55 protein-coding genes and 1 tRNA gene (1 of these 56 running past the window's edge) are annotated in these 56,291 nt (G+C 70.8%); 40 read left to right on the top strand and 16 right to left on the bottom strand.

The genetic code is table 11. The features are described from left to right. Positions 1-860: non-reducing end alpha-L-arabinofuranosidase family hydrolase (locus ABZ795_RS10145; protein ID WP_357530026.1), on the bottom strand; the 860-nt coding region annotated here is incomplete at its 3' end. Between the two features lie 247 nt (positions 861-1,107). Between ABZ795_RS10145 and ABZ795_RS10150 the strand changes: the two genes are divergently transcribed. After that, complete coding sequence (locus ABZ795_RS10150; RefSeq protein ID WP_357530027.1) at positions 1,108-2,823, top strand: cellulose binding domain-containing protein; 1,716 nt, start codon at positions 1,108-1,110, stop codon at positions 2,821-2,823. Between the two features lie 149 nt (positions 2,824-2,972). On the opposite strand, the gene ABZ795_RS10155 is transcribed toward ABZ795_RS10150, so the two are convergent. From ABZ795_RS10155 to ABZ795_RS10165, 3 genes are all read right to left on the bottom strand, one after another. Beyond that, complete coding sequence (locus ABZ795_RS10155) at positions 2,973-5,132, bottom strand: hypothetical protein (RefSeq protein ID WP_357530028.1); 2,160 nt, start codon at positions 5,130-5,132, stop codon at positions 2,973-2,975. A 56-nt stretch (positions 5,133-5,188) separates the two neighbouring features. Then, positions 5,189-5,316 (bottom strand) — tRNA-OTHER (locus tag ABZ795_RS10160). Positions 5,317-5,412: 96 nt separating this feature from the next. Further along, positions 5,413-7,560, bottom strand: coding sequence for an APC family permease (locus ABZ795_RS10165; RefSeq protein ID WP_357530029.1), 2,148 nt, complete (start codon positions 7,558-7,560; stop codon positions 5,413-5,415). Between the two features lie 61 nt (positions 7,561-7,621). Between ABZ795_RS10165 and ABZ795_RS10170 the strand changes: the two genes are divergently transcribed. The 4 genes from ABZ795_RS10170 to ABZ795_RS10185 all read left to right on the top strand — a co-directional run bounded on the left by ABZ795_RS10170 (position 7,622) and on the right by ABZ795_RS10185 (position 9,821). Further along, on the top strand, positions 7,622-8,260 hold the full coding sequence (locus tag ABZ795_RS10170; protein ID WP_357530030.1) for a DUF6624 domain-containing protein: 639 nt from the start codon (positions 7,622-7,624) through the stop codon (positions 8,258-8,260). 198 nt (positions 8,261-8,458) lie between these two features. Then, a complete protein-coding gene (locus ABZ795_RS10175) occupies positions 8,459-8,656 on the top strand; it encodes a hypothetical protein (protein ID WP_357530031.1) in 198 nt (65 codons plus the stop codon). Then, positions 8,649-8,915 carry a hypothetical protein gene (locus ABZ795_RS10180; protein ID WP_357530032.1) on the top strand — a complete coding sequence of 89 codons (267 nt, stop codon included), beginning with the start codon at positions 8,649-8,651 and terminating at the stop codon, positions 8,913-8,915. Before ABZ795_RS10175 ends, ABZ795_RS10180 begins: the two co-directional genes overlap by 8 nt. A 120-nt stretch (positions 8,916-9,035) precedes the next feature. Then, positions 9,036-9,821: an AAC(3) family N-acetyltransferase gene (locus ABZ795_RS10185; RefSeq protein WP_357530033.1), complete on the top strand. Its 786-nt coding sequence runs from the start codon at positions 9,036-9,038 to the stop codon at positions 9,819-9,821. Positions 9,822-10,087: 266 nt separating this feature from the next. Here the strand turns inward: ABZ795_RS10185 and ABZ795_RS10190 are convergent, their stop codons facing one another. Together ABZ795_RS10190 and ABZ795_RS10195 are read right to left on the bottom strand one after the other, a co-directional pair. Continuing rightward, complete coding sequence (locus ABZ795_RS10190) at positions 10,088-10,876, bottom strand: GntR family transcriptional regulator (protein ID WP_357530034.1); 789 nt, start codon at positions 10,874-10,876, stop codon at positions 10,088-10,090. Positions 10,877-11,128: 252 nt separating this feature from the next. Next, the gene (locus ABZ795_RS10195) at positions 11,129-11,872 is read right to left on the bottom strand and encodes a helix-turn-helix transcriptional regulator (RefSeq protein WP_357530216.1); all 744 of its coding nucleotides are present in this window, start codon (positions 11,870-11,872) and stop codon (positions 11,129-11,131) included. A 247-nt stretch (positions 11,873-12,119) separates the two neighbouring features. Between ABZ795_RS10195 and ABZ795_RS10200 the strand changes: the two genes are divergently transcribed. Beyond that, positions 12,120-13,307, top strand: a complete 1,188-nt coding sequence (locus tag ABZ795_RS10200; protein WP_357530035.1) for a helix-turn-helix domain-containing protein — start codon at positions 12,120-12,122, stop codon at positions 13,305-13,307. A gap of 78 nt (positions 13,308-13,385) precedes the next feature. Next, positions 13,386-14,270 (top strand): methyltransferase domain-containing protein, encoded by an 885-nt coding sequence (locus ABZ795_RS10205; RefSeq protein ID WP_357530036.1) that lies wholly within the window; start codon positions 13,386-13,388, stop codon positions 14,268-14,270. 225 nt (positions 14,271-14,495) lie between these two features. On the opposite strand, the gene ABZ795_RS10210 is transcribed toward ABZ795_RS10205, so the two are convergent. Further along, complete coding sequence (locus tag ABZ795_RS10210; RefSeq protein ID WP_357530037.1) at positions 14,496-14,915, bottom strand: SRPBCC family protein; 420 nt, start codon at positions 14,913-14,915, stop codon at positions 14,496-14,498. Between the two features lie 304 nt (positions 14,916-15,219). On the opposite strand from ABZ795_RS10210, the gene ABZ795_RS10215 reads away from it, so the two are divergent. From ABZ795_RS10215 to ABZ795_RS10235, 5 genes are read left to right on the top strand one after another with little or no spacing between them, the layout of a single operon-like run. Continuing rightward, entirely contained in the window at positions 15,220-15,687 is a 468-nt protein-coding gene (locus ABZ795_RS10215) for a hypothetical protein (RefSeq protein ID WP_357530217.1), read from the top strand. Further along, complete coding sequence (locus ABZ795_RS10220) at positions 15,687-17,084, top strand: hypothetical protein (RefSeq protein WP_357530038.1); 1,398 nt, start codon at positions 15,687-15,689, stop codon at positions 17,082-17,084. The genes ABZ795_RS10215 and ABZ795_RS10220 overlap by 1 nt, the downstream gene beginning before the upstream one ends. Then, positions 17,081-18,538, top strand: a complete 1,458-nt coding sequence (locus ABZ795_RS10225) for a VWA domain-containing protein (protein ID WP_357530039.1) — start codon at positions 17,081-17,083, stop codon at positions 18,536-18,538. The genes ABZ795_RS10220 and ABZ795_RS10225 overlap by 4 nt, the downstream gene beginning before the upstream one ends. Positions 18,539-18,552: 14 nt before the next feature. Then, positions 18,553-19,665: an AAA family ATPase gene (locus ABZ795_RS10230; RefSeq protein WP_357530040.1), complete on the top strand. Its 1,113-nt coding sequence runs from the start codon at positions 18,553-18,555 to the stop codon at positions 19,663-19,665. Further along, entirely contained in the window at positions 19,662-22,523 is a 2,862-nt protein-coding gene (locus ABZ795_RS10235) for a DUF5682 family protein (protein ID WP_357530041.1), read from the top strand. Before ABZ795_RS10230 ends, ABZ795_RS10235 begins: the two co-directional genes overlap by 4 nt. A 6-nt stretch (positions 22,524-22,529) precedes the next feature. On the opposite strand, the gene ABZ795_RS10240 is transcribed toward ABZ795_RS10235, so the two are convergent. From ABZ795_RS10240 to ABZ795_RS10250, 3 genes are read right to left on the bottom strand one after another with little or no spacing between them, the layout of a single operon-like run. Then, the gene (locus ABZ795_RS10240) at positions 22,530-23,741 is read right to left on the bottom strand and encodes a GAF domain-containing SpoIIE family protein phosphatase (protein ID WP_357530042.1); all 1,212 of its coding nucleotides are present in this window, start codon (positions 23,739-23,741) and stop codon (positions 22,530-22,532) included. 9 nt (positions 23,742-23,750) lie between these two features. Beyond that, positions 23,751-24,761 (bottom strand): hypothetical protein, encoded by a 1,011-nt coding sequence (locus ABZ795_RS10245; protein WP_357530043.1) that lies wholly within the window; start codon positions 24,759-24,761, stop codon positions 23,751-23,753. Continuing rightward, positions 24,758-25,096 (bottom strand): PadR family transcriptional regulator, encoded by a 339-nt coding sequence (locus tag ABZ795_RS10250; RefSeq protein WP_357530044.1) that lies wholly within the window; start codon positions 25,094-25,096, stop codon positions 24,758-24,760. Before ABZ795_RS10250 ends, ABZ795_RS10245 begins: the two co-directional genes overlap by 4 nt. Positions 25,097-25,206: 110 nt before the next feature. Between ABZ795_RS10250 and ABZ795_RS10255 the strand changes: the two genes are divergently transcribed. The 4 genes from ABZ795_RS10255 to ABZ795_RS10270 all read left to right on the top strand — a co-directional run bounded on the left by ABZ795_RS10255 (position 25,207) and on the right by ABZ795_RS10270 (position 27,022). Continuing rightward, a complete protein-coding gene (locus ABZ795_RS10255; protein WP_357530045.1) occupies positions 25,207-25,791 on the top strand; it encodes an NADAR family protein in 585 nt (194 codons plus the stop codon). Between the two features lie 66 nt (positions 25,792-25,857). Continuing rightward, the gene (locus ABZ795_RS10260) at positions 25,858-26,205 is read left to right on the top strand and encodes a metalloregulator ArsR/SmtB family transcription factor (protein WP_357530046.1); all 348 of its coding nucleotides are present in this window, start codon (positions 25,858-25,860) and stop codon (positions 26,203-26,205) included. After that, positions 26,202-26,669 carry an SRPBCC domain-containing protein gene (locus ABZ795_RS10265; RefSeq protein ID WP_357530047.1) on the top strand — a complete coding sequence of 156 codons (468 nt, stop codon included), beginning with the start codon at positions 26,202-26,204 and terminating at the stop codon, positions 26,667-26,669. Before ABZ795_RS10260 ends, ABZ795_RS10265 begins: the two co-directional genes overlap by 4 nt. Continuing rightward, a complete protein-coding gene (locus ABZ795_RS10270) occupies positions 26,666-27,022 on the top strand; it encodes a nuclear transport factor 2 family protein (protein WP_357530048.1) in 357 nt (118 codons plus the stop codon). Before ABZ795_RS10265 ends, ABZ795_RS10270 begins: the two co-directional genes overlap by 4 nt. A 78-nt stretch (positions 27,023-27,100) precedes the next feature. Here the strand turns inward: ABZ795_RS10270 and ABZ795_RS10275 are convergent, their stop codons facing one another. After that, a complete protein-coding gene (locus tag ABZ795_RS10275) occupies positions 27,101-27,922 on the bottom strand; it encodes an SAM-dependent methyltransferase (protein ID WP_357530049.1) in 822 nt (273 codons plus the stop codon). 269 nt (positions 27,923-28,191) lie between these two features. On the opposite strand from ABZ795_RS10275, the gene ABZ795_RS10280 reads away from it, so the two are divergent. Further along, complete coding sequence (locus ABZ795_RS10280; protein ID WP_357530050.1) at positions 28,192-28,794, top strand: DUF998 domain-containing protein; 603 nt, start codon at positions 28,192-28,194, stop codon at positions 28,792-28,794. 16 nt (positions 28,795-28,810) lie between these two features. On the opposite strand, the gene ABZ795_RS10285 is transcribed toward ABZ795_RS10280, so the two are convergent. Beyond that, the gene (locus ABZ795_RS10285) at positions 28,811-29,584 is read right to left on the bottom strand and encodes a hypothetical protein (protein WP_357530051.1); all 774 of its coding nucleotides are present in this window, start codon (positions 29,582-29,584) and stop codon (positions 28,811-28,813) included. Between the two features lie 169 nt (positions 29,585-29,753). Here ABZ795_RS10285 and ABZ795_RS10290 point away from each other — a divergent pair, with 169 nt between their 5' ends. Further along, a complete protein-coding gene (locus ABZ795_RS10290) occupies positions 29,754-30,251 on the top strand; it encodes a YcxB family protein (RefSeq protein WP_357530052.1) in 498 nt (165 codons plus the stop codon). Between the two features lie 16 nt (positions 30,252-30,267). Here the strand turns inward: ABZ795_RS10290 and ABZ795_RS10295 are convergent, their stop codons facing one another. After that, a complete protein-coding gene (locus tag ABZ795_RS10295; protein WP_357530053.1) occupies positions 30,268-31,128 on the bottom strand; it encodes a MaoC/PaaZ C-terminal domain-containing protein in 861 nt (286 codons plus the stop codon). 144 nt (positions 31,129-31,272) lie between these two features. Between ABZ795_RS10295 and ABZ795_RS10300 the strand changes: the two genes are divergently transcribed. The 8 genes from ABZ795_RS10300 to ABZ795_RS10335 all read left to right on the top strand — a co-directional run bounded on the left by ABZ795_RS10300 (position 31,273) and on the right by ABZ795_RS10335 (position 41,306). After that, entirely contained in the window at positions 31,273-32,235 is a 963-nt protein-coding gene (locus ABZ795_RS10300) for an ABC transporter substrate-binding protein (RefSeq protein WP_327026395.1), read from the top strand. Beyond that, positions 32,232-33,116, top strand: a complete 885-nt coding sequence (locus tag ABZ795_RS10305) for an ABC transporter ATP-binding protein (protein WP_327026396.1) — start codon at positions 32,232-32,234, stop codon at positions 33,114-33,116. Before ABZ795_RS10300 ends, ABZ795_RS10305 begins: the two co-directional genes overlap by 4 nt. Then, positions 33,113-33,943: an ABC transporter permease gene (locus ABZ795_RS10310; protein WP_357530054.1), complete on the top strand. Its 831-nt coding sequence runs from the start codon at positions 33,113-33,115 to the stop codon at positions 33,941-33,943. The genes ABZ795_RS10305 and ABZ795_RS10310 overlap by 4 nt, the downstream gene beginning before the upstream one ends. A gap of 62 nt (positions 33,944-34,005) precedes the next feature. Next, complete coding sequence (locus tag ABZ795_RS10315; RefSeq protein ID WP_357530055.1) at positions 34,006-36,015, top strand: hydantoinase/oxoprolinase family protein; 2,010 nt, start codon at positions 34,006-34,008, stop codon at positions 36,013-36,015. 2 nt (positions 36,016-36,017) lie between these two features. Then, positions 36,018-37,583, top strand: a complete 1,566-nt coding sequence (locus tag ABZ795_RS10320; protein ID WP_357530056.1) for a class I adenylate-forming enzyme family protein — start codon at positions 36,018-36,020, stop codon at positions 37,581-37,583. Further along, complete coding sequence (gene purB / locus ABZ795_RS10325) at positions 37,583-38,941, top strand: adenylosuccinate lyase (RefSeq protein WP_357530057.1); 1,359 nt, start codon at positions 37,583-37,585, stop codon at positions 38,939-38,941. Before ABZ795_RS10320 ends, purB begins: the two co-directional genes overlap by 1 nt. Beyond that, positions 38,938-39,687, top strand: a complete 750-nt coding sequence (locus ABZ795_RS10330; RefSeq protein ID WP_357530058.1) for an enoyl-CoA hydratase/isomerase family protein — start codon at positions 38,938-38,940, stop codon at positions 39,685-39,687. Before purB ends, ABZ795_RS10330 begins: the two co-directional genes overlap by 4 nt. Further along, positions 39,684-41,306, top strand: a complete 1,623-nt coding sequence (locus ABZ795_RS10335) for a thiamine pyrophosphate-binding protein (RefSeq protein ID WP_357530059.1) — start codon at positions 39,684-39,686, stop codon at positions 41,304-41,306. Before ABZ795_RS10330 ends, ABZ795_RS10335 begins: the two co-directional genes overlap by 4 nt. A gap of 4 nt (positions 41,307-41,310) precedes the next feature. Here ABZ795_RS10335 and ABZ795_RS10340 read toward each other — a convergent pair whose 3' ends face one another. After that, positions 41,311-42,138, bottom strand: a complete 828-nt coding sequence (locus tag ABZ795_RS10340; protein WP_357530060.1) for an IclR family transcriptional regulator — start codon at positions 42,136-42,138, stop codon at positions 41,311-41,313. 144 nt (positions 42,139-42,282) lie between these two features. Between ABZ795_RS10340 and ABZ795_RS10345 the strand changes: the two genes are divergently transcribed. The 12 genes from ABZ795_RS10345 to ABZ795_RS10400 are packed head-to-tail and all read left to right on the top strand — an operon-like array spanning position 42,283 to position 52,466. Further along, positions 42,283-44,322 (top strand): hydantoinase B/oxoprolinase family protein, encoded by a 2,040-nt coding sequence (locus ABZ795_RS10345; protein ID WP_357530061.1) that lies wholly within the window; start codon positions 42,283-42,285, stop codon positions 44,320-44,322. Beyond that, positions 44,319-45,308 (top strand): tRNA U-34 5-methylaminomethyl-2-thiouridine biosynthesis protein, encoded by a 990-nt coding sequence (locus ABZ795_RS10350; RefSeq protein WP_357530062.1) that lies wholly within the window; start codon positions 44,319-44,321, stop codon positions 45,306-45,308. Before ABZ795_RS10345 ends, ABZ795_RS10350 begins: the two co-directional genes overlap by 4 nt. Beyond that, positions 45,301-46,128 (top strand): 2-amino-5-chlorophenol 1,6-dioxygenase subunit alpha, encoded by an 828-nt coding sequence (locus tag ABZ795_RS10355; RefSeq protein ID WP_357530063.1) that lies wholly within the window; start codon positions 45,301-45,303, stop codon positions 46,126-46,128. The genes ABZ795_RS10350 and ABZ795_RS10355 overlap by 8 nt, the downstream gene beginning before the upstream one ends. A 20-nt stretch (positions 46,129-46,148) precedes the next feature. Then, positions 46,149-46,439, top strand: a complete 291-nt coding sequence (locus ABZ795_RS10360; RefSeq protein WP_013733320.1) for a BMC domain-containing protein — start codon at positions 46,149-46,151, stop codon at positions 46,437-46,439. 21 nt (positions 46,440-46,460) lie between these two features. Continuing rightward, the gene (locus ABZ795_RS10365; protein ID WP_013733319.1) at positions 46,461-46,787 is read left to right on the top strand and encodes a BMC domain-containing protein; all 327 of its coding nucleotides are present in this window, start codon (positions 46,461-46,463) and stop codon (positions 46,785-46,787) included. After that, on the top strand, positions 46,787-47,035 hold the full coding sequence (locus tag ABZ795_RS10370; RefSeq protein WP_102658970.1) for a EutN/CcmL family microcompartment protein: 249 nt from the start codon (positions 46,787-46,789) through the stop codon (positions 47,033-47,035). The genes ABZ795_RS10365 and ABZ795_RS10370 overlap by 1 nt, the downstream gene beginning before the upstream one ends. A 12-nt stretch (positions 47,036-47,047) precedes the next feature. Beyond that, positions 47,048-48,565 carry a 2-hydroxymuconic semialdehyde dehydrogenase gene (locus tag ABZ795_RS10375; RefSeq protein WP_357530064.1) on the top strand — a complete coding sequence of 506 codons (1,518 nt, stop codon included), beginning with the start codon at positions 47,048-47,050 and terminating at the stop codon, positions 48,563-48,565. Further along, entirely contained in the window at positions 48,562-49,416 is an 855-nt protein-coding gene (locus ABZ795_RS10380; RefSeq protein WP_357530065.1) for a fumarylacetoacetate hydrolase family protein, read from the top strand. The genes ABZ795_RS10375 and ABZ795_RS10380 overlap by 4 nt, the downstream gene beginning before the upstream one ends. Continuing rightward, entirely contained in the window at positions 49,413-50,324 is a 912-nt protein-coding gene (locus ABZ795_RS10385; protein WP_357530066.1) for an acetaldehyde dehydrogenase (acetylating), read from the top strand. Before ABZ795_RS10380 ends, ABZ795_RS10385 begins: the two co-directional genes overlap by 4 nt. Next, the gene (dmpG, locus tag ABZ795_RS10390) at positions 50,321-51,343 is read left to right on the top strand and encodes a 4-hydroxy-2-oxovalerate aldolase (RefSeq protein ID WP_357530067.1); all 1,023 of its coding nucleotides are present in this window, start codon (positions 50,321-50,323) and stop codon (positions 51,341-51,343) included. The genes ABZ795_RS10385 and dmpG overlap by 4 nt, the downstream gene beginning before the upstream one ends. Further along, entirely contained in the window at positions 51,340-52,053 is a 714-nt protein-coding gene (locus ABZ795_RS10395; RefSeq protein ID WP_357530068.1) for a fumarylacetoacetate hydrolase family protein, read from the top strand. Before dmpG ends, ABZ795_RS10395 begins: the two co-directional genes overlap by 4 nt. Beyond that, positions 52,050-52,466 carry a RidA family protein gene (locus ABZ795_RS10400; RefSeq protein ID WP_357530069.1) on the top strand — a complete coding sequence of 139 codons (417 nt, stop codon included), beginning with the start codon at positions 52,050-52,052 and terminating at the stop codon, positions 52,464-52,466. The genes ABZ795_RS10395 and ABZ795_RS10400 overlap by 4 nt, the downstream gene beginning before the upstream one ends. Positions 52,467-52,482: 16 nt before the next feature. Here the strand turns inward: ABZ795_RS10400 and ABZ795_RS10405 are convergent, their stop codons facing one another. Beyond that, a complete protein-coding gene (locus ABZ795_RS10405; protein WP_357530070.1) occupies positions 52,483-53,493 on the bottom strand; it encodes a helix-turn-helix transcriptional regulator in 1,011 nt (336 codons plus the stop codon). Between the two features lie 252 nt (positions 53,494-53,745). Here ABZ795_RS10405 and ABZ795_RS10410 point away from each other — a divergent pair, with 252 nt between their 5' ends. Further along, complete coding sequence (locus tag ABZ795_RS10410; RefSeq protein ID WP_357530071.1) at positions 53,746-54,288, top strand: helix-turn-helix transcriptional regulator; 543 nt, start codon at positions 53,746-53,748, stop codon at positions 54,286-54,288. On the opposite strand, the gene ABZ795_RS10415 is transcribed toward ABZ795_RS10410, so the two are convergent. Then, the gene (locus ABZ795_RS10415) at positions 54,277-56,073 is read right to left on the bottom strand and encodes a carbohydrate binding domain-containing protein (RefSeq protein ID WP_357530072.1); all 1,797 of its coding nucleotides are present in this window, start codon (positions 56,071-56,073) and stop codon (positions 54,277-54,279) included. The genes ABZ795_RS10410 and ABZ795_RS10415 overlap by 12 nt on opposite strands. 186 nt (positions 56,074-56,259) lie before the next feature. On the opposite strand from ABZ795_RS10415, the gene ABZ795_RS10420 reads away from it, so the two are divergent. Then, a protein-coding gene (locus ABZ795_RS10420) for a transcriptional regulator (protein ID WP_357530073.1) crosses the window boundary here: on the top strand, positions 56,260-56,291 show its 5' end (the start). It continues 721 nt past the right edge of the window; 32 of the gene's 753 nt are visible here — the first part of the coding sequence; the start codon lies at positions 56,260-56,262; its stop codon lies beyond the right edge, outside the window.

Here is a 56,291-nt window from a genome sequence, read left to right on the forward strand (position 1 = left end):
GACGACCAGCTGTTCACATTCGCCGGGTTCGTCGAAGTCCGGTACGAGAAGGCCGGCCCACCCCACTGGTAGGCGAGCACCCAGATGTTGCGCGGCGCGAAGTAGAACAACGACGGCGCGACCGCCGCGAACGGCATCTGGTTCTGGCTGGCCGAACCCATCTGGTTCCAGTTCGAGAACAACCCGAAGTTCATCGAACCCCAGGTCGTACCCGTGTCATGGGTGGTGGCGTAGACCAGGTGCTGACCGTTGTACGGCGCGTGGGTGAAGTCCTTCAACGACACCCAACCCGCCCTCGGCTGCGCCAAGGCACCCGTCGAGGACCACCGGTACGTCGACGGCAGGTTGCAGGTGGTGGGCGGCGGAGTCGTCGGGGGCGGGGTGGTCGGCGGTGGGGTGGTCGGCGGCGGGGTGGTGCCGGGCGGCGGGGTGGTGGGGGTGGTGCCGCCGGTGCAGGCCACCGCGTTGAGGGCGAAGCTGGTCGGCACGGGGTTGCTGCCCGACCATGACCCGTTGAAGCCGAACGAGGTCGAGCCGTTGGTGGGGATGGTGCCGTTGTAGCTGACATTGCGGGCGGTGACTGTCGCACCGGTCTGGGTCAGCTCGGTGTTCCAGAACTGGGTGACCCGCTGCCCCGCACCGAAGGACCAGGTCAGGGTCCAACTGGTCACCGGGTCACCCAGGTTCGTGATGGTGACGTTGGCGCCGAAGCCGTCCTGCCACTGTGACGGCACCTCGTACCGCACCGAGCAGCCGGCCGCCGCCGCGCTGGCCGGCAACGCCACGATGGCCACCGACGAGGCCAGCAACGCCACCCCGGCCGAGGCCAGCAACACGTTTGTTCGCCTGAATCTGGACATACCGCGACCTCCCGCCCGGCAAGACCACCTGATATTGCCGGTCATCAATGTTAGGTTAACGTTAACAGCTGCGTCCGGTACATTACGGGAGCGCTCCCATCCCATCAAGGATGGTCGATGAAAGTGGACGCTGGCCGGGAGAAGATCGGCGGCTTCACTGCCCACCGGGGAGCGCGGACAGGGCCGACGCAGCGCCGCGCCGGTCTCACCTGTTGGTGAACGTTCACTCTCGAAGGGCACGGCAGCGATGAGAGACGTCAAGAGAAGATTCAGAGTCAACGCCGCTCGGGTGACCACCGGTGCCGTACTGCTGGCCTCGGCCGGGGTCGCCGTGGCACTGCCGGCCGGGGCGGCAGCCGCCGGCTGCTCGGTCAACTACGCGGTGTCGTCGGAATGGCAGGGCGGCTTCGGCGCCAACGTCAGCATCACCAATCTCGGCGATCCGGTCACCAGTTGGACCCTGACCTGGAACTACAGCGCTGGGCAGCGGGTCACGGAGGCCTGGAACACCACCCTTAGCCAGAGCGGCGCGACCGTCACCGCCCGCAATGTCAGCTACAACGGCAGCATCCCGACCAACGGCACGACCTCGTTCGGCTTCAACGGATCATGGTCGGGCAGCAACCCCGCCCCGACCAGCTTCGCCCTCAACGGGGTGACCTGCACCGGCGGCACCACCCCCACCACTGCACCGCCGACCACCACTGCGCCGCCGACCACCCCGCCGCCCACCGGCCCGGCGGACATCACCGTCAACAGCAACACCCGCTACCAGACGGTCGACGGCTTCGGTGCGGCCACCCCGATCTGGGGCGGCACCTGGTCGACCTCGGACACCCAGACCCTGGTCGGGCTCGGCCCCAACCAGCTCGGGCTGTCCATCGTGCGTACCGGCATCTCGCCGGTCTCCGGCGAGTGGTCGACCCAGGTCAACGCCCTGCGTACGGCGAAGTCCTCTGGATCTGGCGTGAAGATCCTCGCCTCGCCGTGGACCGCACCGGCGGAGTGGAAGACGAACAACAGCCGGATCAACGGCGGCAAGCTGCGCACCGACCGGTACGCCGACTACGCCAACCACCTCAACAGCTACGTGCAGTACATGCGCAACCAGGGGGTGACCATCGATGTCACCTCGGTGCAGAACGAGCCGGACTGGCACCCCGACTACGACTCGATGGACTGGAGCGGCACGGAGCTGCGCAACTTCGTCCGTGACCACGGCACCCGAGTGCAGAACACCAGGCTGATGGTCGCCGAGGCGGTGAACCTGAACTACACCTACACCGATCCGACCCTCAACGACACCACCGCCCGCAACAACATCGGCTACATCGGCGGCCACCTGTACGGCACCGAGGCCTCCGGCCGACTGCGCTCGTACCCCCTGGCCGACCAGCACAACAAGCCGGTGTGGATGACCGAGTGGAACCTGCACGCGGCCGACGGCAACGGCTCCAACATCTGGGGCAACCCCGCCAACCTTGCGGTCTGGAACGAGACCCTGGACGACATCATGCGTACGGTGCACCGGTCGATGGAGGCGAACTGGACCGCCTACATCTGGTGGTACGGCAAGCGGTACTACTCCTTCATCGGTGACGGCGAGGCCGCCTTCGGCACCACGGCGGGGGCACCCCTCAAGCGGGGGTACGCCTTCTCGCAGTACTCCAAGTACGTCCGCCCCGGCTACCAGCGGGTGGCCCTGACCAAGAGCACCAAGGCCAATCCGCTGGAGGTGACCGCCTACACCGGCGGCGGCAAGACCACCCTGGTGATCCTGAACCGCTCGACCAGCGCGGTCAACAACGCCGTGATCCAGGTGCCGCAGGGCGTCACCCGGGCCGAGCACTACCTGACCTCGCAGAACGCCAACGCGGCCAGTCAGTCCGTCAGCGTCAACGGCGGTCAGGTGAGCGTCAACGTCGGCGCCCGCAGCATCTCCACGGTCGTCCTCAGCCACTGACCACTCCACCCTCCACCGACTACCCCGGCAGTCGGGAGCGGTGGCAGTTCAGCTGTCCCGTGTGCAGCACATCGGCCAGCCCAACTGCCACCGCTCGCCGGGCGAACGATCGATGGGATGCGCCGCACCCGACCGTGGGCGGCTGCCGCTCAGCCGGGAATCAGCTCACCGAGTCGGTGCACATCGAACGTCTCTGACCCGTCTGGCAGTCCCTCGGGCGCCTCGATGCCGACGAAGGTGACCGGCTCGTCGGGCAGCCGACCGTCCCACGTCCTGACCTCGACTCGGGTACGCCACCGGTCGACCAGGTAGGACATGGTGAGGTATCGCCGCCGTGTCAGTGCGCGTACCCGGTCGGCGGTGGTGTAGGTGTTGTCCTCCACCCGGTTGAATGACGGCCTACCCGACAGGTACAGGTGCAGCCACATGGCCTGCCAGCCACGGTCGTCCTTGGTGAACACCATCGGCAACGCGATCCGGCACCGACCGCGCAGCTGCGAACGCGCCCGAACGGTCCGTGCGTCGAACGGGGCACCACGCTGGTCCCGCGTGCGGGTCTGGTACCCGAACATCGACTCGGCGACCTCGTCGAACGACTCGCCGGCATAGATGTGGACCTGCGGCACCACGTAGTGCCCACGGGTCTTCAGGGGCACGTCGATGAACTCGGTCGCACCGTCGATCGCGTCGGTGATGTCGCCCGAGTGCACGACCTGGCCTCCGCGAAGGTTCGTCCAGGACACCTGACCGGCAGGATGGAACTCGTCGTCGAGCAGCAGCACCGACAGGTCGTAATCGGTGCGACGGCTGCTCTGACGCCAGTACATGAAAAAGCGCAGCAGGTCACCGGAGACTGACGCCCGCGATCCCCTCGGCAACACCGCGAATCCGCCCTCGGCCGCCTTGCCGGACAGCGGCAGCGCGACGTCCAACACGTCCGGATCCACCAGCAACGGTCGATTCGACTCCGGTAGTCGGGTGCTGATCTCGGCGTCGATCAGCGAGGACAACTCGGCCACCAGATCGGCCGGCAGCGGTGACCGTCGGTCGGGACCGGTCCACACCTTGCGGGAGCGGTTCACGTACACGCGGGCGGATACGGGCGTCAGCCGGTTGGCGACATGCTCACGCAGCGAGAGCAGCACCCGGCCCGATGCGGAGCCGAGCGCACCGGTGATCGCCTCGACCACGGCAGTGTGCTGCGACGGCGACGCCAACCGCAGCAGCCGGTCCGTGGAGCGCAGCAGCAGACCCGGCGCCGCCGACAACACCGATGCGGCAGAGACGATCGCACCGGAACGGATCGCCGCCTCGGCACGACCAGCGAGGTTGGGCACCCGCCGCTGGCCACGCGCGACTGTGAACACTTCCTGCGCGTGCGGCCACTGGTCGTACTCGTGTGGATGTAACCGTTCCCCGAGCCGCTTCCACCGCTCCGCGTAGCGCGCCACATCACCGAGCTTGTCCGGCCTCGCACCGACGACATCGTTCAACGCGGCCAACAGCACTCGCCGCTCCGGCCGCCGGAAGGCACGGAAACGCGTGGGTGCCGCGAGGGAGGCGTCCCCACCGGAAACCTGACAGGCGACGCGCAGCACATCGGTGGTGGTGTCCACGCCGACCAGCGGCCGCCCCAGGACGAGCCGGATCCCGTTGAGCACAGCCCGGTTCTCCCGTACCGGAATCGCGACCGGCTGCGCGCCGTCGCAGCAGGCGACCGCGAGTTCGCCGAGGAGCGCGAGGTCCGCCTCACCCAGTGGCGTCGAACTCCCGGCCAGCGCCAGATAGAGCCGCGTCGCCTCCACCTCGACCGCGTCGCCCAGCCGCAACACGCTCAGCCGGTCCCCGGCCGTGCTGATCAGGTCGTCGTGCGCGGCCAGCAGTTCGGCGTAGCTGTGCTGGTAGGTCCCGTACGCCGGCAGGTCGAGCAGGTTCACCCGACCGGACAGCACGGCGTCGCGCACCTGCCCGTCGGTCGCGGTGCCTCCATCGGCGAGCACGGCCGCCCGCAGCCGCTGCATCCAGAACTCGACGGTGTCCGGAACCTCGTCCGGGAAGCCCAGGAAGTAGGCGTTGTGCTGGACGTGGTCGCCGACCAACTCACGCACCGCAGAGACGACCGTGGCAGCCAGGTCCATCGCCGCCATCGGCGCCAGCGAACCGATGTGCTCCAGCAGGGCCCGCGACGCCGAGAACCCCACATCCAGTAGCACCGCGTCCAGTTGCCGAGCCACCGCTGCGCCGTCGCCAGCCGTACCAGTGCTCGCCGGCACGCACAGAGTCCTCTGAATGATCAGCTTCTCCAGCACGTGGTCCCCCGTTCCGGTCGACTCCGGCAGCCGCCGGCACACGGCCAACCGCACAGTGGGTCGCCGGGGACTCGAACCCCGAACCTTCCGATCCAACAGGAGAAGGAAGCACCCCCATAGCCGCGTGGGCGGGGAGCGGACGCGCTAACCAGTCGGATGCTCTATCCAGTTGAGCTAGCGACCCAGGTGTCGATCTTTGCACCAGCCGGTCGCCATGGCTACCGAGTTCCACCCGTCATTGGCCGACCGCCGTCGGTGGTCTGGACGCACTTCGTGACGATCAGCGGGTGAGGTGGGTGGGCAGGCTGGTCACCACGATGCCGGGGTGGCGGCGCAGGGCCCGTCGTAGTCGCTGTTCGGTGCGGTAGTGCAGCACCCGCTGCCAGGGATGGTCGACCACCACCTCCGGTACGACCACGGTGAGGGTCAGGTCGGGGTGGTGCAGACGCAGCGCGCTGGCGTACTCCGCCAGGGGTTGGATGATCACGCGGTGCGGCGACAGGATGGTCTCCAGCGGGATGTGGTCGCCCCAGGTGTTCCACTGGGCGCGGAACCGCTCGGCCTCTGTGCTCTCGGGGCTGACATGCAGGGCCAGCGCCGGTTGGCCGAGCGAGCCGACGTAGGCGAGGGTGCGCAGCGCCGCCTGGTTGAGTCGGGCCACCGGTACGAGGAACAGATGCCGTACCTGCTGCGGAACGACATCGGGCGGCGCGTCCTCGGCCGGGTCCACCGAGGGCGGATGGTCAGGGTGCAGGCCCAGGGCCTGCTGAACATGGTCGTAGTGGCGGCGTACCCGAAGGAACAGATAGATCAACAGGGGTACGGCGAGCACCACCGCCCAGGCGCCCTCGGTGAACTTGGTGACCGCAGCGGTCACCAGGACGACCGCCGAGAGGGTGGCACCGAAGCCGTTGATGGCCGCCCGCCGCCGCCAGCCGGGGTCGCGGTGGTGCCGCCAGTGGTTGACCATGCCGGTCTGGGAGAGGGTGAAGGCGAGGAAGACCCCGACCGCGTAGAGCGGGATCAGGGAGTGGGTCTCGCCGCCGAAGGCCACCAGAATCGCCGCGGCGGCGACCGCGAGGGCGATCAGCCCGTTGCTCAGCGCAAGCCGGTCGCCCAGGTGCAGAAAGCGGCGGGGCACGTACCCGTCGCGGGCCATGAAGTACAGCAGGCGGGGCAGGTCGTTGAAGGCGGTGTTCGCCGCAAGCAGCAGCACCAGGGCGGTGGCGGCCTGAATGATCGCGTACCAGGGGCCGGTGGGGAAGGTCAGCCGGGCCAACTGCGACAACAGGGTCTGGTCGGCACGCGGCACCAGGCCGTTGAGATGGATCAACAGGGTCAGCCCGGCGAACAGCACGATCAGGATGCTGACCATCCAGGTCAGCACGGTGCGGGCGTTGCGCCACGCGGTGGGGCGGAACACCGGTACCGCGTTGGAGACCGCCTCGATGCCGGTCATCGAGGTGGCCCCGGAGGCGAAGGCCCGCAGCACGACCAGCAGACCGAGCCCTTCCACCGCAGGTGTCGGCGGCGGGGCCACGACGCTGAATCCGTCGGCTGCGGCCCGGACGAACCCGGCGGCTATCAGCCCGAGGACGGCAACGAGGAAGAAGTACGTGGGCACGGCGAAGGCATTGCCGGCGACCCGGATGCCGCGCAGGTTGCCGATCAGCAGCACCCCGATGACCGCCAGCGCCAGCGGCACCCGATATGCGGCGAGGAAAGGCAGCGCCGAGGTAACTGCGGCGACCCCGGCGGACACCGAGACCGACACGGTGAGCACGTAGTCGAGGACCAGCCCGGCCGCGGCGGCCAGGCCGGCGCGTGGTCCCAGGCTGTCGCTGGCCACCAGGTACGATCCGGCGCCGTGCGGGTAGGCCCGGACGGTCTGCCGGTACGAGGTGCCGACGGCGAGCATCAGCACCACCAGGGCCGCCGCGATCGGCAACGACAGCCCGAGGGCACCGCTGCCGGCCAGCACCAGCACGGCCAGCATCGCCTCCGGCCCGTACGCCACCGAGGAGAGCAGGTCGGAGGCGAGCACCGGCAGCGCGATGACCTTCGACATCTTCTCCCGCAGGATCGAGGCACTGGTCAGCGGCGAGCCGAGCAGCAGCCGACGCAGTCCGCCGAGGATCCGCCCCTGGGCGGTGTCGGGGCGTTCCACGATCGGGGTGGCGGTGAGCTGACCCGGGGAGTCCGGCAGGAAGAGCATGGCGGCCCGGTGCGCTCCGCCGACCGCCGAGGAGCGGACCTCCCCCGCCTGCGGATCCACCGGCAGCGCCCGTACCGTGTCGCTGACCTGCCATCGCCCACCGACCTGCCGCAACACGCCGAGGTCGGCCGGGGACAGCGGTGGCAGCTCGGCGGACGGGCTGAAGGTCGGCGACCCCTCGTCCTCCCCCGGGTCGTGCCCCGACCTGCCCACCCTGCCTCCGCCTCCCGTCGGTGGTGCCGGCGGCACCGCAGACCGGGCCGGCCATGTCAGGATGGTGGATGTGACGGGCGCGGCTGTTGAGATCGCGGAAAATCGTCCGGAGTGTGGCCGGCACGACGACAACGCCCCGGCCACCGACACCCCTTACCGTCCGGTGCCGGCCGATGTCGCCGCCGAACTGGTCGAGCGGATGGACCGGGACCAGGAGGCACGCTCCGGGGTGCCGGGCCGCGCCCTCGACGACGCCTTCTGGGCCTGGGCGTGCCAGGTCGACGTCGACAACGCGGCGTGGCTCGAACAGGTCATCGACCGGTACGGCTGGCCCCGGAGCAGCGACGTCGGGCCGGAGGCGGCCGACGCCGCCTGGCTGCTCGCCCAGCACGCCGACCACGACCTGGACTTCCAGCGCCGCTGCCTGGCCTTGCTCGACCAGGCGGTACGCGACGGCGAGGCCAGGCCCCGCCACCTGGCCTACCTCACCGACCGGGTGCTGCGCGCCGAGGGCAGACCCCAGCGGTACGGCACCCAGTTCTGGCACGGCCCCGACCACACCGGTCCGCTGCAACCCCAGCCGATCGAGGACCCGGAGCACGTCGACGAACGCCGCCACACCGTCGGCCTGGACACCCTCGCCGAATACACCGCCCGCCTCCGCAACCCCCCACCCCCACCCCCACCCACCAACCCTTGAACCCGCCTCACCCGGTTGATCATGAGGTTAGCGGCAGCTCGAAGATCAACGACTGCCGTCAACCTCATGGTCAACAAGCGGTGGGCTGGGTGGAGGGTTGTGGTGTTGTGGTTGTTTGGGGTGGGTCGGGCGTGTGGGGAGGGGTGGGGTGGAGGATTCCTTGATTCGCTCCGGGTCTGTTGTCGGGGTTGGCGGTGGGTGGAGGTGCATCGGCTGGCGGTGGCGGGGCGGGAGGCGGAGATCGCCCGGCGTGTTGGTGATCGGGTGGCACGGGTGTGGCTGCGCACCTCCCGGTTCGCGGATGCGAAGGCTCTCACGAACGCGACCTTGATGCTCGGCCCAGACGCCGACGCGTTCTACCACCTGGGTCAGGCCCACGCCTGCCCAGGTGAGTGAAGTCCAATGTGGAGTGCTCTCACGTGCCCGCTCGTGGCTCGCGGCGGCGACGGTCACCGGCATCGCGGCGGCGGCGTGGGCAGGCTACTGGTGGCTGGCGGTACCACGCCATGACATCTGCCCGGCAGTCCTACCAACGTCGGCCGGTTGCCGGATCGCCGACCGGGTGCCCACGGCGACGCTCTGGACGATGATCGTCGCGACCCTCTGGTCGGCGACCGCCGTCCTGGCCTTCGCCCGCCCGCGTGGTAGCTGGTAGCCGTACGTTGCCGGAACCATGGTGTTGATCCTCGCGGCGTTGGTGGGCTATTGGAGCGTGCTGTACCAGCTCTGACGGGCCGCACCACGCGCCTATTGCCTGCTCAGGTAGGGTCTGCCGATGATCAGCACTGGCCTGCCCGCCACCCGCGCCTCGCTCGCCGACGACCTGGCGTCGCTCGGGGTACGGCGCGGTTCGGTGCTGATCCTCCACTCCTCCCTGAAGTCACTCGGTTGGGTCTGCGGTGGCCCGGTCGCGGTGGTCCAGGCGCTGCTCGACGCGCTGGGCCCGGACGGCACCCTGGTGGTGCCGACCCACACCCCGGGCAACACCGACCCCGGCGGCTGGCAGAACCCGCCCGTACCGGAGTCGTGGTGGCCGGTGATCCGGGAACACATGCCCCCATTTGATCCGGCGGTGACACCGAGCCGGTGGATGGGCATCATCGCGGAGACGGTCCGCACCTGGCCGGGCGCGCGCCGCAGCGACCACCCGCAGGTGTCCTTCGCGGCCCTCGGCCCGGCCGCCGAAGCCGTAGTGACCGGGCACCAACTCGACGACATGCTCGGCGACCACTCTCCCCTGGGCGCCGTCTACCGGCTCGACGGCGACGTCCTGCTGCTCGGCGTCGGACACCGCAACAACACCTCACTGCACCTGGCCGAATACCGGGTGCCGGACCCACCGCGCCGACAGGAAAGCTCAGCCGTACGCACCGACACCGGCCAGCGGTGGGTCCACTGGGAGGACGTCGCCACCGACGAGGGCGACTTCGACCAGTTGGGTACCGCCTTCGAGGCCACCGGCCGGGCCCGCATCGGACGGGTGGGCGCGGCCGAATCCCGCCTGATGCGCCAACGCGAGCTTGTCGACTTCGCCGTCGACTGGTTCGCCACCCACCGCTGACCGGTCTCCCTCGCTGCTCACGGCCCGCCCCAACATCGTCGCCTTCGTACGCAGGACGAGGGGAATCTCGACGAGGCGATCGGCGAGCTTGAGATCGTTGTCGATCTCGACCGCCAAGTAAGCAGCCCGGACCTCGCATCCGACACGGCCATGCTCGAACAACTACGCCAAGAACGAGCTAGGGAGTAGCGCTTTCATCCCTGGTAGCTGACACGAAGCTGTCCGACACAACGATCACAGCTCAGCGTCAGTCACCGTCTCTGGCGTCAGGACGACTTGGTCTCGGAAGGCGTCCAGGGGTCGACGGGCATCTCGTAGACCAGGCGGTATCGGTCGCCGGGGAAGACGATGTCGGCGGTCTCGACTGCGGCCGGCCCGGCGTAGTAGGTGCGCTCGATCGCGATCACCCACCTGCCACCACGCGGGTCGAGGTCCAGGGCGGTGATCTCCTCGGGCATCGCTGGTCGGGTGGTGACCTCCTCGACGAACCGGTCGATGGGCACGCCGATGAAGTCCATCCAGGCAACCACCCCGATGACCGGTCCGCGCTCGGGATATTCGACAGGCGTGCCGCCGGTGACGGCGATCGGCTCGTAGGAGTCCGCGAGCTGGATTGGGTTGTCGTCCGCGAGGTAGCGGTACCTGGTGTGCATCACCGTGTCGTCAGGCTGGATGCCGAGTCGTTCGGCGATGTGCGGGGGCGCTGGAATCCTCGCGCTCTCCGACTCCCAGGTCGGTCGTCTTCCGGCCGCTTCGCTGTCTCGGGCGAACGGCGAGGTGCTGCCGAGGCGTCTGCGCATGTCTCGAGAGTGGGCGCGGCGCACGAGCTGAGTCCGGTCGCGCACGTAGTTGCCGGAACCCCGCCGCCCCTCGATGAGCCCTTCGCTGCGCAACAGAGTGAGGGCGTGCTTGATGATCGTCGTGGAATAGCCCCACCGCTGCTGTAGCTCCTTCTCGGTGGGGAGCTTGTCGCCCGGAGCCAGTCCACCAGAGAGGATCCGCGAGCGCAGGTCGTCCACGATGCGCTGGTAGTCCGGCGGCTCCTTGTTGGTCATGAACAGCCCTTCCGGATCGGTGCAGGTCTCCCCGTCCAGTCGATCATCCTCCCGAGGATGCAGCAACGAGGGTGTTCGCCCGATTGTGGCAGTGCATCTGGTCCTGGCCCGGCGTGTAGAACAGCAGCGCTGCCACGCAAACGGCACGGGCGCGAAGGTAGCCCTGCCAGCCCTCTTGTCGGTGCCTCGGTCGCGGACCTCGACGCTTTGGTCGTGGTAGTTGAGGAAAAGGCAGGGGTAGCGGGCTATCGCTCAGTTTTGTGGATCGGCGGGCGCGCCATCGCTCCACAGCGACTCGAAGTGCTCCACGTACCGGTCGAACACCCCGCCGTCCTGCGCACGCCGCAGGTGCAGCGTCACCGAGTCCTGCCCGAGCCCGGCACCGATATGGGTGGCCACGATGGCCTCGTCGTCGAAGACCCACACGGACATGGCGATGTGGCGATCTGACAGCCGGATCGGGACTGCGGCGTCGACTTTGCCGATCTCTGCCCGTGTCATCGCGATGCGGGTCGCCAACGTCAGCGGAGTCGCTTCCAGTCGGTCACGCTCGGCAGTGACCGGGCTGTCCGGGTCACCGAGCAGGAATCGCACGTCGGCCCCGGCGTTGACCTTGGCGGCGAGAGTAGCGGCAGCATCGGGCACTTCCAGCCACACGAAGTAGCTGGTGTACCCGCCGAACCAGATTCGCGAGTTGGCGCGGGCGATCGCCTCGCGGAAGACCGCTCGGGGCAGGTCTGCGCGGCGCGGGTACATGCCGACCAGTTCCCGGTCGGTCCCTACCTTCGCGGCGCGTCGGATGATCTCAGGCCACAGCACACCTACATCTTTGCCCAGCACCGCGGCCGCACGCACCCTTGAGCGGGGGTGCGGCACGCGCCCTCGACTGACCCACCTTTCCACGGTCTTCGCGTCCACTTCGCAGCGTTCGGCCAGGTCAGCAGCGGTGGGTCCGGCTGTCGCCATCGCTTGCCGGAGGTCATCGTTTCGCGCCATGCCCACGGGGACCTTTCGTAGACGTCCCCTTATGGTCACACGCCAGCGGTGCAACCGTCCGTGACGCTCCGGCAACCTTTCGCATATATCGCGAACTGTCACGAGGGGCAACGGTGCAGAGACCCCGGCCCCTCTACCCCGATCAGGAAATGAGGGAGATCGTGCTTCACGAGGTCGTGTCGGTTGTACTCGGCGGGCTGGTGCCGGGCTTTCTGCTTGGGCTACTCGCGTTCAAGGTGAAGTCGCGGTGGTGTCCGCGCTGCGGGGAGCACACCCACACGATGCCGCCCGCCGGGGGCGGCCGATGACCCACCGGCGGGACCGCAACTCCGTGCCCCTCGGGCGGCGGGTGGCCGAGTTGCGCGCCCACCGGGGCATGAGCCAGCAGGCGTTCGCCGACCGGCTCGGCAAGTCGAAAAGCTGGGTCGACAAGGTCGAACGCGGCGTACGTCGGCTCGACCGGTACTCGGTGATCCGGGACATCGCCGAGGTGCTGCGCCTCGACCCGACCATGCTCCTGGGTCCCCGCCAACCCCCGGCCCCAGCACCCGCCGAGAACGGGATCGAGGCGGTGCGGACGGCGCTCGCCTGCTACCACCACCGACCCCGGCCCACGGTCACCGCGCAGCAGGCCGGCGGCCAGGTCGCGTACGCCTGGATGGCCTATCAGCACGCCCGCTACCCGCAACTGCTCGGCGCCCTGCCCGACCTGCTCGACGCCACCGGCGGCACCCTGCTGGTCTCCGCCTATCGGCTGACCGCCGACGTGCTGGTCAAGCTCGATCACCCCGACCTCGCCTGGCTCGCCGCCGACCGGGCGGTCACCACCGCCGCCGGTGACCCCACCCTCGCCGCCGTCGCGACCGTCGCCGTCGCCCAGGCCCTGCGCGCCCTCGGCCACCACCGGATCGCCCTCACCGCCGCCCTGGCGGCAGCGGACCCCGCAGACGACTCCGTACGCGGCAGCCTCTACCTCCAGGCCGGGCTCGCTGCCGCCGGCTACGGTGACCGCCGCAAGGCCCACGATCTGCTGGATCAGGCAGCAGCCCTCGCCGACCGGCACGCCGACGACACCGACGCCCAGCACACCGGTTTCGGGCAGGCTGCCGTCCAGGCGGCTCGGTCCCTGGCCGCGTACCGTCTCGGCGACACCGCCGAGGCGGTCCTGCGCCACGAGCAGGTCACCCGCAGTAGCGGCTGGTCACGTCTGCCGCCGGAGCATCGCGCCGCCCACCTTATCGATGCTGCCCGCACGTACCTCGACGCCAGCCAGCACAGCCGGGCCGGGCAGACGCTGGTGGCGGCTGACCGCATCGCGCCCGCCGAGGTCCGCAGTCGTCCGGTCGCCCGTACCCTGCTGACCGACGTCGTCCGGGGCGGACCGGCGGCGGCCGACGTGGCGCGACTGGCCACGGTCATCGGCCTCACCCATTGAACGGGTTCCGGCTAAACGCGTGACGGAGTCATCACTCTGTGCGTAACTGCTGATCAGCTGTCGTGCTAGCTTGCGTCGATGAGTTCGACACCTGGCAGCGTTGCACCGGGCCATGTTGATCGTGTCGCTGACTACTACGACGACAACACGCGTCGGTTTCTTCTGGTGGCCGAGAGCCCGGGCAGTGACGCTATCCACCGGGGTGTGTGGACGCCGGATGTCGTGAACGCGGCGCAGGCCATGGACACGGTCAATCGCCTGATGATCGAGCGTCTGCGCGGGCACATTCCATCGGGCACCGCGCGGGTGCTCGACCTTGGCTGTGGCGTCGGTGGGACGATGGTGCGCTTGGCCCAGGAGGTGGACGGGTTCATCTCCGGGGTGACCATCAGCCGGGTGCAGGCCGAGATCGCCGCGAAACGGTTCGCCCGCGAAGGACTGACCGACCGCTGCCAGGTGATCTGCGCCGACTTCGCCGAGCTGCCCGCCGAGCCGCAGTACGACGCCATAGTCGCCGTCGAGGCGGTCGTACACTCGCCGTCGCTGGAGAAGCTGCTTCCGTCCCTGGTGGATCGTCTGCGTCCGGGCGGTCGCCTGATTCTGTGCGACGACTGGATGACCGACAAGGATCGCGGGCTGGCCGCTCGCGAGCGCTGTCTCGACCAGTTCCGCGCCGGGTGGCGGGTCGGAAGTCTGCACACGGTCGCCGAGTTGGCCGCCATGGCTGAACGCGCCGGCTTGCGCCTGGTCGAGGATCTGGACCTGACCGCATACCTGCATCTCGGTCGGCCCCGCGACCGCCTCATCAAGGTGGCGGTGGGCGCCACCGCAGCGGTGCCGCGACTTCGTGACCGTCTGGTGGAGATGCCGTTCTGGGCCAACATGATCGGCGGATCGGCGTTGCAGACCGGATTGTCGCGGCGGTGGCTGGAGTACCGCCTGATCGTGCTGGAAAAGGCATAGGGCACTGGTCGCCCAGTGAGTGGAGGCGCATCGGCTGGCGGTGGCAGGCCACTTCGGGGCGGCTGCCGTCCAGGTGGCCCGGGCCCTGGCCAACCACCGCCTCGGCGACACCGCCGAGGCGATCCTGCGCCACGAACATGTCATCGCCAGGGTCGTCGGCCGCACCGGCCCTTCAGGACCGCCGACGGGTGGCATTTGGTGCCGAGTGGCAGGGGTGTCGCCCAGTCAGCTTTCGCTGGCTGCCTTGAGTCCGGCGGCCTCCAGCGCCAGGAACCGCCGGGTCCTGGCGCCGATCAGCAGGTCGAGCAGTCGCGCCACGGGCCCGGCCTGGTCCACGCCGACGGTAATCGAGGTGGTGCCGTCCGGGTTGGCGGCCAGCCGGTGGAACCCGGAGGTACGCACACCAGGCGAATGCGTCTCCCAAGTGAACGAGTCACCAACCTGTAGCGCGCTGACCCGCCAGACCAGGGCCGGCATGCCGGGCTGCTTGACCCGGAATCGGTGCCCGAGCGCCAGTTCGTCGCCGTCGAGCGGCTGCACCTCCCGCATTGAACTGGTCCACTGCGGCCAAGTGGTCACCGCGGCCAGCACCGCCCAGGCTCGCGCCTGATCGGCCCGCACCGTGATTGTCTGCTCATACCGCATGAACGGATCGTACATATCTCAAGTGACACCCCGTTGACCATGACGTTAGCGGCACTCCAGAGATCAACTACCGCCGCCAACCTCATGATCGACGGGCAGGGGCGGGGCGGGGGTGGGGGTGGGGGTGGTGTCCCGAGACTCGGACGGCGGCGGTGAAGTGTCGTAGGCATCCGACATGATCCTCCCCGTCATGGCGGCGCCGACAGCGGTCGGTGCGGCTTCACTATGCGCGGACGGTGTCCGCGACGGGGCGGGGAGGACACAGGTGACGGACGCTGACGGGGCGGCCTGGCGGGGACGTAGCGTGCTGGCGGTGGTGCCGCCCGCCCGGCCGCGCAAGTTGGCGAAGGTGCCCTTCGTCGAGTTGGCCGCCGGACGGCTACAGGGTGTGGTCTCCAGTGGTTCGGACATCGAACGGGTCTACGTCTCGTCCGTGGCCGCCGGCACCCACGCCTACCATTGCAGCACCAACAACAACCGGCCCTGCGGCGGGCTGCGCGGCGCGCCCTGCAAGCACCTGGAAGCCCTGGCCGAGGAGGCCGTTCTCCAGTACGGCGTGGACCGGGTCGCCCGCTACCTGCGGGTCGAGGCCGGTGACGAGGTACGCGGCGGGGCCGACCTGCTGGCCCGGATGGACACCCGGCACGAGCCGACCCCGGCCGCGGTGGTGTTCAGCCGGTTCCTGCGTCACCTGGCGTACCTCGAACTGCCGGACAGCACCACCGCGCTGCCCGAGCTGCACTGGTTCCCGGCCACCGGGGCGGCACGCTGATGCTGAGCACCCAACTGGCGCAGTTGCAGGAGAGCCTTCCGGTGGGGCTGGCCGACGCCGAGGCGGTGGTGGCCGGGTTCGACGACGCCCTGGTCGGCGGGTTCGCGCGGGTCGGTGAGGAGGCCGCCGCCGCGCTGGCCGCCCTGGCCGACGCGGTCGCCGGCACTCCGCTGCACGATCGGGTGGCCGAGGCGGTGGGCAAGGTGACCGCCGGATCGTTCAGCCAGGAGGACCTGGCCGCTCTGGCCGGTGCCCGGTCAGCCCTGCTGGGGGCGGCCCACGATGCGCTGCTGGGCCAGTTCGACGCGGCCGTCGGGCGCGAGCGGACGCCGTGGTCGGCCTCGGTGGGCGTACCGGCTGAGGTGTCTGCGCCTCGGGGCGCGGCGCGGGCCTGGTTGCACGAGACGGCGGTGGCGGGTTGGCGCGGGGTCGACCATGACCTGCTCTCGGGCGTCGGGACGCCGGTCGAGGCGGCCCTGGCCGAGCCGGAGCTGCGCCGGTTGGCGGTGCTGCTGGACGGTCTCGCCGCCGAGCTGCGGGCCAGCCTTCCGGTGGCCATGATGACGCAGGTGCCGGCGCGGCGGTGGGCGGATCTGTGGTCCCGGGGGGTGCTGCTGGCGCAGGACTGGTCGACCCCGGAGGACCAGGTCGAGACGGTTTCCGGTCGTCTGCTGCCGCTCGGGGTGGATCTGCACGAGCACGGCACGGCCGTCGGGGTGCAGGTGCACGGTGTCCTCGAACCGGCCGACGGCCAAGCGGCCCGGCTGGTGCGTACGACCGTGGTGGCGGCGAAGGTGGAGACGATCACCGGCCCGGCGGTGTGGCGGCTGTTGCAGGCGCATCCGGTCCTGCTGGCCGCGCTGGCGCAACGGCGGGCGGTGACCGTCACCGACCTGCCGCTGTGCGGCGGTGACCTGCGGTGGGTCGACGGTCAGGCCCGGGTCGGTGAGCCCGCCGACCCGTTCGCCACCGCCCGGTTGCTGCTCGCCACGGCGGTCGCGGCGGCCACCGCGCCGCTGGACCGGCATCCGACGGCGATCGCCGAACCGGTGCTGTTGGAGGGCTACACGGTGCGGCAGGACGACGACGGGCTCACCGTCGAGTGGGACGGCCAGGAACTCCCGGTCGCCGTCGACCGGCTGCCGGCCGCCGGGCCGCTCACCCCCGCGCTGGTCGCCGCCTCGTCGTGCTGTCTGGGGCTGCTGCGCTTCGACGGGGGTCGCTGGCTGGTGCAGCCGCTGGCGGTGCAGGGCACCGTCAAACGCAAGCCGGTCGAGGCGCACAACAGCGACTGGGCCGAGGGGATCACCGATCCGAAGGTGGCGAAAGCCGAGGCCAAGGCGGGCGACGCGGTGGCGGTGCTACGCGAGCGGGCGGGACGGTTGCTGCGCCGATGACCGACTCCGACCTCACCCCGAGCGACCTGGCCGCCGCCAACCGCCGCCAGGTGCTCTACTGGCGGCTGCTGGCCCGCATCTTCGACCCGGACGAGCAGCCCACCCTGGAATCGGCGAGCATGGCCGTGGTCGAGGACCTGGGCCTGCCCGCCATGCTGCTGGACCCGACGGTCTCGGTGGACAACGTGGTCCAACGGTTCCCGCAGCTCGCCGACGAACTACGCGGCCTGCTCGCTAACACCGAGGCCACTCCCACCGGCGAGGTCAGTCCCCACAGCGAGGCCAGTGTCACCGGCGAGGCCAATGCCGACGATGAGGCCACACCCACCGGCGAGGGCGCACCCACCGGCGAGACCTCCCCGGACGGGGAGGATGCCGGGCCGCACCAGCCGGGCGAGGCCGAGGTGCGGCGGGCGGCGTTGGTGTCGAAGCTGCTGCTCAACGTCTTCGCCACCGGTGCGGGGCCGGTCAGCGCCGGGCAGCTGGCCCGGTGGCAGTCCGACGCGGGCTGGTTCGAGCAGGCCCTCGGTGGTGAAGCCGGCGAGCTGCGCCGCCAGGGCACCGGGCTGGGGCCCGTCCTCGCCGGCATCGAGGGGGATCTGGTCAACCGGATGCACCTGCGGGAGGTGCTGGCGGATCCGACGCTGGCCCGGCAACTCACCCCGAGCATGTCGCTGATCGAACAACTGCTGCGGGACAAGGCCAACCTGTCCGGGGTGGCGTTGGCCAACGCCAAGGCGTTAATCCGGCGCTTCGTCGACGAGGTTGCGCAGGTGCTGCGTACCCAGGTGGAGCAGACCACGGTCGGGGCGATCGACCGGTCCGTGCCGCCGAAGCGGGTGTTCCGCAACCTGGACCTGGACCGCACCATCTGGAAGAACCTGCCCAACTGGAGCCCGGAGGACGAACGGCTCTATGTCGACCGGCTCTACTACCGGCAGACCGCCCGCAAGACCACCCCGTCGCGGCTGATCGTGGTGGTGGACCAGTCCGGGTCGATGGTCGACTCGATGGTCAACTGCACCATCCTGGCGTCGATCTTCGCCGGTCTGCCCAAGGTGGACGTGCATCTGATCGCGTACGACACCCGGGCGTTGGACCTCACCCCGTGGGTGCACGACCCCTTCGAGGTGTTGCTGCGTACCAACCTGGGTGGGGGCAACGACGGGCCGGTGGCGATGGCGATGGCCCGCCCGAAGATCGTCGAGCCGAAGAACACCGTGCTGGTGTGGATCTCGGACTTCTACGAGTTCGACCGCTCCCAGCCCCTGTTCGACGGCATCGAGGCGGTGCACCGGTCGGGGGTCAGGTTCATCCCGGTCGGCTCGGTCAGCAGCTCCGGCCAGCAGAGCGTCAACCCCTGGTTCCGGCAACGCCTCAAGGACCTGGGCACCCCGGTCATCTCCGGCCACATCCGCAAACTCGTCTTCGAGCTCAAGAGCTTCCTCACCTAGGAGAGACACCCCTCATGTCCGAGATGTTGCGTGCCCCCGCCGAGGTCAAGTACGCCGACGAACTCGACTACCTGGAGTCGGTCGACACCGGCCCCAAGCCGTACTCGTGGCGGCTGAGCCCCCGCATGGTCCGGTTGTTCGTCCTGGGTTCGGAGCGCGCCGACGGCCTGGACCGGGACATCCCGCAGAAGTGGTTCGGTGATCGCAGCTTCGTCGAGCGCAGCATCGTCACCCTGGCCTCGGATCGGGGTCTGCTGCTCATCGGTGACCCGGGCACCGGCAAGAGCTGGCTGGCCGAGCTGCTGTCCGCGGCGATCTGCCGCAACTCGACACTCGTCGTGCAGGGCACCGCCGGCACCACCGAGGACCACATCAAGTACTCGTGGAACGTCTCCATGGTCATCGCCAAGGGGCAGTCCCGCGAGTCGATGATCCCGTCGCCGATCATGACGGCGATGGAGCAGGGGGTGATCGGCCGCTTCGAGGAGTTGACCCGTTCCACCAGCGACGTGCAGGACGCCCTGATCTCCATCCTGTCGGAGAAGTACGTCTCCATCCCCGAACTCAACGACGACAACATCGTCTTCGCCAAGCCCGGGTTCTCCATCATCGCCACCGCGAACAGCCGGGACCGGGGGGTCAACGACCTGTCCTCGGCGTTGAAACGGCGGTTCAACTTCGTCCGGATCCCGGTGATCACCAACAAGCGCAGCGAGGCGGAGATCGTCCGATTCCGTACGGAGGAGCTGCTGCGCCGCCACCAGGTCGAGCTGGAGGTGCCGCCGACCCTGCTGGACATCCTGTTGCAGAGCTTCGCCGACCTGCGGGCCGCCGCCGCCTCGGCCACCAGCGACGACGAGAAGCTGGAGTCGGCGCTGTCCACCGCCGAGCAGATCGGGGTGCTGGAGGACGCCATCCTGCACAGCCAGTTCTTCGGCGACCGCACCCTGCGGGCCGGCACCCTGGCCGGGTCGCTGGTGGGCTCCCTGGCCCGCCGCAGCCCGGAGGACCTGGCGATCCTCAACAAGTACCTGCACGCCGTGGTGGAGCCACGGGCCAAGCAGGACGGCGGCGAGTGGAACGACTTCCTCGACGGCGGCCGACAGTCGATCGCCGCCCTGTCATGACCGCCCCCACCTCCGCCAACACCGCCGTCTCCGTCGCGGCCCCGGCCTCCACCACTGCCCCCGCCTCCACCGCCGTCGGAGCGTTCGCCGCGTTGCGGGAGCAGCTCACCGACGCCGCCGCCGCGTTCGCCGAGGGACCGGACGCCCTCGCGGACATCCTCACCGGGATCGTCGACGACGTCGACCGGGCGCTGGGCGAACGGCTGGAGATCTTCCCGGTGTGCCATCACTCGCCGGCCTCCGCCCTGGCCATGGTGCGCCGACTGCGGCAGAAGCAGCCCCGGGTGATCTACCTGGAGCTCTGCGAGGATCTCCAGCCGGTGCTGACGGAGTTGCGCAACTGCCGGCTGCCGGTGGCCGTGCAGGCGTTCGCCTCGGAACTCGACGGCTTCCCCGCCGCCTGGGCGCCGCTGAGCGTGATCGCGCCCGTCACCGAGGCCTCCGCGGAATACCAGGCCATCGCGTACGCGCTGGAGACCCCGGGGGTGGAGCTGGTGCTGGTGGACCGCTCCACCGACCACGTCTTCCAGTGGTCACCACGGGCGGAGTCCCCAGGGCCGGAGGAGTCCCCTCCCGACGGGGCCGACGAACAGGCCGCGCTGCACGGCGACGCGGTAGGGGTGGAGATCGGGGATCTGCGGCCCCGGTTCGCCGAGTTGGAGGCGTACCTGCTGCACCACGGCAAGGTGCGGCACTGGTCGGAGTGGTGGGACAGCTACGTCGAACGGCCCCTGGCCGCCGCCGACCATGACACCTACCGCCAGGTGATGGTGCTGATCGGCAGCCTGTTCCGGCGGTTGCGGCCCGCCGAATCGGAGCGCACCGACCGCGACGAGGACCGCGAACGCTACATGTGGACCAGGATCCGGCAGCATCTGGCGGCCACCGGCGCGGACCCGGCGGACTGTATGTATGTCTGCGGGGCCTTCCACGCCGCCAGTCGGGTCGAACAGTTCGGCCTGGACTCTCCCGCTCCCGACTTCGACATCACCGAACGCACCGCGACGAAATGGCAGTACGGGCTGATCCCGTCCAGCCACTCCGCGATCGAGGCCCAGTTCGGTCTGGCCCCCGGGTCGGTGTCGATCGCCGCCGCCACCTGGAACAAGGCGGTGAGCGCCTCAGGTGTGCAGCCGTACCGGCTGGGGGGTCAGCGGGGGGCGACCGGCCGCAAGGGGCGGGGCAAGCCGGTTCCGGCACCGGCTGCGGCGGTCACCGACCGGCTCTCCGGTTTCCTCGCCGCGCCGCCAGTCCTCGACGGGCTCGATGAGGCGGAGCTGCGCAGTTGGTGCGTGGACATCGTCCGGTTGGCCCGCCGCAATGGGTACCTGGCCAGCACCGCCGACGCGATCGCGGTGTTCGAGACCTCGATCCTGCTGGCCGGGCTGCGCAACCGGGCCCGCCCCACCCCGTACGACTTCGCCGACGCGGCGGTGACCTGCATCGAGAAGGATGTCGTACCCGGTCGGCGGGACGTGCGGCGGCTCTGCGAGATCCTGCTGGGCGGGGATCGGATCGGCCAGGTCGGCTACGACGCCCTGCCGCCGCTGGCCCGGGACGTGCTGCACCGGCTTGAGCCCCTCGGTCTGGACCTGGAGAAACGCACCGTGCAGCGGGCCCTGCTGGACCTGCAGGGCAACCCGGAGCTGGCCGGCTGCTCGGATCTGCTGTGGATGCTGCGGCACCTGCTGCCGCCCGGGGCGGTCCGGCCGATCATGGGTGAGCGTCGGCTGGGCCACCGGTCCATCCAGGAGAGCTGGGATCTGGCACTGGGCCGCCACCAGCGGGCGCTCATCGAACTCGGCTACGAGGGGGTGACCATCGAGCAGGTGCTGGAGCAGCGCCTGCGTCGGGCGGCACACGGGCCCGGGGCGACCATCGTCAGCGCTCTGACGGCGGTCGAGGACGCCATCACCCTGCTGAACAGCCCCCGCCTGGTCGAGGAGTTGGGTGCCCGGGCGGTGGAGTTGCTCGCCGGCGAACGCACCGTCGACGAGGCCCCGGAGGTGTTGCGCCGCATCCGCCGGTTGCTCGCCCACCACCAGGCCACCGCGCCGAAGCTGCCGGCCTGGTGCGAGGCGTTCGTGACCACGGGGTACGCCCACTACTGCACCCTGCTGCCGACCGCCTTCGTCGACGGCGACACCGGGGTACGGCAGGTCGGGGCGATGCTCGGTTTCCTGTTCAGCCTGGAGAGCCTGGCGCTGTCGCTGGGCTGCGACCGGTCCCAGCTCGAACTGGCCCTGGCCCAGTCCCATCCGCAGGCCCCGGCCAAGGTGGCCCTGGGCTGGGCGGCCCACCACCAGTTGGGCATGCTGCCGTTGGCCCAGTTGCGGGAGCGCTGCCGGGAGTTGCTGGCCAACCCGCTGGTGGTGCCGGCCTTCCCGCAGTACCTGTCCGGTTTCGTGCACGCGCTGGAGCCGGTGCCGGGGCTGGCGCCGTTCGTGGTGGAGACCATGTCCACCGCCTTCGCCCGGCTACCCGATCCGGTGCTGCTGCCCTGGCTGCCCAACCTGATCACCGCGCTGCGCCAGCACGGGCCGGAGCTGGTGCCGTTGCTGGTGCGGGAGGCCGGGCGTACCTTCCCGGGCACCCTGGCCGCCTTGGACACCTGGGTGCCGCCCTGGTCGGACACCGCCCCGGCGGCCACCCCGGGCACCTCGCGCCGACCCGTGGGGCAGGTGCACGGCCTGTTGGCCGACCACCGGGAGCCGGTGGAGGCCCTGGCCGCCCTGCTCGGCGTCGAGGGCGACTGGCGAAGTCCCGACCAGGGGGTGCCGGACTCCGGGGCAGCAGCCCTGGTGCGGGCCCATCCGGGCACCGCCGAGGCCCTCGCCAGGGTGCTGGGTCTGCCCTGATTCGGTTCAGTCGTGGCGACGGATGGTCAGCAGGGCCACGTCGTCGGTCGGGGGCTCGTCGATGGTGGCGGCCATGATGTGGTCGCACAACGCCTCGGCGGGTCCCGACCGGATGGCGGCGGCCAGTCGTTCGATGCCGGTGTCGATCAGCTCGCCGCGGCGTTCGACCAGTCCGTCGGTGTAGAAGACGAGGGTTGCGCCCGGCGGCAGGTCCACCACGGTGGTGTGCCGGCTGGCGAGCGGCGCACCCACCCCGAAGGGTCGGTCCACGACGAGGTCCACCAGGCTGGTGGGTTCGCCCGGTACGGCCAGCAGCGGCCGTAGGTGGCCTGCGCAGGACAGGTGCACCGAGGCGCGGTCGGGGGCGATGAGGGCGTAGAGGGCGGTGGTCAGGGTACCGGCTTCGAAATGGTGGATCTTGCGGTCCAGGGCGGTCAGCACCTCGGCCGGGTCGTCCCGGTCCAGGGCGTACGCGCGCAGGGCGCTGCGGATGCGTCCCATGACGACGGCGGAGGGCAGCCCGTGCCCGGAGACGTCGCCGATGACCGCACCCAGCCAGCCCGACGGCAGGGCGAACACGTCGTACCAGTCGCCACCGATGCCGAGGTCGTGACCGGGCACGTACCGGGCGGCCAGGTCCAGGCCGGCGATCTCCGGCAGTCGGCCGGGCAGCAGGCTGCGTTGCAGGGCCAGGGCCGCCTGCCGGTCGAGGATCTGGGCCCGGACCTGACCGGCGGAGCTGGCCCGATCGGCGACCAGTTGCAGCAACTGGACGTCCTCGGGGCCGAACCGCCGCAGGGTCAGGGAACCGACGTGCAGCACCCCGACGAGGTTGCCGCTGGCCAGCATCGGCACACCCAGCAGGGCCCGGATGCCCGCGTCGAGCAGGATGGGATTGACCACGTCGGCCGGGGTGACGTCGTAGATCATCACCGGTGCTGAGGTGGCTGCCACCCGGCCGGCGAAGCCGTGCCCGACCCGGATGCGGAATCCGCGCCGTACCTCCTCTTCCAGGCCCTTGGCGGCCGTGGCGACGAGTTCGCCGGTATGGCCGTCCAGCAGCAGGATGGTCGCAGTGTCGACCTTGAGCAGGTCCCGGACCCGCTCAAGCAGCTCATCGAACAGATCGGCGATGTTCAGCCCCGACAGAGCCCTGTCGGTGATCGCCTCGAAGCGGCGCAGGCGCTCCTCGTTCGTCACCAGTTCGGCATCGGCCACGCGGGCAGCCTAGCTCCCGGTGGGCCGTCGATGCCCGCCGGAAGCATGACCTCGATCCGCGTCGTGGTAACCGTATTGAATCGGACCGGCCGGACGCTGTTCGGGACGGGTCGTGACGACACCGGTGGCCCCGATCATCAGGTAGAGCCCACCGAACACCCAGAAGGCCGCGAACAGGAAGCCCCGCTCGGTGATCGCGAAGGCCATGACCAGCGCACCGGCCAGGGCGGTCAGGGCGTACCCGATCCGGAGGCCGAAGGCGCACAGGGCTCCGACGACCAGCGGCCCGACGATCCACAGCACCACCCCCAGCCACTCGATGCCCAACGAGCCGGTGGCCACGGAGAAGGCCAGCAGCAGCCCGGGCAGGATCACCGCCCCGGCCGCGACGAGGCGCCAGGACCGTACGCCCGGCCGCCCGATCCGGCGCCGCAGCACCCACGGCACCACCGTCGCCGCCCACAGCATCAGCACGAGCGGGAGGTAGTACAGGCCGACCTCGCCGGTGGCGCAGGCCAGTGCGGTCAGCACCCCGGCACCGACCACGCCGGTCACCTCGCGCACCCTGGGGGGTACGACGAACGGAACGGCCGCGATGAGCGCCGGTAGCAGGGTGAGCATGGCGAACCCGGGGCCCAGGCGTCGCATGATGCTCTGGCCCTCGGGACCGGCCAGATCCGAGGGCAGGGCGGTGGAGGGCAGCAGGAAGCTCACACACACCGCGGTCAGCACGCCGAGCACCACGGCGACCATCCGCAGCGCCCGGCCGACACCGGCCACCCGGTCCCCGGCGCGGTCGGCCGGGACGAGTTCCTCACGTGCCTGCGCCGCCACGGCCTGCGGGCTGCCGAGACCGGCCAGGGCCTGGTCCAGCTGGCGTCCGCTGTCCAGGGCCTCGGCGATGTGTGCGCGTACCCCCTCGATGATCTCCCGTACGGTGTCCGGTGGCGCGTCGGCCAGCTCGGCGGCGAGCGCCCGAAGGTAGCTCTCCGCCGCCTCGGGCAGGGCGCTGTTGCTCATGTTTCCTCCGCTATCAGTTCACTCACGTGCGGCTGGATGTCACGCCACACCGCCGCGAACACCCGCAACTGCGCCCGGCCCTGAGAGGTGATCGCGTAGTACCGCCGGGCATGACCCTGCTCGGGGGTCAGCCAGCGGGTTTCGACGCTGCCCGCCTGCCGCATCCGGGCAAGCATCGGGTACAGGCTGCCCTCGCTGGCGATCAGACCTCGGGCGGCCAGCCAGTCCGCCAGTTCCAGGCCGTACATGTCGCGCTGCGAGAGCAACGCGAGCACGCAGTACTCGAGGACGCCCTTGCGGATGTTGGTGGTGATCCGCTCGCGTGCGCTGTCCATGAAAGCAAGATACCTTGCATAGCAAGATCTCTTGCAATCAGGGGTCCCCGCCGGCGGCCGACCCTGAGACACGATGGTGCGGCAGGTTCCGCGGTGCGACACTCGCGGGCATGGTCACGTCCGTAGGCAATGTCGCCGAACTGATCGCCGCCGTGAGTGCGGGTTCCCGGGTGGATTACCTGTTCTTCTGGGGCCACCAGCCGCGGGCCGACGGCCGCATCGGCGCCGAGTGCCTGAGTCAGTGGTGGCCCGCCCCGTTCACCCTCGACGGGCTACGCTTCGCCACCGCCGAGCACTACATGATGTGGCGAAAGGCCGTCCTCTTCGACGACCATGCCCGGGCCGCCCAGATCCTGACGGTGGATTCACCGGAGGCGGTGAAGGCCCTGGGCCGGCGGGTCGTCGGCTTCGACCCGCAGACCTGGCAACGGCACCGTTTCGACATCGTGCTGACCGGCAACCGGGCGAAGTTCGACCAGGATCCGGCGCTGCGCACCTATCTGCTCGACACCGGGGAGCGGGTGCTGGTGGAGGCCAGCCCGTTCGACCAGGTCTGGGGCATCGGCCTGGCCGCCGACCATCCGGATGCCACCGACCCCGCACGCTGGCGCGGACTCAACCTGCTCGGGTTCGCCCTCATGCAGGCCCGCGCCGGTCAGCGGCCGAGCACTGCGAATCCGGGTTCGGCGAGGTGATCACACCAACAGACGACAATGCAAACACTCGTTTGCGCAAATGGGTGTTTGCGTTAGGGTGGAGTCATGCCGTCCTCGCTCGTCGCACCCGTGCCAGAGCTCGACTCGACCTTCGCCGCCCTCGGTGATCCCGTCCGCCGGGCCCTTGTCGCTCGCCTCGCCCGCGGCGACGCCACAGTGGGTGAACTCGCCGCACCGTTCGACCTGACCCCACAGGCGATCTCCCACCACGTCGGTGTCCTGCGGCGGTGCGGGCTGGTGGAGCAGCGTCGCGAGGGCACCCGACGCCCCTGCCGACTCAGGGTCGACCAGTTGGCCCGGCTCGGCACGTGGATCGACGAGCAGCGCCGCGCCTGGGACGACCGACTCGACGCCCTTGAACGACACCTCACCGAGGCGGAGGCGACCCTTTGACCGCCAGCGCACAACGTCGTGGCGACGAACTGATCGCGAGACGCCGTCTCCCAGCGGAACCCGAGCGGGTCTGGGCCGCCCTCACCTCACCGGCGAGCGTCGCGGCGTTCTGGGGCGGTTCACATGCCACCGTGCCGCCTGATTCGGTGACCGTCGACCTGCGTCCCGGCGGAGAGTTCGCGCTCGACACCCGCGCTCCGGACGGCGCCTCCCGCCGCCTCCGATTCGTCTACGTGAGCGTCGCCGCACCACACGAACTCGTCTTCGACGAGCCCGTCACCGGTCTGCGTACCACCATCAGCCTGCGCCCCGCCGACGGCGGCACGGATCTCACCGTCCACCAACGTCGGCTGCCGCCCGAGCTTCAGACCGACCAGGCGACCGACGGGCTCGCCTCCATCCTCGACGCCCTCGCCACCCACCTTCAGCAGGGCGACGCCACGCCAGGACGGAGCAGACAGTGACCCAGCAGAGCCAACGCCACCTCGTCGCGGAGTACTTCGCAGGGTTCCGGACGAGCGACCACGCGCGGATCCTCGCGACCCTCACCGAGGACGTCCAATGGGTCATCCACGGCCACCGGACCACCCACGGCAAGGCGGAGTTCGACGCCGAGATCGAGAATCCGGCCTTCACCGGCAGCCCTGAACTCGACGTCCAGCGCGTCCACGAAGACGGTCCGGTCGTCATTACCACCGGAGCGGGACGCGGCACCAGCGTCGAGCACGGGACGTTCCGGTTCGCCTTCAACGATCTGTTCACGTTCCGTGATGGTCTGATCGCCCGTGTCGACTCGTACGTGGTCCCGCTGCCCTGACTCGGACGCCCCGATACCCTGGTCGGCGACCGGTGACCCGTGCCGATGCCGGGAGCATCGCAACGTGATCGATCTCGTCTACCTGTCCTGGTGGGGCGGGATCCGTCCGACTCCACCGATGCCGGCGCTGCGCGTCGGATCGTCGGCGAAATACTGTGGGTCGTCCGGGGCCGGACGCCACAGTGGCAGCCACACCACACCCGGGTCGACCAGGTCTAGACCGTCGAAGAAGCGCTCGATCTGCGCCCTGGTGCGCAGCCCCAGGGGGGTGGCGGTCCGGTGCCGGTAGATGTCGTGGACCATATCGATCTCGTCCTGCTCGTGTGGCGCCTCGTCGGCCGTCGCATGGGAGATGAGCAGGTGACTCCCGGGCGCCATCGCGGCGAGCAGTCGACCCACCGCGGCGTGGGCCGTCTCGTCGTCGGGGACGAAGTGCAGGACCGCGCCCAACACCAGGCCGATCGGCCGGTCGAAGTCGAGCAGCGCCGTGACCTGCGGATGCGTGAGAATCGACGAAGGATCACGCAGGTCGGCGTTGACCACGGTAGCGAAGGGGTTGCCGTCGAGCAGTTCCAGGCTCTCCGCGACCGCCACCGGGTCGATGTCCACGTAGACGACGCACGCCTCGGGCTCGACCTGTTGGACGATCTCGTGGACGTTGCCTTCGGTGGGGATGCCGGAGCCCACGTCGAGGAACTGTCGGATCCCCGATTCCGCGAGGTAGCGTACGGCGCGGCGCAGAAAGGCCCGGTTGGTCCTGGCCATCTGCGGTCCCAACGGCAGCACCTGGAGCATCGTCTGGGCGGCCTCGCGGTCGGCCGGGAAGTTGTGGGTGCCGCCGAGGAAGTAGTCGTAGATCCGGGCCGCGCTCGCCGGCTTGGCCTCGCCGTCGTCACTCATTGCCACCGTGCCACCTCTTCCCGTGGGTCGTGTTCACGGCCGTCGACGCGGCGCAGCGATGCTGTCGCCGAGGGCCGCACTGATCGGTACGCCTGAGCCCGGTTCGTCCACTTGCGAGGTACGGACACTTTACCGTCCCGGGACTCCTGTCGGGGCCCCTCCCGACCGGCGCAGCCGACGCTCAATGGCCCGCAGGTGACCATCGGCACTGGGTCGGCCGGCCTCGTGTTCGATGTACTGGATATTCCGACACGGGGAAGAAGGATCAGATGGCCTTGTGGATGGGTGCCCTCGGAGCGGTGTCGTTCGTGCTGGTGTTCCTCATCGACGGGGCCAGCCGACCGGGCTACGCCCCGACCCGCCACCCGGTCAGCGCACTGGCCCTCGGCAGCCGGGGCGGGATCCAGACGGCCAACTTCCTGATCTGTGGCGCCGCGATCACGGCGGGGGCCATCGGTGTGCTCGTCGAGGGCCCGAGCGCCCTGCTCGGTGTGGTGCTGGCCGTCTTCGGGCTCGGCCTTGTCGCCTCCGGAGTGTTCCGGATGGACCCGATGCTTGGGTACCCGCCGGGTGCGCCGACCGGGATACCCGAGCAGCACAGCACCGCCCACCGGATCCACGACCTCGCCGGTGCCGTCGTCTTCCTGGCCCTGCCCGTCAGCGCGGCCATCAGCGCCTTCACCCTGCCCACGACACCCTGGCGGGTCGTCTCGGGTGGGATCGCGGTGGCCCTGTTCCTCGGGCTCGGCCAGTTCGGCAGAGCCTGGGAACAGGTGTCACCGCGTATCGGCCTGATTCAGCGGGCCATGATCATTCCGGGCTGGGGCTGGCTGGCCGCCCTCTTCACCGCCCTGGCGCTCGGGCTGATCTGAGGGCGGGGTCGGCCGGTCAGCAGCCGATGCGCTGGGTGGACAGGGCGATGTCGTCGATCCAGAGGTCGAAGGCACCCGGGGTGGTGCCGCCCTGGTAGAGCTGCCAGCCGATCTTCACGGTGTTCACCTTCGGCAGGATGAAGGGCACCTGGTTGCCGCCGTGCTGGTTGGTGGAGGCGGTCAACTCCGGGTTCGCCACCCCGTCGATCCACACCGTGACCCGGTTGTCCTTCGGGTCGAGTTTCCACTCGAAGCACTGCCAGGTGTCCTCGACCACCGGGGCGGACTCGCGCCAGTTGGTCCAGTCGCCGGTCGGCCCGCCGTCGGCGCCCACTCCCCAGAAGATTCCCGGGACGGTGGGAGCGTACTGGCCGCCGATCGGTCGGACGATCTCCGAGCTGCCGGTGCCGGTCGCCTCCACCAGGGTGAAGTGCGCCCAGTCCGGTGCGGTCGGGAAGGCGTCGACCCGCAGCCGCATCCGGCCGTAGAACCGGTTGCCCGGTGCCTCGAAGTCGTCGACACGCAGGAAGGCCCGCCCGTTGTCCACGGTGTGGATGTGCAGCACCTTGTTGCCCCGGCGGGCCTGTTCCACCGTCAGGGTGCCGTTGCGGGTGTCGATGCCCCAGTTCAGGCTGCTGGCGCCGCCCCGCGGCAGCCGTTCGAAGTCCTCGCAGAAGAGCAGGTGGCGCGGGCACGATGTGTGCGGTGCGGCGCTGGCGGCGGACGGGACACTGCCGGCCGTGACGCCGAGCATCAGGGCGGCGGACAACGCGGCAAGAAACTTACGCATGGCTCCTCCATGGCTTGGTCTCCCCGCGCGCCGACCGACCGACCAGGCTTGGGAGCGTTCCCATATATAGCAGATAATCGATCGGGCCGGGTTCCCGCGTCGTCCGCCGACACGGCCAGGGGGGTAGCGCGGCGCTGGTCGGGGCGGACGGGGCAGTATCGTTTCGCCGATGCACATCCGTTTCGAGGTCCCCGCCGACCCCAGCTATCCGGGGCGGGTGGCCGACGTGCTCAGCAGCGTCGGGCTACGCAGGTACGGCTATGTCGGCGCGGTGCTGGCCGGGGTCGGAGTCCTCGGTCTGATCGCCTCGCTGGGGTCCTCGTGGATCGAGCAGCTCATGCCGCTGTGGGTGTCGATGACCCTGGGTGGCCTGCTGGCGATGCTGTACTCCCCCTTCGTGCGGCTGCGGGCCCGACGTCGCTCCGGCCGCTACGCCGTCGACGGGGCCTACGACATCACCGAGGACAACATCATGATGCGCAGCGGCTCGGAGTCCGGCGGCATCGCCTGGGAGGGGGTCACCCGGGTGACCGACACCCCGGACTTCTGGGTGGTGTTCGTCGGCGGGATGCCGGCGACGGTGATCCCCCGCCGCCTGATGTCCGCCGAGGACGCCGAGACCTTGCGGGCCTTCATGATCGACCGCGGGCTGCTCCAGCCCCGCTGAGGCGGCCCGGCGCTGGTCACCGCAGCCAGGCCATGCCCCGGTCGAGCACGACCCGGCCGGTGTCGTCCACGACCTGGAAGACCGCGCCGAGGGAGCGGCGCCAGATGCGGACCGTCAGGGTGGTGCCCGGGTACACCGGTGCGGTGAAGCGCGCGTCGATGCCGCGCAGTCGGGCCGGGTCTGCGGGGACCGCGTGCAGCAGGGCGCGTCCCGCGTAGCCATAGGTGCAGAGCCCGTGCAGCAGCGGCTGCGGCAGGCCGGCGCGTTCAGCCACCCTCGGATCACTGTGCAGGGGATTGCGGTCGCCGCTGAGCCGATAGAGCAGGGCCTGATCGCGGGGCACCGGGTAATGGATCTCGTGGTCCGGCGCGGTGACGGGGACGGTCCGCACCGGGGCGGGGGCCCGGTCGCCACCGAAACCACCCGCGCCGATGACGAAGAAGCCCGCCGTGGCGGTGGCCAGCGGACGCCCCTGCCCGTCGCGGATCCGGGAGACCACGCGGACCAGAGCGCCGCTGCCCTGGTCGTGTACGGCGGTGACGGTGGCGGTGGTGCGGGCCGTACCGGCGACGGGCAGTTCGCGGTGCAGCCGGAGGGACTGTTCGGCATGACGGACGGCCGCCGGGTCGCCGAGCGGGGGCGGGTCGGCGGCGAACAGGGCCGCGAAGGTCGGCAGTACCGCCTGCGGGTGACCGGCGGAGTTCTCGGTGGTGAAGCGCAGCTCGGCGGCGGGGTCCTGCTGCCCGGCACCCACGCCGAGGGCGTACAGCAGGGCGTCCGTGCCACTCCAGTGCCGCTCGACGACAGATCGCCAGCGGAGCAGCGAGGCGGGGTCGAGGTCTGCTCTGAAGGTCTCGGGGTCGGCACTCAGGGCCACTGGAACCTCGATTCTGCCTCTGGATCTCAAGAACTGCTGGTCAGCGGGTGATTGAGCTCTTGACTGTGTGCTCGACAGCACAGTACCGTCCCACATTAAGCAACACGGACCACCATATGAGCCAGTCGAAGGACTGAGGTAGCCATGAAGATGCGCACGTTGCGGGTAGCAGCCGCGGCCCTGCTGATTACGGTCGCCGGAGCCGCATGCGCGGAGAACCAGACGGCAGACGGCTCCGGTGGCTCCGCCGCCGAACCGTCCGCCAACGTCACGTTCGGTGTGGGGGTCGACCCGGCCTACTCGCCGATCTACCTCGCCGACCAGGACAAGCTGTTCGCCGCGTCGGGGGTCAACGTCACCGTGACCCAGTTCCAGGAGGGCACCGGCGGACTCGACGCGATCCTGGCCAAGCAGGGTCAGTTCACCGCCAGCACCGAGTCCAGCCTACTGAACCGGGCCACCCGCGGCGATATCAAGGGCCTGGCCGTCTTCTCCCAGTCGCCCAGCTTCATCAAGCTCGTCGCCCGCGACGGAATCGCCGACGTCACCGGCATCAAGAAGTACGGCGTGGTGCCCGGCACGGTCAACGAGTACGCCACCAACAAGGTGCTCGCGGCCAAGGGCATCAGCCGGGACTCCGTCGAGTTCGTCAACGCCTCCCCGGCCGAGATGCCGGCGCTGCTGCAGCGCGGCGACGTCGACGGCTACATCATGTGGGAGCCGTGGCCCTCGCGCGGTGTCGCCAACGGCGGCAAGATCCTGCTCACCAGCGGCGACATCGGCTACGTCTACAACCTCGTGATCGGGGTGGACGGCGCCTGGTACGAGGCGAACAAGGACGCCGCCAAGAAGGTCGTCGAGACCATCGGCCAGGCCTGCGAGCAGCTCACCGCCGACCCCGCCAAGGCCGGCGCGGTCACCGAGAAGGCGATCAAGGTTCCGGCCGCCGAGGCGGAGAACCTGCTCAAGGGCGTGGAGTGCAAGGTCCGCGACTTCACCGACGAGGACCTCAAGCGCTACGCCGAGATCGCCCAGTTCCAGCAGGACAGCAAGATCGTGGAGAAGGCGGCCGACCCTGCGTCGGTGATGATCAGGGGTCTGGTGTGACCTCCCACGACACCCGTACGGCAGCCTCGCCCGGCCGGTCGTCCTCGACCGGCCGGGGCGGGGCCCCCGTCTCCCTGCGTGAGGTCGACATCCGCTTCGGCGATTTCGACGCGGTACGCGGGGCGACGCTCGACATCGCGGCAGGCGAGTTCGTCTGCCTGCTCGGACCCAGCGGTTGCGGCAAGTCCACCCTGCTCAACGCGGTCGCCGGATTCGTCACCCCGGCCGGCGGCGAGGTCACCTGCGGCAACGCCCCGGTCACCGGCCCGGACGTGTCACGCGGTGTGGTGTTCCAGAGCGCGGAGGCGCTGTTCCCCTGGTTGACCGTCCGGCAGAACGTCAGCTTCGGTCCCCGAATGCGGCGCATGCCGAAGGCGCAACGCGCCGCCGTGGAGGACCGCTACCTGGCGATGGTCGGGCTCAGCCACAGCGCGGACAAGTTCCCCAGCCAGCTCTCCGGCGGCATGCGGCAGCGAGCCCAGCTGGCCCGGGTGCTGGCCAACGAGCCCTCCGTCGTCCTGATGGACGAGCCCTTCGGGGCCCTGGACGCGCAGACCCGGCTGGTCATGCAGGTCGAGCTGGACCGGATCTGGCGCGACACCGGCGCCACCATCCTGTTCGTCACCCACGACATCGGCGAGGCGATCCTGCTCAGCGACCGCATCGTCACCATGACGGCCGGTCCGGCGGCCGCCATCAAGAACGTCTACCCGTGCGACCTGCCCCGACCGCGTGACCTCACCGACCCGGCCAGCGCCGCCCTGTTCCGGCAGCTACGCGAGGACATCGGCGAGGAGGTGGCCCGGACCCTGCGGGCCCAGGGGCTCGACGACGGGCACGACGGCCGGTCGACCGGCGATCAGAAAGGGGCGGGACGATGACCGTCGACGTACGCACCGACCCGGCGCCGGCCTCCGTCGCGCCGCGTCGCCCGGCGCGGCGGCGTAGCGCCAGGCCCCGGCTGACCCGGATCGGGCTGTCGGTGCTCTCCGTGGCCCTCGGCATCCTCGTCTGGGACCTGGTCAGCCGCAACTACACCGCGTTCTTCCTGCCGTCGCCGATGCTGACCTGGCAGGGCGCCGTCGACCTGGTCCGGGACGGCACCCTCTGGGACTCGATCACCGCCTCGTCGACCCGCATCCTGACCGGCTGGGCCCTCGGTGTGGTGATCGGTGTGCCGGTGGGGCTGCTCATGGGCTGCATCCCCTGGCTGCGGCTGATGCTCGACCCGTACATCCAGTTCTTCCGGTTCGTGCCGCCGATCGCCTTCGTCACCCTGGCGATCATCTGGCTCGGCCCGGGCGAGGCATCCAAGGTCGCGCTGATCTTCTACACCACGGTCTTCATCGTCGCCCTCAACACCCTTGCCGGGGTGCTGGCCGTCGACGATCTGCGGTTGCGGGCCGCCCGCGCCCTGGGCGCCTCGCCGCTGCGCACCCTCGTGTCGGTGGTGCTGCCGTCCACGGTGCCGCACGTCGTCACCGGTGCCCGGCTGGCCATGGGCAACTCGTTCCTGACGATCGTCTCGGCGGAGATCGTGGCGGCGCAGAGCGGGTTGGGCTCGCTGATCTGGACCGCTCGCAACTACGCCAAGACCGAGTGGGTCTTCGTCGGCATCCTCGCCCTCGGACTGCTCGGCTACCTCTTCGACTGGATCTTGCGCACCGTCACGCGGACCACCCTGCGCCGCTACGGCGTCACCTTCTGACGCCGCCACCACACACCACCGCCGGACGGTCGGTCCCCCCTCTCCACGAAAGGCACTTCCGCATGCTCTGCATCGGCGTCGACATCGGCGGCACGTTCACCGACGTGATCGTCTACGAGCCGGCCACCGCACGGCTCGCCGAGGCGAAGACCCTGTCGACGCCGCACGATCCCGCAGCGGCGATCTTCGAAGGGCTGGCCAAGCTCGGCGTCTCCCTGGACGCGGTGGACCGCTTCGTGCACGGCACCACGCGGGTGACCAACGCCCTGTTGGAGGGCTCCGGCGACCCGGTCAGCGTGATCACCACCGACGGCTTCCGCGACGTGCTGGAGATGGGCCTCGGCCACCGGCCGCAGCTCTACAGCGTCAAGGAGGCGGCACGTCCCTCGCTGGTGCCCCGCTCCCTGCGGCACACGCTGCGGGAGCGGGTCGCCGCCGACGGCTCGGTCATCGAGGCGCTCGACACCGGCCACCTGGACGAGGTCCTGGACCGGGTCGCCGCCGCCGGTCCGGGCACCGTAGCGGTCTGCCTGCTGCACTCGTACCGCAACCCGGCCCACGAGCGGGCCGCGGCGCGACGGCTCGCCGAGCGCTACCCGAATCTGGTCTGCACGGTCTCCTCCGACGTGGTGCCGGAACAGGGCGAGTACGAGCGGTTCGCCACCACGGTGCTCAACGCCAGCGTCCGGGGCACCGTCGCGGACTACCTGCGCGGGCTGGGCACCGCCCTGGCCGGCGCCGGCTACCTGCATCCGCTGTCCATCATGACCAGCAGCGGGGGCGTCGTCTCCACCGACGAGGCCAGCCGCCTGCCCATCAACCTGGCGCTGTCCGGCCCGGCCGGCGGGGTCGCCGCCGCCGTCTACGTCGCCGGTCTGGCCGGCTACTCGAACGTGATCACCTGTGACATCGGCGGCACCAGCACCGACGTCTGCCTGATCAAGGACGGCGCGCCGCTGATGACCAGCGACGGGACGATCGCCGGCTACCCGAACCGCACCTTCCAGGTCGAGATCAACACGATCGGGGCGGGCGGCGGTTCCATCGCCTGGCGTGACCTCGGCGGCGAGCTGCGGATCGGGCCCCGCAGCGCCGGCTCCACCCCCGGCCCGGCCTGCTACGGCCGCGGCGGCACCGAACCGACCACCACCGACGCCCACCTGCTGGTCGGGCACCTCGACCCGCAGGAGAGTCTGGGCGGTGAGGTACGGCTGGACCCGGCACCCGCCCAGGCGGCCACGGCGGTGCTCGCCGAGCAGCTCGGGCTGGACGCGATGGAGTTGGCGCACGGCATCCTGCGGCTGGCCACCATCAAAATGACCAGCGCGATCAAGGAGATCTCCGTGGCCCGCGGCCACGACCCGCGCGACTTCGTGCTGATGCCGTTCGGCGGAGCCGGGCCGATGCACGCCACCGCCCTCGCCGACGAGCTGGGCATCAGCCGGGTACTGGTGCCGCCGGTGCCGGGCAACTTCTCCGCCCTGGGGTTCGTCACCGCTCGCGCTCGCCACGACTACGTGCGTACCGTCCTGGCCGCCGCCGACGAGTCCGGGCTGGCCGCAGCGCGGGCGGTCGTCGCCGAGTTGGAGGACGCCGCCCGGGCGCAGCTCAAGGCGGAGGACGGGATCGAGGCGGACCAGGTCTCGTTCGCCCTGACGGTGGGCATGCGCTTCCGCGGTCAGAGCCACCACCTGGCCGTCGCGGTGGACGGCCTGCCCGCCACCGCCGAGGACCTGGTCACGGCCTTCCACGAGGCGTACGCCGAGCGGTACGCCTACGTGCGCACCGACCACCCGGCGGAGATCGTGAACTGCCGGCTGACCGCCTTCGGGCCCAGCCCGGTGGTGCGCTTCGCCGCCCCCTCCGGCGGCGAGGCCCAGCCGGAGCAGACCCGGCTGTACGGGCCGGACGGCTGGGTGGACGCCGCCGTGTGGCGGCGCACCGACCTGGGGCCCGGTGTCCGGGCGACCGGCCCGGCCGTGGTGCGGGAGAACGGCAGCACCACCGTCGTCGGGGCCGGCTGGAGCGGCGCGGCCGACGAGCACGGCAACCTGCTGCTCACCCGGGACTGACCATGGCACCACTCGCCCTCGACGCCGTGCTGCTGGACGCGGCGGCACGGCACCCGGACCGGCCGCTGTACGCCTTCGCGGAGCTGGACCGCCCGGTCACGTACGCGGAGTTCGCCGAGCTGGCGGGCCGGGGAGCGGCCGTGCTGGCCGCCCACGGCATCGGTCGCGGTGACCGGATCGCGGTGTGGTCGGAGAACAGCCTCGCCTGGCTGACCCTGCTCGCGGCGGCGGCTTGGCGCGGCGCGGCACTGGTCACCCTGCACCCCGGTCTGACCGGGGCGGAACTGGCCGAGGCGGTGGCCCGCGCCCGTCCGCGCCGGTTGTTCGTGGCCGGTCGGATCCGCGACCGGGACGCGGTCACCGAGGCGGTCGCCGCGCTGGCCGGTGCGCCGTACCCGCCGGAGGGCATCCACCCGCTCGGTGACGACGGCGGCCGGGAGGCACTGGCGGGGTTGCCCGGCTGGGCCGACCCGACGCCGGAACCGGCCGGTGACCCCGACGCGGTGCTGAACATCCAGTTCACCTCGGGTTCCACCGGGCCGGCGAAGATGGTGACACTGAGCGCCCGGAACCTGGTACGCAACGCGCAGTGGACGGCCCAGGCCGCCGGGCTGCATTCCGGCGACGTCCTCGCCTCACCGCTGCCGTTGGCGCACGCCGCCGGTCTGAGCAGCGGGGCGGTGCTCGCGCTGGTCACCGGGGCACTGTGGGTGTCGACCCGCCGGTTCCGCTCCGAGACGGTGCTCGACCTGATTGAGCGGCACCGCTGCACCGTGCTGCAGGCCGTCCCGACGATGGCCACGATGATCGCCGACCGGATCGAGGCCGAGCCGGACCGATGGGACATCTCCTCGCTGCGGGTCGGCTTCCTCGGCGGCGCGCCGTGCCCGCCCGCGTTGCGGGAGCGGACCGTGCGTGTGCTGGGCCTGGACCGGGCGGCCGTCGTCTACGGCCAGACCGAGGCAGGTCCCACCATCAGTGTCGACCCGGGCGACCGCAGTTGCGACCCGGTCGGTCTGACCGTCGGCCGGATCGTGCCCGACCTCGAGGCGGCCGTGATGCGACCCGGCACCCGGCAGCCCGTGCCGTCGGGTGAGGCCGGGGAGCTGCTGGTGCGCGGTGAGTCGGTGACCGCCGGCTACCTGGACGACCCCGCCGCCACCTCCGCCGCCCTGACCTCCGACGGCTGGCTGCGCACCGGCGACCTCGGCGCGCTCAACGCCGAACGGGTGTTCACCCTCACCGGCCGGGTCAAGGAACTCATCATCCGAGGCGGCGAGAACGTCAGCCCCGCCGAGGTGGAGGCCGTGCTGCTCGAACACGACACCGTGGGTCAGGCGTGCGTGCTCGGCGTGCCGTCGACCCGCTGGGGTGAGGAGGTCGGTGCCCTGCTGGTCGCCGCGCCCGGCGCACAGCTCGACATCGATGCCGTGCTCGCCGCCGTCACCGGGCGACTGGCCCGGCACAAGCTGCCCACCCGGGTACGCGCGGTCGCCGACCTGCCGCTGCTGCCGTCCGGCAAGGTCGACCGACGCGCCGCGCTGACGTTGTTCGAGGGAGAGAACTGATGCAGCTGGGGTCGTGTTTTCTCGATTCGCTGACGGTCACCAGCTTCTTCGGCAACGCCGAGATGCGTGGGGTGTTCAACGACCGGCAGCTCATGCAGTCCTGGCTGGACGTGGAGGCCGCGCTGGCCCGCGCGCAGGCGTCACTGGGGATCATCCCGCAGTCCGCGGCGGAGGCCATCTCGGCGACGGCCCGGCTGGAGAAGCTGGACGCGGCAGCCCTGGCCACCGATGCCGAGGACACCGTGCACCCGCTGGTGCCGCTGGTACGCGCCCTGACCGCGGCCTGTCCGGGCGACGCGGGACGGTACGTGCACCTGGGCGCCACCACCCAGGACGTGATGGACACCGGCTTCGTGCTGCGGGCCCGAGCCGGACTGGACATCGTCGGCCGCCAGCTCGACGAGCTGGTACGGCTGCTGCGGCGGTTGGCGCTGCGGCACCGCAACACCCCGATGCCGGCGCGTACCCACGGCCAGCAGGCGCTGCCGACGACCTTCGGGCTTCGGCTGGCGGTGTGGCAGAGCGAGTTGCAGCGCCACCGGGCCCGGCTGCGGGAGATGCGCGCCCGGTTGCTGGTGACGAGCATGGGCGGGGCGGCGGGCACCATGGCCGGGTACGGGCCGCAGGCGTTCGCGCTGGAGCGGGCCGTCGCCGAGGACCTGGATCTGGGGGTGGCGGACACCCCCTGGCATGCCACCTCCGACCGGTTCGCCGAGTGTCTGATGGTGCTGGGCCTGGTGGCGTCCAGCGGCGAGAAGCTGGCTCGGGAGGTCTACTTCCTGGGTCGTACCGAGGTCGGTGAGGCGTACGAGCCGCAACGCGCTACCCAGGTGGGCAGCAGCACCATGCCCCACAAGCGCAACCCGATCCGCTGCGAGGCCGTGATCGCGGCGGCCGGCACCCTGCGGGCGCAGGTGCCGCTGGCGCTGCAGACCATGGTCGCGCAGGACGACCGGGACATGGGGGTCGGCATGACCCTGTGGAAGCTGCTGCCGGAGTGTTTCATCCTCATCGGCGGTGTCCTGGAACGTCTGGTGGAGGTCTTCGGTGACCTGGGCGTGAATCCGGACCGGATGCGCGCCAACCTGGACATCACCGGCGGGCTGGTGCTGTCCGAGGCGGTGATGCTGCGGCTGGCCGGCCCGCTGGGCCGTGAGCAGGCGCACCACCTGGTGATGCGGGTGGTGCGCGACAGCCTGGAGCAGGGCCGCCCGTTCGCCGAGGTGCTGCGCGCCGATCCGCAGGTCACCGCCGCCCTGTCCGGTGAGGACATCGCCGCACTGCTCGATCCCCTGTCGTACGTCGGTCACGCCGCCGCCCTGGTGGACCGCGCCCTGCTCACCTCGGAGTCACCATGATCAACGAACCGTCCGTGTTGCTGGAGCGGGCCGGTCGGCTGGCCCGGATCACGCTGAACCGCCCGCACCGGCGCAACAGCTTCGACCTGGCGATGCTGGCCCGGTTCGAGGACGTGCTGCACGAGGTGGGCCGGGACTCCGAGGTGGAGGTGCTGGTGCTCACCGGCGCCGGGTCGGCCTTCTGCGCCGGTACCGACCTCGACGAGTTGGCCACCCTGGACGCGGCCACCACCATGCAGGTGCAGCGGCGTACGGCCGAGGTGGTGGAGCGCTGGTACCGGATGGAGCAGACCACGGTGGCCGTGTTCAACGGCCCGGCGATCGGTTCCGGGGCGGTGCTCGGCCTCGCCGCCGATCTGCGGGTGGCCGCCGACAGTTGCTTCTTCACCTTCCCCGAGGTCACCTTCGGCATCCCGCTGACCTGGAGCGGCATGGCGATCCTGGCCGATCTGGTCGGCGCGGACCGGGCGAAACGTTGGCTGCTGCTGGGCGACCGGATCGGCCCGGTCGAGATGCTGCGGCACGACCTGGTCACGGCGGCGGTGCCGGCGGAGGAGTTGGACGCGGCCTGCGACGCGATCATCGAACGGCTGCTGGCCGTCTCGCCGGTGGGTCGGTCGATGACCAAGCGGGCCGCACGCCTGGCCGGGCCGAGGTTCGAGGCGGCGGCCAACGACTCCTATCTGGGGGCGTTGAGTGTCGCCCTGCGGCCGGCGGGCGCCTACCCGAAGGGCGGGAAGTCGTGAAGGTGTACCAGTTGCTGGCGGACGCGCTTGTCGCGCAGGGCGTCGACACGGTGTTCGGCCTGCTCGGCGACGCCAACATGTTCCTGGTCAGCGACCTGGCGGCCCGGCACGGGGTGCGGTTCGTGGCGGCCCGTAACGAGAACGCCGCCGTGATGATGGCCGACGGGTACGCCCGGGCGACCGGTCGGTGCCCGGTGGCCACGGTGACGCAGGGCCCGGGGCTGGCCGTGGCGGGTGCCGCGCTGACCATCGCCCGTCAGGCGGGTACCCCGCTGGTGCTGGTCGCGGGCGACACCCCGCCCGGCGACCCGCAGCACGTGCAGAGCTTCCCGCAGCAGCCGTTCGCCTTGGCCACGGCGGGTCGGATGGTGCCGGTGGTGGCCGCGGCGAACGTGGCCCGTGACGTGTCCACGGCGTTCCGGCTGGCCCGCTCAGCCGGTGGGCCGGTGGTGCTGAACGTGCCGATCGACCTGCAGGACGAGGAGGTCTCCGACGACCTGCCGCCGCCGGTCGCAGTGCACACCGTACGCCGGCCGGGGCCGCCGGCCGCGCACCCGGACGACGTGGCGATGCTCGCCGCGTTGCTCCAGAAGGCCGAACGGCCGGTGGTGCTCGCCGGGCGGGGCGCGGAGGCGGCTGCGGCGGCGGTACGGGAGTTGGCGGATCGCAGCGGGGCGGTGCTGGCCACCACCCTGCTGGCCGGAGGTCTTTTCGCCGACCATCCGTACTGCCTGGGGGTGGCCGGTGGGCTGGCCCGACCGCTGACCCGGCAGGTGTTGGGCGAGGCGGACCTGGTGGTCGCGTTCGGCGCCGGGCTCAACCGGTGGACCGCGGACCACGGTCGGCTGTTCGGCCAGGCCAGAGTGGTGTGCGTCGACATCGACCCGGCGGCGTTGGGCGACCGCTGGCCGGTGGATGTGCCGGTGGTGGGCGACGCGGAGACGGTCGCGGCGGCGGTCTCGGCGGCCCTGCCGGTGATCCCCCGGCCGCAGTGGCGGTCGGCGGAGTTGGCGCGGAAGGTGGCGGCGGCCGACGCGTTCGCCGGGCTGGAACCGTTGCGGGCGCCGGACCGGATCGACCCGAGGGTCTTCATGCGGGTGTGCGCCCGGCGACTGCCACCACACCGCACCACCGTGGTGGGGGTGGGGCACTTCGGCGGCTGGCCGAACCTGCTGCTGGATTCACCGGCTACGGACCGGGCGCTGATCGCGCCGTGGGAGTTCGGCAGCATCGGCGTCGGGCTGCCCTTCGCGGTGGGTGCCGCGGTGGGCCGCCCCGACCGGCCGGTGGTGGCCTTCGAGGGCGACGGCAGCCTGCTCACCGGGCTCGGTGAGCTGGACACCCTGGCCCGTACGGGCGCCGCGGTGCTGTTGATCGTGCTGGACGACTCGGCGTACGGGGCGGAGGTGCGCAAGCTGCGTCCGCGTGGGGTGGATCCCTCGCTGGCCCGCTTCCCCGAACGTGACCTCGCCGCGGTGGCCCGGGCGTTGGGTGTGCCAGCCTGGACGGTGACGGACGAGGCCGGTGCCGACGCCGCGTTCGACGCGGTGCTGCCGGTCACCGGCCCCGCCCTGCTGCACGTGCGGGTGCACCCGGACGCCGTGCAGGAACACTTCTGAGCGGTCAGTCCCCCCAGACCGCGCCCACGCCATGACCCATCTGACGCGACAGTTCGTTCGCCGTGCGTACGGCGGCGGCGGCCAGTTCGGCGACCCGGGTCTCGTCGAGGCGGAAGATCGGCCCGGAGATGCTGATCGCGGCGGTGACCTGGCCGAGCCGGTCCCGTACCGGTGCGGCGACGACCCGCAGGCCCTCTTCGCTCTCCTCGTCGTTGAGGGCCCACCCCTGCTCGCGGACCTGGTGCATCCGCTTGGCGAAGGTGTCCAGGTCGGTGATGGTGTTCGGGGTCAGCGGCGTGAACTCGGTGTCGGCGAACATGGCGCGGATCTGCTCGTCGTCCAGGTCGAGCAGCAGGGCCTTGCCGGCCGCGCTGCACCACAGCGGGATGCGTCGACCGAGGCGGGAGACGAGTTGCACGTTGCGGGTGCCGCGCTCGATATAGATCGACAGGGCGTCCAACTCGTCGCGGATGGACAGGTTGACCGACTCCCCCTCGTCCTGGGCGAGCTGGTGCAGCAGCGGCCGGGCCAGGGCGTGCATGTCGAGCCCTTCGAGGAAACGGGCGCCCAGCTCGAAGACGGTGACCCCGAGCCGGTAGGCCCCGGTCTCCTCGTTGCGTTGCAGGAAGCCGGTGTCGGCGAGCGCCCGGAACAACCGGCTGGCGGTCGACTTGTGCAAGCCCAGCTCGCGGCTGACGTCGCTGACCTTGCGCTCGACGCTGCCGCCACGGAAGGCCAGCAGCACGCTGAGCGCACGGTCGAGCGCCTGGGTGCCCGATTCCCGGGCGGCCGGTCCCTCCGCAGCTGGGGACAGTTCTCCGACCTGCGACATCTTGCTTCCCACCTTCTCCGTTGCTACTGTTTCACAATATAAACCACGGACCACAATATGGTCCATGATCGCCGGGCCTTACGGTCCATGTGCGGTCAAAGCCAAACCACTCGTCATCACGAGTCGGAACCCATGAGGCGTCGCATGACCAAGACGTTGAACCCGATCGACCTCGAGATCGTGACCGAAGGTCTCATCTCGATCGTGCGCGAGATGCGCCAGACGATCTTCCGCACCGCGCACTCCCCCGTCATCGCCGACGCACAGGACTTCTCCTGCGCGTTGTTCGACCCGAAGGGTCAGATGGTGGCCCAGGGCCGGGACATGCCTGGGCACGTCATCGCCATGCCGGCCTCCGTCGCCGAGATCTTCGCCGACTTCGCCGACGAGATGCGCCCCGGCGACCTGTACATCGTCAACGATCCGTACCGGGGCGGCAGTCACCTCAACGACGTCACACTGATCACTCCGGTCTTCGTCGACGGCGAGTTGTTCCTCTTCCCCTGCGTGCGGATGCACTGGGCCGACATCGGCGGGATGACTCCCGGCAGCGTCTCCGGGCAGGCCACCGAGATCCTTCAGGAGGGGTTGCGCATCCCGCCGATCAAGCTGATCGAGCAGGGCCGCCCCAACGCCGCCGCGTACGCCATCCTCTTCGCCAACGTGCGGATGGCCGACGAGCGCCGCGGCGACCTGGAGAGCTGCATCGCCGCCTGCTTCACCGCCGAGCGACGACTGCGCGAACTCGTCGGCCGTTACGGGGCGCAACTGCTGCTCGACAGCGTGGCCGCCAACATGGACCGCACCGAGCAGCGGCTGCGCGACCGCATCCGGGAACTGCCCGACGGGGTCTACCGCTACGAGGACTACCTCGACCTCTACACCGACGGGCGGTACGACCCCGCCCTGGTGCGGTGCGTGCTCACCATCGACGGCGACGAGATCGACGCCGACTTCCGGGGCTCCTCCACGCAGGTCGCCGCCGTGGTCAACTCCTCGCGGGCGATGACCGTGGCCGGCGTCTTCATCGCCGTCAAGAGCGCGCTGGACCCCGGCGGTTTGGTCAACCACGGCGCCTTCCGGCCGCTGCGGGTGCACACCGAGCCCGGCACGGTCGTGCACGTCGCCTACCCCGCGCCCGCCAACGCGCACAGCGAGGTACGCAAGCGGGTCATCTCCGCGGTCATGGCCACGCTGAGTCAGGTCGCACCCGACCTCATCGCAGCCGACCAATTCGGAACCACCTTCCAGAACCTCATCGGCGGCGTGGACCAACGCACCGGCCGGTCCTACCTGTACTACGACTACCCCGCAGGTGGCAACGGCGGCTTCCTCGAATCCGACGGCCCGAGCGCGATGAACCCGGTCGACCTCGGCGACATCTCCACCATCCAGTCCGTCGAGCGGCTGGAGACGGAGATCCCCATCGTCGTCGACGCCTCCGAGCTGCGGCTCGGCTCGTGCGGCGACGGGGCTCGCCGGGGCGGGCTGGGCAGCCGACGCGAAACCCGACTGCTGGCCAGCACCGGGGCGTACTCCGTGCAGACCGACCGCACCACCGTGCCTCCGTACGGTCTGCACCACGGTGGCCCCGGCGCCCCCACGGTCACCTTCGTGCGCCGCGCCGACGGCGAACGGGTCGACTTCGAGACCCCCGGCAAGGTCGCCGGCTTCGCCATGCGCACCGGCGACGTGCTCGTCATGGAGTCCGCCGGCGGCGGCGGTTGGGGTGACCCGCTCGACCGTGAACCCGCCGCCGTCGCCGACGACGTGACGCAGGGGTACCTGGACGCCGACGACGCCCAGCTCCGCTACGGCCTGCGATTCGACACCGACGGCCGGGTCGATCCGGCCGCGACCGCGGCGGCCCGGCAGGAACTGCGCCGGCAGCGCACCTGGCTGCGGGTCACCATCAACGACCGGCAGCCGTACACCGGGGAGCGGGGCCGGCGACGGCTGGCCTACGTGGGCCCGGCCGCCGGCCTGGCCGAGGGTGCCCTGGTGGAGATCCACGGCCCGCACCCCGCGCCCCTGCGGGCCTGGGTCCGGCACGACCCGGACCTGACCGACGACCAACTGGCCCTCGACGACGACGGGCTGCAGATCCTCGGCGCCGAACCCGACGAGCGCACGTTCGTACGGGTGCTGGCCGACCGGGGCACGACCGGGGAGGGACCGGCATGAGCAGAGTCTTCCGCGTGCCCGTGGCACCCGCCCGCTCGGGCGGGGCCCGCCGCTTCGACACCACCCCCGAACGACCGTCGGAGCCGGCACCCGCCCGCGCCGGCATCGTCGCCGGGGTACTGAGCCCGCACCCGCCGCACCTGATCTACGCGGAGAACCCGCCGCAGAACGAGCCGCGGTCCACCGGCGGCTGGGAGGTGCTGCGCTGGGCGTACGAGCGGCTGCGCAAGCGCATCCGCGAGGTGCACCGCCCCGACGTGCTGATCGTGCACGCCCCGCACTGGATCACGATGGTCGGCCACCACGTCAACTGCGTACCCAACCCGCGCGGTGTCTCCGTCGAGCCGATCTTCCCGCACCTGTTCCGGTACTCCTACGACTTCCGTACCGATGTGGAGCTGGGCGAGGCCATCGCCGACGAGGCCACCGACCTGGGCCTGGTCACCCGCAAGCTGCACGACCCCCGGGTGCGGGTGGACTACGCCACCATCGGCGCGTTGCACCTGGTCAACCCGGCCTGGGACATCCCGGTGGTGTCGCTGTCGGCAAACAACAACCCGTACTTCTACTCCGAGGCGTCGCTGGAGGAGATGGAGGTGCTGGGCGAGGCGACCCGTCGGGCCGTCGAGCGCACCGGCCGCCGGGCCGTGCTGCTGGCCTCCAACTCCCTGTCCCACCTGCACTGGCACGAGGAGCCGGAGCTGCCGGAGGACATGGAACGCGAGCACCCGTACAACAACCACCAGTACCGCTGGGACATGAAGCTGCTGGAGGCGATCCGCCGAGGGCCGACCGCGCCGCTGCGCGAGCTGATCACCGAGCACATCGAGGCGACTGCCTCGGAGACCAAGGCGGGCAGCCTGACCTGGATGTTGGCCGCGATGGGCTGGCCGCAGGTGCCCGGCGACGTCATGGGCTACGGAACGATCATCGGCACCGGCAACGCGGTCGTCGAGTGGACGCCCGAAGGAGGACACCGTGGCTGACACCGGCATCGTCGCCGGGGCGCTGCTGCCCGGCATGCCGCACCTGCTGGCCGAGAAGCCCGCCCAGTGCTGGGCCGACCTGGCCGCCGCCGCCCGTGATGTGGGCGACCGGCTGCGCCGTCTCAAGCCCGACGTGGTGCTGCTGCTGTCCACCCAGTGGTTCACCGTCCTGGGCCACCAGTTCCAGTGCGACCCGAACCCGCGCGGCGAGCACGTCGACGAGAACTGGTACGCCTACGACTACGGCGAACTTCGCTACGACCTGCGCTTCGACGTGCCGTTCACCGAACGGTGGACCGATCACGTGAGCAAGGCCGGCATGCAGGCCCGGCGGACCCGCTACGACGGCTTCCCGATCGACACCGGCACCATCGTCACCTCGGCGCTGCTCGACCCGGACCGTGAGCTGCGGTGGGCCCAGGTGTCCTGCAACCTCTACGCCGACGCGGAGACCCTCGCCGATGTCGGTGCGGCCGGGGCCGCCGCGGCCCGTGAGGCCGGGGTACGTGCCGCCGTCGTCGTGGTCACCGGTCTGTCGTCCGGCCTGATCCAGCAGTGGATCGAGCCGCACGACGATCATGTCAGCGACCCCGGGCACGACCGCTGGAACCGGCGGGTGCTGGACCTGCTCACCGCCGGCAAGGTCGACGAGGTGTTGAAGATCCGCGAGGACTTCGCCCGGCAGGCGCAGGCCGACAGCCAGTTCCGCGCGCTGGCGTTCGCCGCCGGCGCCGGAGCGACCGCCGGTCCGGCGCAGCTGCACGCATACGGACCGCTCTGGGGCACCGGCGGCGCCGTCCTGTCCTGGAACCTGCCCTGAACATCGGAAAAGGAGAACCCATGCGGAACATGGCTGCCGGCTTCGTCGAGGCCGAGGGCTACACCGCCATCTTCGACGCGGTCGACGCGATGGTGAAGGCCACCGAGGTCGAGGTGACCCGCGTCGTGCGCCTCGGCGGCGGCATCGTCGCCGTCGCCCTGCGTGGCGACCTGGCCACCGTCGAGGAGGCCGTCGACATCGGCGAGGAGACCGCCAAGGCCAAGAGCCGGAAGGTGCGTTCCATCGTCTTCGCCAGCCCCTGTGACGCGGTGTCGGCGCTCGCCGTCGACCCCCGCCTCGTCGGCAACTGACCCGGTAAGGAGAAACCGAACATGCCTTCTGACATCGCCATCGGCATCGTCGAGACCCGGGGCGTGGTGGCCCTGTCCGCCGGGATCGAAGCCATGATCAAGACTGCGGACGTGCGCTGCATCGCCGTGGAGCGGGTGACCAGCGGCTACCTCGCCGCCGCCGTGCAGGGCACCCTCGCCGCCGTCCGGCAGGCCGTCGCCGCCGGTGAGGCCGCCATCCGGCAGCACGGCGAGCTGCGCAGCTCGCAGGTGTACCCCAAGCCGCACCCCACCACGGCCGCGCTGCTGGAGGACCCGGAGGCCGCCCGCATCCGCGAGGTCATGGCCAGCCTGCGGGGAGACGGCTGATGATTCTCGGTGAGGTCGTCGCCAAGGTCTGGCCGGACAAGATCCTGCCGACGTTGCAGGGTCGCCGGCTGGTGCTGGTCCGGCCCCGCACCGAGGGGCCCGACCTGGTCGCGATCGACCCGCTCAACGTCGGCGTCGGCACCGTCGTGCTGGTCGCCACCGACGAGGCGGCCGCCGCGGCCACGGGCGAGCCGACGGCGGACGCGGCCGTCGTGGCGCTCGTCGCCGACTCCACCACCGAACGATAGGGAACCAGGCCCATGACATCCGGGCGTACCACCCGCTGGCCGAGCGGCCTGATCGACGGGCGCCGCAGCGGCGACCTGCTGCTACCGAACTACGTCGGCGGTGAGTTCGTCACCGGCGGCACCTCGTTCGCGAAGGTGTCGCCGGTGACCGGCGAGACGCTGCTGCACGTCGCCGAGGCCGACCAGGCCACCGTGGACGCCGCGGTGACCGCCGCACGGGCCGCCCTGCGCGGCCCGTGGGGTGCCATGGGCGAGGGCGAACGGGCCGCTGTGCTGCGCCGGGTCGCCGACGAGTTGGAACGCCGCTTCGACGACCTGGTCGCCGCCGAGGTCGCCGACACCGGCAAGTCGGTGGCCCAGGCCCGCACCCTGGACATTCCGCGGGGTGCGGCGAACTTCCGGACCTTCGCCGACATCATCACGGCCACCCCGACGGAGTCCTTCACCACGGTCACCCCGACCGGCGGCCGGGCGTTGAACTACGCGGTCCGCAAGCCGGTCGGCGTGGTGGCGATCATCGTGCCGTGGAACCTGCCGCTGCTGCTGCTGACCTGGAAGGTGGCCCCGGCCCTGGCCTGCGGCAACGCCGTCGTGGTCAAGCCCAGCGAGGAGACCCCCTCGTCGGCTACCGTGCTGGCCGAGGTGATGGCCGCCGCCGGGGTGCCCGACGGGGTGTTCAACCTGGTGCACGGCTTCGGTCCCGGCTCGGCGGGTGAAGCGCTCACCCGCCATCCCGGGGTGGACGCGATCACCTTCACCGGTGAGTCGGCCACCGGGTCGGCGATCATGCGGGCCGCGGCCGACGGGGTGAAGGCGGTCAGCTTCGAGTTGGGCGGCAAGAACGCCGGGCTGGTATTCGCCGACGCCGACCTGGACGCGGCCGTCGAGGGCTCGGTGCGCTCCAGCTTCACCAACGGCGGCCAGGTGTGCCTGTGCACCGAGCGGATCTACGTGCAGCGGCCGGTCTTCGAGGAGTTCGCCGCCCGGTTGGCCAAGCGGGCCGAAGAACTGGCGTTCGGTTGGCCGTCCGAGCCGGCGACGATGACCATGCCGCTGATCTCCGCCAAGCACCGGGAGAAGGTGCTCGGCCACTACGACCTGGCCCGCACCGAGGGGGCCACCGTGCTGGCCGGTGGCGGTGTGCCGGTGTTCGGCGACGGCCGTGACGGCGGCTCGTACGTGCAGCCCACCGTCCTGACCGGACTGGGGCGGCACGCCCGCACCATGCGGGAGGAGATCTTCGGGCCGGTCTGCCACATCGCGCCGTTCGACGACGAGGACGAGGCGTTCGCGCTGGCCAACGACAGCGAGTACGGCCTGGCCGCCACCGTGTGGACCCGCGACGTGGGTCGGGCGCACCGGGCCGGGGCACGGCTGGAGGCCGGACTGGTCTGGGTGAACACCTGGTTCCTGCGGGATCTGCGCACCCCGTTCGGCGGGGTGAAGGCCTCCGGCGTGGGACGCGAGGGCGGCACCCACTCGCTGCACTTCTACTCCGAACTCACCAACGTCTGCGTGGACCTCGGATGAGCGCCGACATCAAGGGCGCGGCCGCCGCGCTGCGCCAGGCGTACGCCACCGGGGTGGCCTGCAAGCCGCTGCGCGACGACCTGCTGCCGACCGGTGACCTGACCGCCGCGTACGCCGTGCAGCAGGCCCAGGTCAGCGACTGGCTGGCCGAGGGTCGCCGGCTGGTCGGGGCGAAGGTGGGCCTGACCTCGCGGGCGGTGCAGGAGGCCTTCGGGGTCTTCCAGCCCGACTTCGGTGTCCTCTTCGCCGACATGGCCGTCCCGGACGGTGCCGAGATCGACCCGAGCACCCTGTTGCAGCCGCGGGTCGAGGCGGAGGTCGCCTTCGTCCTCGGCCGTGACCTGCCCTACGACCAGGTCACCGTCGCCGACGTGGTGCGGGCCACCGACCACCTGCTGCCGGCCATCGAGATCGTCGACTCGCGGATCGCGAACTGGGACATCTCCATCGTGGACACGGTGGCCGACAACGCCTCCAGCGGCAGGTACGTGCTCGGCACCAGCCCACGACGGATAAGTGAGGTCGACCTGCGGCTCTGCGGTGCCGTGCTGGAGCAGGGCGGCGAGCCGGTCTCCGTCGGGGCCGGGGCGGCCTGCCTGGGCAACCCGCTGCACGCCGTCGCCTGGCTGGCCGGGACCCTCGCCGCGAACGGTCGACCGCTGCGCGCCGGGGACACCGTGTTGTCCGGCGCGCTCGGCCCGATGGTGGCGGTGACCCCGGGCGCGGCGTACGAGGCCCGGATCTCCGGCCTGGGCAGCGTCCGGGCCTGCTTCTCCTCGGGCCCCGTGAGCGCGAGGAGTGAGCCGGTTTTGCGAGCCCCGCAGTCGAGAACGAAAGGTGGCTCGGCATGAGCACCGGCGTGGCGGTGATCGGTTCCGGCAACATCGGCACCGATCTGATGATCAAAGTGCTGCGGCTCAGCGAGAGCCTGCGGATGGTGGCCATGGTCGGCATCGACCCGGCCTCCGACGGCCTGGCCCGGGCCCGCCGGCTCCGGGTGGCCACCACCGCCGAGGGGGTCGAAGGGCTCGTCGCGATGCCGGAGTTCTCCGACGTCGGGATCGTCTTCGACGCCACCAGCGCGGGCGCGCACCGGCACAACGACGCGGTGCTGCGCGCCCACGGCCGCCGGGTGGTCGACCTGACCCCGGCCGCCATCGGCCCGTACGTCGTACCCCCGGTGAATCTCGACGCCCACCTGGGCGAGCGCAACGTCAACATGGTGACCTGCGGGGGTCAGGCGACCGTGCCGATCGTCGCGGCCGTCGCCGCGGTCTCGCCGGTGGCGTACGGCGAGATCGTCGCCTCGATCTCCTCCCGCTCGGCCGGTCCGGGCACCCGCGCCAACATCGACGAGTTCACCGAGACCACCGCCCGGGCCATCGAGGTGGTCGGCGGGGCGGGCCGGGGCAAGGCGGTGATCGTGCTGAATCCGGCCGAGCCGCCGCTGCTGATGCGCGACACGGTCTACTGTCTGTGCCCCGATCCGGGCGCTGACCGGGCCGCGATCGCCGCCTCGGTGGAGGCGATGGTGGCGACGGTGCAGCAGTACGTGCCCGGCTACCGGCTCAAGCAGCAGGTGCAGTTCACCGAGGTGGACACGTACGTGCCGGCGCTTGGCGGGTCGTTTGTCGGCCTGCAGGTCTCGGTCTTCCTGGAGGTCTCCGGTGCCGGGCACTACCTGCCCGCGTACGCCGGAAACCTTGACATCATGACCAGCGCCGCGCTGCGTACGGCCGAACGGATGGTCTCGTCGTGACCGATCTCTACATCCAGGACGTGACCCTGCGCGACGGCATGCACGCCATCGCCCACCGCTACACGGTCGACCAGGTGCGGACCATCGCCGCCGCCCTGGACGCCGCCGGGGTGGCCGCCATCGAGGTGGCCCACGGCGATGGGCTGGCCGGGTCCAGTGTCAACTACGGCCACGGCGCGGCCAGTGACGCCGAGTGGATCGCGGCGGCGGCCGAGGTGATGACGAACGCCAAACTGACCACCCTGCTGCTGCCCGGCATCGGCACCATCGCCGACCTGAAGGCGGCCAAGGCCCTCGGGGTGACCAGTGTCCGCATCGCCACCCACTGCACCGAGGCCGACATCTCCGCCCAGCACATCTCCTGGGCCCGGGAAAACGACATGGACGTCTCCGGGTTCCTGATGATGTCCCACATGAACGACCCGGCCGGGCTGGCCGCGCAGGCCAAACTGATGGAGTCCTACGGGGCACACTGCGTCTACATCACCGACTCCGGTGGCCGGTTGACCATGGCGGACGTGGCGCAGCGGGCGGACGCGTACCGGCAGGTGCTGGATCCGACGACGGAGATCGGCATCCACGCCCACCACAACCTGTCCCTGGGGGTGGCCAACAGCCTCGTCGCGGTCGAACACGGGGTGCGCCGGGTGGACGCCTCGCTGGCCGGGATGGGCGCCGGGGCGGGCAACGCCCCGCTGGAGGTCTTCATCGCGGTGGCCGAGCTGAACGGCTGGCAGCACGGCTGTGACGTGTTCGCGCTGATGGACGCCGCCGAGGATCTGGTGCGTCCGTTGCAGGACCGGCCGGTGCGGGTGGACCGGGAAACCTTGTCGCTCGGCTTCGCCGGGGTCTACTCGTCGTTCCTGCGGCACGCCGAGAGCGCCGCCGGGCGGTACGGCGTGGACGTGCGCACCATCCTGCTGGAGTTGGGCCGCCGCAAGATGGTCGGCGGCCAGGAGGACATGATCGTCGACGTGGCGCTGGACCTGGTCCGGGACGCCGGGAAGGACCCGCAGTGATCGACACCCTCGCCGCCCGCCTGGACGAGGCCGCCGTGACGCGGACCGCGCTCGCCCAGTTCGGTGCCGACGCCGGACTCGACGTGGCCACCGCGTACCAGGTGCAGGACGCCCTGGTGGCCCGCCGGGTGGGCCGTGGCGAGGCGGTGGTCGGGGTGAAGCTGGGCCTGACCAGCCGCGCGAAGATGACCCAGATGGGCGTCGACGAGGTGATCTGGGGTCGGCTCACCGACGCGATGCACATTCCCGACGGCGGCACCGTCGACCTGTCCGGACACATCCATCCGAAGGTAGAGCCGGAGGTGGCGTTCCTCATCGAGGGTGGCGCGATCGCCGCCGTCGCCCCCGCCGTCGAGCTCATCGACTCCCGCTACCGGGACTTCCGGTTCACCCTGCCGGAGGTGATCGCCGACAACACCTCCGCGTCCGGCTTCGTCGTCGGGCCGTGGCGTCCGGTGCCCGACAACCTGGACAACCTGGGTGTGCTGATGGAGGTCGACGGTCGGGTCGTGCAGGTCGGCTCCACCGCGGCGATCCTCGGCGACCCGCGCCGCGCCCTGCCCGAGGCGACCCGCCTCGCCGGGGATCTGCGCGACGGCTGGGTGTTGCTGGCCGGCGCGGCGACCGCCGCGGTGCCCCTGACGGCGGGCGCGCACGTCCGGGTCACAGTCGAGCAGCTCGGCACCGTCTCGCTGCGGGCGTCGGCATGAGCGGGGCCCGGGTAGTCGCCGGCAAGGCCGTGCCGCGTGGCCGGTTCCCGCACGTCAAGGTCGCCGGCGGGTTCGCCTTCGTCTCCGGTACGAGCAGCCGCCGCCCCGACAACACGATCGCCGGTGCGACAGTGGACGCCCTGGGCACCACCTCGTTGGACATCGAGGTGCAGACCCGAGCGGTGATCGAGAACATGCGCGACATCCTGCGCGAGGTCGGCGCGGAGCTGTCCGACCTGGTGCAGGTGACCACCTACCTGGTCAGCATGAACGACTTCGGCGGCTACAACCGGGTGTACGCCGAGTTCTTCGACGAGGCCGGGCCGACGCGCACCACCGTGGCGGTGCACCAGCTGCCGCACCCGCACCTGTTGATCGAGATGCAGGGGATAGCGCTGCTGCCGCCGCGCTGAGGCAGCCGGCCTCGCCTCAGTCGTCCGGCAGCGAGTCGACCAGGAACACCTGGTCGACGCCGCCGGTGCACGGCTCGGCCGCCGCCTCGGCCGGCACCTCGGTGTGGTCGTCGCGGATGCCGACGCACAGGTCGCTGCCGGCCGGTCGCAGCCGGTACTCCGTCGGTGCCGCGCCGGTCGGCTCGAAGCGGAACAGTTGCGGCCAGAAGTCGGTGCGGCAGTGCGGCCAGGGCTCGATCAGGTTCCGGCCGGGATCCTCCCGGCGCACGGTGAGACAGCCGGGTCCGTGCACCGGATGGTGCCACTTGATGAAGTACAGGTCGTCCGCCACCGGCTCCAGGTAGGTGTCCGGTGGGGTGGCCTCCGCGCAGGGGCGCTGGGCCGCCACCTCGCTGGGGTATCCGCCGGTGCGGTCGCGCCCTTCGGTGAGGCACAGGTGCGGGGCTCGGGCGGGCCGGAGCTGGCTCCGCCCACCGCTGGGCGCGGCCGACGAACCACTGCCCGGCGAGGTGACCGCGCCGATCTGCTCCGTTGAGGTCCGCTGCTCGTCGTCGGGCCACCAGAACCAGGCGCCGAGGACCAGGGCGGCCAGCAGGGTGCCGACGAGGAGCAGCGTCGACGCAGGTCGGGCGAACCGGCCCGGACGCGCTGGGCGGACCGGTTGCGCCACGAGGCCGTCCTCGCCGGGGCCTGCCCCGGTCGGGTCCTGAAGGGCAGAGGTGGGCAGAGTCGGATCGGGCCCGGCGTAGGGGCCGGTGGCTAGCCGATCCCGTGCCCGCAACCACCGCTGGACCTGATCCTGGGCCCCGCAGGCGCGGACGAACGCGGCCAGCACCTCCGGCCGCGGCAGGGTGGACCGGCGCAGCAGGTCGGCAGCGGTGCTGCGGGCCAGCACGTCGCCGGCCGCGGCCGCGCGCTGCTCCAGTTGCCGATAGGTCAGTCCGGACCGATCCTTCAGCCGGCGTAACAGGTCGACGAACCCGGCCGGGTCGGTCGCCTCCTCCGGTCGTAGCTCCCCCGTGGTCATCGTCCGATTCTCCCGAGCCCGCGGAGGCCGGGGCAACCTGCCCTCACCCGACTGTCCGAGATGGTCGGACAAGACCCGGACAGGCGGCCCTGAGCTGCGCGGACACCGCACCGAGGCGAGCCGGGCATTGTCTCGGACAGCCCGGATACCTAGCGTCTTGTTCGACAGCCGACGCAGGGCTGACAGGGCCGGCGCAGGGCCGAGGGGCTCGTGCCGAGCCCGATCACATCAATCACCACGGGGGTGGAAGCGATGCATGAGGCTGCCCGGGATCCGGTGCCGCAGACCGCCACGGCGGGTGAGTACGTCGGGTTGCTGCGGGACATCCGGCGACGGTCCGGCCTGACCTATCGGGAGATTTCCCGCCGCGCCTCAGCGGCCGGGCACTGGTTGCCGCCGAGCACCCTGGCCACCATGTTGGGGCGGACCACCCTGCCCCGCGAACAGGCCGTCGTAGCCCTGCTGACCGCCTGCGGAATGCCGCCGGCCACCATCGAACAGTGGGTCGGACTGCGGCACGAGATCGACGTACGCCTCAACGAGCCGAACCGACCGGTCGGGGGTCCGATGTCCGCGGAGTGCTGTGGGGTGCGGCATCCGTCCCGCGAACCGTTGCCGCCGGTCACCTCGTACCCCGCCGGTCGACGGCTGCATCCGGCGGTGATCGCCGTGGCGGGCGCGCTTCTCGGCGCGTACGGAATGCGGCTGGCGCACCGTCGGGACGCCGCTCCCCGCCCGGTCCACGGACCGGACGGGGAGCCGCCCCTCACCGCGATTGACGACTCACGGTCGTAGCCGGTTGGCGTAGACGTACGCGCCCACGGATCCGCCGGTGGTGAGGCCGGCTTCGGCGTCGAATCGGTAGTGCACGCCCAGGTAGATCCGGCTGAGCGCGTTCTCCTGCGCGGCCTGATCGAAGCCGGGCATACGTCGGACGACGTTGCGGGCGAACGGGTCGTCGGTGGTGGCGTCGAAGGCGATGTCGTTGGTGCCGAAGTATCGCTTCATCACCGCTGCCCACGCCCCGGCGAACGTGGCGTGTCCGGAGATGTAGGCCGGGAAGGCCGGCGAGAAGGAGGTCCCGTCTTCGCGCTTCGACAACGGCTGCCAATCGTTGCCGATCGCGCTCTCCGGCCGCCACAGGTCGATCGGGGTCAGATACTTGGCGTCCCAGGCGGCGATGGCGGCGTCGGCCAACGCCAGACCGACCAGACCGAAGAGTCGGGCGGTGGCCAGGATGCCGAGCTGCCGTTGCTTCGCCACGATCTGGGTGTGCGCGAAGAGCTGACCCGGCGGCTTGTAGGTGCCCGGCAGGTCGTTGGCCCAGAAGTGGGCCAGCTGGGTCTGGTCGGCGGTGCGCAGCGTCGAGGTCCGGCTGCCGAGATCGCGTACCTCCTGCACCTGGTCGAGATACTCCTGCGTGTCGAGCAGGTCCTCGTAGTCGTCCGCGCCGGCCGGCAGCTCAGGCCGGAACTGTCGGCCGGAGGTCAGCACGAACGGGGTGACCCGGCCCCAGTGCGGGGTGACCGCCGGGGTGCCGTCGGTCGGTCGCCAGGCCCCGTCGACCCCGTCGGGTTGGTACTGCTCGGTGTCGTCGGAGCCGTCGTTCGCGCGAGCCTGGAGGTTGGCGGCGGCGGCTGCGGCACCGACCGCCGTACCCCGGGTGGCTTCGGCGGCGTTCACTCCGGACGGTCGGCGGGCGACCGCGGTGACCAGGGCCGTCTCCAGGGCCGTCCGGCGCTGCGGGAAGCGGGCGACCAGTACGTCGAAGGCGGCCTGGTCCAGGGCCGCGTGCAGGGACGGAGCCACCACGTCGTCCATGGTGCCCGGGTAGGTGACCGGTACCCGCACCCGGTAGTGGTTGCCGACGCCGGTCACCGAGACGGCGGCGTCGTGCATCGCCGCGTGCAGGATCGCCGCGTCCCGGGCGGCGACCGTGGGTGCCGGTGCCGAGTCCCGGTAGCTGTCCAGCAGCACGTCGTTCCAGTACAGGACCGGGTCGCGGACCGCGTCGACGGCCAGCGGGGTGAGCGAGATGTTGTCCAGCCGGACGGTGGAGGCCGCCCGCCCGCCGAAGTGGAACAGCAGCACCGCCTTCGGGTCGTTGAACGGGGAGACGAAGTCGAAGGTGAAGCGGCGCATCGTGGCGGTGAGTGCGACGTTCTGGTCGAACGCCGAGGTGAACGGCGTGTCGACCCGGGAGACCGAGACGCGTACGTTGCGGTTGACCTCGGCGGAGGCGTCGAACTGCAGCCGGTACGGCCGGGCCGCCGTCACCCCGAAATCGAAGTGCCCGACCAGGTCCTCCCAGACGGGCTTGCCGACGGTGTTGGCGGTGCGGATGCGCAGCTGCCCGGCGTTGACCGTCGTGCTGGTCGCGGCGAGTCGGGTCCACCAGGGATCGGTGCTGCCGCTGTCGAAGGTGCCGTTGCTGATGAGGTTGCCGGATGCGGCGGCGGCCGGCGCGGCAGGGACGAGGGCCGGGAGGGTGCCGGCGAGCACGACCGCGAGCAGCCCGCTGAGCAGACGACGCAGTCGTCGTCCGTCAGCGGGCCGCCGCGGGCTGATCGATCGTTTCATGGAGAGCCTTTCCGGGAATCGGCGGCGATCAGTTCATCCGCCGTGGATGTCGGCTCACCGTAGGAGCGTTTTCGCTGTTCACAGCCACCGAACAGGCTTCGGAACAGTGCCGAACACCGGCCGTACGCTCCTGCCGGGGTGTGCCGCACCCTGGTGGCCGGAGCCCGGGTGGCTACCGTGGCTGGCATGTCGACAACCGCGCTCGGAGCCTTCCTGAC

It is taken from the genome of Micromonospora sp. NPDC047134, from assembly GCF_040643455.1.
Lineage (GTDB): Bacteria > Actinomycetota > Actinomycetes > Mycobacteriales > Micromonosporaceae > Micromonospora.

Bases quoted from the DNA above. Each gene is read 5' to 3' on its own strand.
- ABZ795_RS10225 (WP_357530039.1), top strand. From the start codon at position 17,081: ATGACCGACTCCGACCTCACCCCGAGCGACCTGGCCGCCGCCAACCGC.
- ABZ795_RS10315 (WP_357530055.1), top strand. From the start codon at position 34,006: ATGCTCTGCATCGGCGTCGACATCGGCGGCACGTTCACCGACGTGATC.
- ABZ795_RS10400 (WP_357530069.1), top strand. From the start codon at position 52,050: ATGAGCGGGGCCCGGGTAGTCGCCGGCAAGGCCGTGCCGCGTGGCCGG.
- ABZ795_RS10210 (WP_357530037.1), bottom strand. From the start codon at position 14,915: ATGCGGTATGAGCAGACAATCACGGTGCGGGCCGATCAGGCGCGAGCC.
- ABZ795_RS10370 (WP_102658970.1), top strand. From the start codon at position 46,787: ATGATTCTCGGTGAGGTCGTCGCCAAGGTCTGGCCGGACAAGATCCTG.
- ABZ795_RS10170 (WP_357530030.1), top strand. From the start codon at position 7,622: ATGGTGGATGTGACGGGCGCGGCTGTTGAGATCGCGGAAAATCGTCCG.
- ABZ795_RS10275 (WP_357530049.1), bottom strand. From the start codon at position 27,922: ATGAGTGACGACGGCGAGGCCAAGCCGGCGAGCGCGGCCCGGATCTAC.
- ABZ795_RS10260 (WP_357530046.1), top strand. From the start codon at position 25,858: ATGCCGTCCTCGCTCGTCGCACCCGTGCCAGAGCTCGACTCGACCTTC.
- ABZ795_RS10230 (WP_357530040.1), top strand. From the start codon at position 18,553: ATGTCCGAGATGTTGCGTGCCCCCGCCGAGGTCAAGTACGCCGACGAA.
- ABZ795_RS10345 (WP_357530061.1), top strand. From the start codon at position 42,283: ATGACCAAGACGTTGAACCCGATCGACCTCGAGATCGTGACCGAAGGT.
- ABZ795_RS10285 (WP_357530051.1), bottom strand. From the start codon at position 29,584: ATGCGTAAGTTTCTTGCCGCGTTGTCCGCCGCCCTGATGCTCGGCGTC.
- ABZ795_RS10415 (WP_357530072.1), bottom strand. From the start codon at position 56,073: ATGAAACGATCGATCAGCCCGCGGCGGCCCGCTGACGGACGACGACTG.
- ABZ795_RS10380 (WP_357530065.1), top strand. From the start codon at position 48,562: ATGAGCGCCGACATCAAGGGCGCGGCCGCCGCGCTGCGCCAGGCGTAC.
- ABZ795_RS10205 (WP_357530036.1), top strand. From the start codon at position 13,386: ATGAGTTCGACACCTGGCAGCGTTGCACCGGGCCATGTTGATCGTGTC.
- ABZ795_RS10375 (WP_357530064.1), top strand. From the start codon at position 47,048: ATGACATCCGGGCGTACCACCCGCTGGCCGAGCGGCCTGATCGACGGG.
- ABZ795_RS10340 (WP_357530060.1), bottom strand. From the start codon at position 42,138: ATGTCGCAGGTCGGAGAACTGTCCCCAGCTGCGGAGGGACCGGCCGCC.
- ABZ795_RS10190 (WP_357530034.1), bottom strand. From the start codon at position 10,876: ATGACCAACAAGGAGCCGCCGGACTACCAGCGCATCGTGGACGACCTG.
- ABZ795_RS10150 (WP_357530027.1), top strand. From the start codon at position 1,108: ATGAGAGACGTCAAGAGAAGATTCAGAGTCAACGCCGCTCGGGTGACC.
- ABZ795_RS10290 (WP_357530052.1), top strand. From the start codon at position 29,754: ATGCACATCCGTTTCGAGGTCCCCGCCGACCCCAGCTATCCGGGGCGG.
- ABZ795_RS10330 (WP_357530058.1), top strand. From the start codon at position 38,938: ATGATCAACGAACCGTCCGTGTTGCTGGAGCGGGCCGGTCGGCTGGCC.
- ABZ795_RS10235 (WP_357530041.1), top strand. From the start codon at position 19,662: ATGACCGCCCCCACCTCCGCCAACACCGCCGTCTCCGTCGCGGCCCCG.
- ABZ795_RS10255 (WP_357530045.1), top strand. From the start codon at position 25,207: ATGGTCACGTCCGTAGGCAATGTCGCCGAACTGATCGCCGCCGTGAGT.
- ABZ795_RS10220 (WP_357530038.1), top strand. From the start codon at position 15,687: ATGCTGAGCACCCAACTGGCGCAGTTGCAGGAGAGCCTTCCGGTGGGG.
- ABZ795_RS10350 (WP_357530062.1), top strand. From the start codon at position 44,319: ATGAGCAGAGTCTTCCGCGTGCCCGTGGCACCCGCCCGCTCGGGCGGG.
- ABZ795_RS10410 (WP_357530071.1), top strand. From the start codon at position 53,746: ATGCATGAGGCTGCCCGGGATCCGGTGCCGCAGACCGCCACGGCGGGT.
- ABZ795_RS10195 (WP_357530216.1), bottom strand. From the start codon at position 11,872: ATGGCGCGAAACGATGACCTCCGGCAAGCGATGGCGACAGCCGGACCC.
- ABZ795_RS10310 (WP_357530054.1), top strand. From the start codon at position 33,113: ATGACCGTCGACGTACGCACCGACCCGGCGCCGGCCTCCGTCGCGCCG.
- ABZ795_RS10365 (WP_013733319.1), top strand. From the start codon at position 46,461: ATGCCTTCTGACATCGCCATCGGCATCGTCGAGACCCGGGGCGTGGTG.
- ABZ795_RS10405 (WP_357530070.1), bottom strand. From the start codon at position 53,493: ATGACCACGGGGGAGCTACGACCGGAGGAGGCGACCGACCCGGCCGGG.
- ABZ795_RS10250 (WP_357530044.1), bottom strand. From the start codon at position 25,096: ATGGACAGCGCACGCGAGCGGATCACCACCAACATCCGCAAGGGCGTC.
- ABZ795_RS10185 (WP_357530033.1), top strand. From the start codon at position 9,036: ATGATCAGCACTGGCCTGCCCGCCACCCGCGCCTCGCTCGCCGACGAC.
- ABZ795_RS10245 (WP_357530043.1), bottom strand. From the start codon at position 24,761: ATGAGCAACAGCGCCCTGCCCGAGGCGGCGGAGAGCTACCTTCGGGCG.
- ABZ795_RS10300 (WP_327026395.1), top strand. From the start codon at position 31,273: ATGAAGATGCGCACGTTGCGGGTAGCAGCCGCGGCCCTGCTGATTACG.
- ABZ795_RS10320 (WP_357530056.1), top strand. From the start codon at position 36,018: ATGGCACCACTCGCCCTCGACGCCGTGCTGCTGGACGCGGCGGCACGG.
- ABZ795_RS10360 (WP_013733320.1), top strand. From the start codon at position 46,149: ATGCGGAACATGGCTGCCGGCTTCGTCGAGGCCGAGGGCTACACCGCC.
- ABZ795_RS10385 (WP_357530066.1), top strand. From the start codon at position 49,413: ATGAGCACCGGCGTGGCGGTGATCGGTTCCGGCAACATCGGCACCGAT.
- ABZ795_RS10280 (WP_357530050.1), top strand. From the start codon at position 28,192: ATGGCCTTGTGGATGGGTGCCCTCGGAGCGGTGTCGTTCGTGCTGGTG.
- purB (WP_357530057.1), top strand. From the start codon at position 37,583: ATGCAGCTGGGGTCGTGTTTTCTCGATTCGCTGACGGTCACCAGCTTC.